Annotated in this window: 55 protein-coding genes, 3 pseudogenes and 1 other annotated feature (2 of these 59 only partly in view); of the genes and pseudogenes, 44 read left to right on the forward strand and 14 right to left on the reverse strand. The window is 42.7% G+C overall.

Features of this window, described 5'->3' with window-relative positions; all coding sequences use genetic code 11:
* The 3 genes from recN to spo0A all read left to right on the forward strand — a co-directional run.
* Positions 1-703: the final stretch of a DNA repair protein RecN gene (gene recN / locus AC3ZVC_RS11390; RefSeq protein ID WP_490068524.1), read on the forward strand. The gene continues 980 nt to the left of window position 1, outside the view; only the last 703 of its 1,683 coding nucleotides appear in the window; the start codon falls outside the window, past its left edge; its stop codon occupies positions 701-703.
* 196 nt (positions 704-899) lie between these two features.
* Complete coding sequence (gene spoIVB / locus AC3ZVC_RS11395; RefSeq protein ID WP_490068525.1) at positions 900-2,189, forward strand: SpoIVB peptidase; 1,290 nt, start codon at positions 900-902, stop codon at positions 2,187-2,189.
* Positions 2,190-2,509: 320 nt separating this feature from the next.
* Entirely contained in the window at positions 2,510-3,298 is a 789-nt protein-coding gene (gene spo0A, locus AC3ZVC_RS11400; protein ID WP_490068526.1) for a sporulation transcription factor Spo0A, read from the forward strand.
* Between the two features lie 133 nt (positions 3,299-3,431).
* Here the strand turns inward: spo0A and AC3ZVC_RS11405 are convergent, their stop codons facing one another.
* Together AC3ZVC_RS11405 and AC3ZVC_RS11410 are read right to left on the reverse strand one after the other, a co-directional pair.
* Entirely contained in the window at positions 3,432-3,569 is a 138-nt protein-coding gene (locus tag AC3ZVC_RS11405) for a YycC family protein (RefSeq protein WP_490068527.1), read from the reverse strand.
* A gap of 25 nt (positions 3,570-3,594) precedes the next feature.
* Positions 3,595-3,831 (reverse strand): DUF2627 domain-containing protein, encoded by a 237-nt coding sequence (locus tag AC3ZVC_RS11410; RefSeq protein ID WP_490068528.1) that lies wholly within the window; start codon positions 3,829-3,831, stop codon positions 3,595-3,597.
* Between the two features lie 156 nt (positions 3,832-3,987).
* On the opposite strand from AC3ZVC_RS11410, the gene AC3ZVC_RS11415 reads away from it, so the two are divergent.
* From AC3ZVC_RS11415 to AC3ZVC_RS11495, 17 genes and pseudogenes are all read left to right on the forward strand, one after another.
* Entirely contained in the window at positions 3,988-6,054 is a 2,067-nt protein-coding gene (locus AC3ZVC_RS11415; protein ID WP_490068909.1) for a sigma-54 interaction domain-containing protein, read from the forward strand.
* 179 nt (positions 6,055-6,233) lie between these two features.
* On the forward strand, positions 6,234-7,136 hold the full coding sequence (gene yqiS, locus AC3ZVC_RS11420; RefSeq protein WP_490068910.1) for a phosphate butyryltransferase: 903 nt from the start codon (positions 6,234-6,236) through the stop codon (positions 7,134-7,136).
* A gap of 93 nt (positions 7,137-7,229) precedes the next feature.
* Positions 7,230-8,324: a branched-chain amino acid dehydrogenase gene (bcd, locus tag AC3ZVC_RS11425; RefSeq protein WP_490068529.1), complete on the forward strand. Its 1,095-nt coding sequence runs from the start codon at positions 7,230-7,232 to the stop codon at positions 8,322-8,324.
* 197 nt (positions 8,325-8,521) lie between these two features.
* Complete coding sequence (buk, locus tag AC3ZVC_RS11430) at positions 8,522-9,631, forward strand: butyrate kinase (protein ID WP_490068530.1); 1,110 nt, start codon at positions 8,522-8,524, stop codon at positions 9,629-9,631.
* Between the two features lie 15 nt (positions 9,632-9,646).
* On the forward strand, positions 9,647-11,068 hold the full coding sequence (gene lpdA, locus AC3ZVC_RS11435; protein WP_490068532.1) for a dihydrolipoyl dehydrogenase: 1,422 nt from the start codon (positions 9,647-9,649) through the stop codon (positions 11,066-11,068).
* An 81-nt stretch (positions 11,069-11,149) separates the two neighbouring features.
* A complete protein-coding gene (locus AC3ZVC_RS11440; protein WP_490068533.1) occupies positions 11,150-12,145 on the forward strand; it encodes a thiamine pyrophosphate-dependent dehydrogenase E1 component subunit alpha in 996 nt (331 codons plus the stop codon).
* A gap of 12 nt (positions 12,146-12,157) precedes the next feature.
* Positions 12,158-13,141: an alpha-ketoacid dehydrogenase subunit beta gene (locus AC3ZVC_RS11445; RefSeq protein WP_490068534.1), complete on the forward strand. Its 984-nt coding sequence runs from the start codon at positions 12,158-12,160 to the stop codon at positions 13,139-13,141.
* Positions 13,142-13,260: 119 nt separating this feature from the next.
* Positions 13,261-14,586 (forward strand): dihydrolipoamide acetyltransferase family protein, encoded by a 1,326-nt coding sequence (locus AC3ZVC_RS11450; RefSeq protein WP_490068535.1) that lies wholly within the window; start codon positions 13,261-13,263, stop codon positions 14,584-14,586.
* Positions 14,587-14,802: 216 nt separating this feature from the next.
* Positions 14,803-16,689, forward strand: a complete 1,887-nt coding sequence (locus AC3ZVC_RS11455) for a methylmalonyl-CoA mutase family protein (RefSeq protein WP_490068536.1) — start codon at positions 14,803-14,805, stop codon at positions 16,687-16,689.
* Positions 16,679-18,870: pseudogene (gene scpA, locus AC3ZVC_RS11460) on the forward strand (methylmalonyl-CoA mutase). The gene AC3ZVC_RS11455 and the pseudogene scpA overlap by 11 nt, the downstream one beginning before the upstream one ends.
* Entirely contained in the window at positions 18,871-19,989 is a 1,119-nt protein-coding gene (meaB, locus tag AC3ZVC_RS11465) for a methylmalonyl Co-A mutase-associated GTPase MeaB (protein ID WP_490068537.1), read from the forward strand.
* 253 nt (positions 19,990-20,242) lie between these two features.
* Entirely contained in the window at positions 20,243-20,680 is a 438-nt protein-coding gene (locus tag AC3ZVC_RS11470) for a BrxA/BrxB family bacilliredoxin (protein WP_490068540.1), read from the forward strand.
* Positions 20,681-20,859: 179 nt separating this feature from the next.
* A complete protein-coding gene (locus AC3ZVC_RS11475; RefSeq protein WP_490068541.1) occupies positions 20,860-21,651 on the forward strand; it encodes a transporter substrate-binding domain-containing protein in 792 nt (263 codons plus the stop codon).
* A gap of 98 nt (positions 21,652-21,749) precedes the next feature.
* Positions 21,750-22,409 carry an amino acid ABC transporter permease gene (locus tag AC3ZVC_RS11480; protein WP_490068542.1) on the forward strand — a complete coding sequence of 220 codons (660 nt, stop codon included), beginning with the start codon at positions 21,750-21,752 and terminating at the stop codon, positions 22,407-22,409.
* Positions 22,402-23,124, forward strand: coding sequence for an amino acid ABC transporter ATP-binding protein (locus AC3ZVC_RS11485; RefSeq protein ID WP_490068543.1), 723 nt, complete (start codon positions 22,402-22,404; stop codon positions 23,122-23,124). Before AC3ZVC_RS11480 ends, AC3ZVC_RS11485 begins: the two co-directional genes overlap by 8 nt.
* A 135-nt stretch (positions 23,125-23,259) precedes the next feature.
* Positions 23,260-24,252 carry an aromatic acid exporter family protein gene (locus AC3ZVC_RS11490; RefSeq protein WP_490068544.1) on the forward strand — a complete coding sequence of 331 codons (993 nt, stop codon included), beginning with the start codon at positions 23,260-23,262 and terminating at the stop codon, positions 24,250-24,252.
* A 27-nt stretch (positions 24,253-24,279) separates the two neighbouring features.
* Positions 24,280-24,807 (forward strand): L,D-transpeptidase, encoded by a 528-nt coding sequence (locus AC3ZVC_RS11495; protein WP_490068546.1) that lies wholly within the window; start codon positions 24,280-24,282, stop codon positions 24,805-24,807.
* A 311-nt stretch (positions 24,808-25,118) separates the two neighbouring features.
* Here the strand turns inward: AC3ZVC_RS11495 and prli42 are convergent, their stop codons facing one another.
* The gene (gene prli42 / locus AC3ZVC_RS11500; protein ID WP_157452401.1) at positions 25,119-25,214 is read right to left on the reverse strand and encodes a stressosome-associated protein Prli42; all 96 of its coding nucleotides are present in this window, start codon (positions 25,212-25,214) and stop codon (positions 25,119-25,121) included.
* A 184-nt stretch (positions 25,215-25,398) separates the two neighbouring features.
* Here prli42 and mce point away from each other — a divergent pair, with 184 nt between their 5' ends.
* The 6 genes and pseudogenes from mce to gndA all read left to right on the forward strand — a co-directional run bounded on the left by mce (position 25,399) and on the right by gndA (position 32,564).
* Positions 25,399-25,809 (forward strand): methylmalonyl-CoA epimerase, encoded by a 411-nt coding sequence (gene mce / locus AC3ZVC_RS11505; protein WP_490068548.1) that lies wholly within the window; start codon positions 25,399-25,401, stop codon positions 25,807-25,809.
* 3 nt (positions 25,810-25,812) lie between these two features.
* A pseudogene (locus AC3ZVC_RS11510) lies at positions 25,813-27,362 on the forward strand (acyl-CoA carboxylase subunit beta).
* Between the two features lie 78 nt (positions 27,363-27,440).
* Positions 27,441-28,559: a tripeptidase T gene (locus AC3ZVC_RS11515; RefSeq protein WP_490068549.1), complete on the forward strand. Its 1,119-nt coding sequence runs from the start codon at positions 27,441-27,443 to the stop codon at positions 28,557-28,559.
* 506 nt (positions 28,560-29,065) lie between these two features.
* Positions 29,066-29,542: a chemotaxis protein CheW gene (locus AC3ZVC_RS11520; protein WP_490068550.1), complete on the forward strand. Its 477-nt coding sequence runs from the start codon at positions 29,066-29,068 to the stop codon at positions 29,540-29,542.
* Between the two features lie 126 nt (positions 29,543-29,668).
* Positions 29,669-30,970 (forward strand): DNA polymerase IV, encoded by a 1,302-nt coding sequence (locus AC3ZVC_RS11525; RefSeq protein ID WP_490068551.1) that lies wholly within the window; start codon positions 29,669-29,671, stop codon positions 30,968-30,970.
* A gap of 184 nt (positions 30,971-31,154) precedes the next feature.
* On the forward strand, positions 31,155-32,564 hold the full coding sequence (gene gndA, locus AC3ZVC_RS11530) for an NADP-dependent phosphogluconate dehydrogenase (RefSeq protein WP_490068552.1): 1,410 nt from the start codon (positions 31,155-31,157) through the stop codon (positions 32,562-32,564).
* Between the two features lie 537 nt (positions 32,565-33,101).
* On the opposite strand, the gene zwf is transcribed toward gndA, so the two are convergent.
* Positions 33,102-34,571, reverse strand: coding sequence for a glucose-6-phosphate dehydrogenase (gene zwf, locus AC3ZVC_RS11535; RefSeq protein WP_490068911.1), 1,470 nt, complete (start codon positions 34,569-34,571; stop codon positions 33,102-33,104).
* 443 nt (positions 34,572-35,014) lie between these two features.
* Here zwf and rnz point away from each other — a divergent pair, with 443 nt between their 5' ends.
* From rnz to AC3ZVC_RS11550, 3 genes are all read left to right on the forward strand, one after another.
* A complete protein-coding gene (rnz, locus tag AC3ZVC_RS11540; RefSeq protein ID WP_490068555.1) occupies positions 35,015-35,953 on the forward strand; it encodes a ribonuclease Z in 939 nt (312 codons plus the stop codon).
* A complete protein-coding gene (locus AC3ZVC_RS11545) occupies positions 35,954-36,418 on the forward strand; it encodes a histidine phosphatase family protein (protein ID WP_490068558.1) in 465 nt (154 codons plus the stop codon).
* A gap of 168 nt (positions 36,419-36,586) precedes the next feature.
* Positions 36,587-36,802: a binding site (T-box leader), on the forward strand.
* 104 nt (positions 36,803-36,906) lie between these two features.
* The gene (locus AC3ZVC_RS11550) at positions 36,907-38,244 is read left to right on the forward strand and encodes a sodium-dependent transporter (protein WP_490068559.1); all 1,338 of its coding nucleotides are present in this window, start codon (positions 36,907-36,909) and stop codon (positions 38,242-38,244) included.
* Positions 38,245-38,438: 194 nt separating this feature from the next.
* Here AC3ZVC_RS11550 and namA read toward each other — a convergent pair whose 3' ends face one another.
* From namA to proC, 3 genes are all read right to left on the reverse strand, one after another.
* The gene (gene namA, locus AC3ZVC_RS11555; protein WP_490068560.1) at positions 38,439-39,458 is read right to left on the reverse strand and encodes an NADPH dehydrogenase NamA; all 1,020 of its coding nucleotides are present in this window, start codon (positions 39,456-39,458) and stop codon (positions 38,439-38,441) included.
* 106 nt (positions 39,459-39,564) lie between these two features.
* A complete protein-coding gene (locus AC3ZVC_RS11560; protein WP_490068563.1) occupies positions 39,565-40,704 on the reverse strand; it encodes a glycosyltransferase family 2 protein in 1,140 nt (379 codons plus the stop codon).
* 83 nt (positions 40,705-40,787) lie between these two features.
* The gene (gene proC / locus AC3ZVC_RS11565; RefSeq protein WP_490068564.1) at positions 40,788-41,618 is read right to left on the reverse strand and encodes a pyrroline-5-carboxylate reductase; all 831 of its coding nucleotides are present in this window, start codon (positions 41,616-41,618) and stop codon (positions 40,788-40,790) included.
* 876 nt (positions 41,619-42,494) lie between these two features.
* Here proC and AC3ZVC_RS11570 point away from each other — a divergent pair.
* A complete protein-coding gene (locus AC3ZVC_RS11570; RefSeq protein ID WP_490068566.1) occupies positions 42,495-43,469 on the forward strand; it encodes an MBL fold metallo-hydrolase in 975 nt (324 codons plus the stop codon).
* Position 43,470: 1 nt separating this feature from the next.
* On the forward strand, positions 43,471-44,265 hold the full coding sequence (locus AC3ZVC_RS11575) for an SDR family NAD(P)-dependent oxidoreductase (RefSeq protein WP_490068567.1): 795 nt from the start codon (positions 43,471-43,473) through the stop codon (positions 44,263-44,265).
* Between the two features lie 63 nt (positions 44,266-44,328).
* Here AC3ZVC_RS11575 and AC3ZVC_RS11580 read toward each other — a convergent pair whose 3' ends face one another.
* Positions 44,329-44,535, reverse strand: a complete 207-nt coding sequence (locus AC3ZVC_RS11580) for a YqzH family protein (RefSeq protein ID WP_490068568.1) — start codon at positions 44,533-44,535, stop codon at positions 44,329-44,331.
* 281 nt (positions 44,536-44,816) lie between these two features.
* Between AC3ZVC_RS11580 and AC3ZVC_RS11585 the strand changes: the two genes are divergently transcribed.
* From AC3ZVC_RS11585 to AC3ZVC_RS11595, 3 genes are all read left to right on the forward strand, one after another.
* Positions 44,817-46,076, forward strand: coding sequence for a Y-family DNA polymerase (locus AC3ZVC_RS11585; protein WP_490068912.1), 1,260 nt, complete (start codon positions 44,817-44,819; stop codon positions 46,074-46,076).
* Positions 46,077-46,093: 17 nt separating this feature from the next.
* Complete coding sequence (locus AC3ZVC_RS11590) at positions 46,094-46,429, forward strand: YolD-like family protein (RefSeq protein WP_490068569.1); 336 nt, start codon at positions 46,094-46,096, stop codon at positions 46,427-46,429.
* A gap of 104 nt (positions 46,430-46,533) precedes the next feature.
* Complete coding sequence (locus AC3ZVC_RS11595) at positions 46,534-46,692, forward strand: hypothetical protein (protein ID WP_214722830.1); 159 nt, start codon at positions 46,534-46,536, stop codon at positions 46,690-46,692.
* Between the two features lie 20 nt (positions 46,693-46,712).
* Here the strand turns inward: AC3ZVC_RS11595 and AC3ZVC_RS11600 are convergent, their stop codons facing one another.
* Positions 46,713-46,931 (reverse strand): CDGSH iron-sulfur domain-containing protein, encoded by a 219-nt coding sequence (locus tag AC3ZVC_RS11600; protein WP_110064322.1) that lies wholly within the window; start codon positions 46,929-46,931, stop codon positions 46,713-46,715.
* Between the two features lie 145 nt (positions 46,932-47,076).
* On the opposite strand from AC3ZVC_RS11600, the gene AC3ZVC_RS11605 reads away from it, so the two are divergent.
* Positions 47,077-47,403, forward strand: a complete 327-nt coding sequence (locus AC3ZVC_RS11605; protein ID WP_490068572.1) for an iron-sulfur cluster biosynthesis family protein — start codon at positions 47,077-47,079, stop codon at positions 47,401-47,403.
* Positions 47,404-47,640: 237 nt separating this feature from the next.
* Entirely contained in the window at positions 47,641-48,183 is a 543-nt protein-coding gene (locus AC3ZVC_RS11610; RefSeq protein ID WP_490068574.1) for a hypothetical protein, read from the forward strand.
* Positions 48,184-48,321: 138 nt separating this feature from the next.
* Here the strand turns inward: AC3ZVC_RS11610 and AC3ZVC_RS11615 are convergent, their stop codons facing one another.
* From AC3ZVC_RS11615 to AC3ZVC_RS11625, 3 genes are all read right to left on the reverse strand, one after another.
* Positions 48,322-49,251 carry an alpha/beta hydrolase gene (locus tag AC3ZVC_RS11615; RefSeq protein ID WP_490068575.1) on the reverse strand — a complete coding sequence of 310 codons (930 nt, stop codon included), beginning with the start codon at positions 49,249-49,251 and terminating at the stop codon, positions 48,322-48,324.
* A gap of 158 nt (positions 49,252-49,409) precedes the next feature.
* On the reverse strand, positions 49,410-49,541 hold the full coding sequence (locus tag AC3ZVC_RS11620; RefSeq protein WP_258309328.1) for a hypothetical protein: 132 nt from the start codon (positions 49,539-49,541) through the stop codon (positions 49,410-49,412).
* Positions 49,542-49,716: 175 nt separating this feature from the next.
* On the reverse strand, positions 49,717-50,625 hold the full coding sequence (locus AC3ZVC_RS11625; protein WP_490068576.1) for a hydroxymethylglutaryl-CoA lyase: 909 nt from the start codon (positions 50,623-50,625) through the stop codon (positions 49,717-49,719).
* 203 nt (positions 50,626-50,828) lie between these two features.
* Between AC3ZVC_RS11625 and AC3ZVC_RS11630 the strand changes: the two genes are divergently transcribed.
* From AC3ZVC_RS11630 to AC3ZVC_RS11655, 6 genes are all read left to right on the forward strand, one after another.
* A complete protein-coding gene (locus AC3ZVC_RS11630; protein ID WP_490068577.1) occupies positions 50,829-52,016 on the forward strand; it encodes an acetyl-CoA C-acetyltransferase in 1,188 nt (395 codons plus the stop codon).
* 268 nt (positions 52,017-52,284) lie between these two features.
* Positions 52,285-52,974: a CoA transferase subunit A gene (locus AC3ZVC_RS11635; RefSeq protein ID WP_490068578.1), complete on the forward strand. Its 690-nt coding sequence runs from the start codon at positions 52,285-52,287 to the stop codon at positions 52,972-52,974.
* Positions 52,975-53,002: 28 nt separating this feature from the next.
* Complete coding sequence (locus AC3ZVC_RS11640) at positions 53,003-53,671, forward strand: 3-oxoacid CoA-transferase subunit B (protein ID WP_490068579.1); 669 nt, start codon at positions 53,003-53,005, stop codon at positions 53,669-53,671.
* A gap of 159 nt (positions 53,672-53,830) precedes the next feature.
* Positions 53,831-54,202, forward strand: coding sequence for a VOC family protein (locus AC3ZVC_RS11645; RefSeq protein WP_490068580.1), 372 nt, complete (start codon positions 53,831-53,833; stop codon positions 54,200-54,202).
* An 82-nt stretch (positions 54,203-54,284) separates the two neighbouring features.
* Complete coding sequence (locus AC3ZVC_RS11650) at positions 54,285-54,530, forward strand: YqkE family protein (protein WP_490068582.1); 246 nt, start codon at positions 54,285-54,287, stop codon at positions 54,528-54,530.
* Positions 54,531-54,598: 68 nt separating this feature from the next.
* Positions 54,599-55,333: a hypothetical protein gene (locus tag AC3ZVC_RS11655; protein ID WP_490068583.1), complete on the forward strand. Its 735-nt coding sequence runs from the start codon at positions 54,599-54,601 to the stop codon at positions 55,331-55,333.
* Between the two features lie 262 nt (positions 55,334-55,595).
* Here the strand turns inward: AC3ZVC_RS11655 and AC3ZVC_RS11660 are convergent, their stop codons facing one another.
* The gene (locus AC3ZVC_RS11660) at positions 55,596-56,528 is read right to left on the reverse strand and encodes an aldo/keto reductase (RefSeq protein WP_490068585.1); all 933 of its coding nucleotides are present in this window, start codon (positions 56,526-56,528) and stop codon (positions 55,596-55,598) included.
* 99 nt (positions 56,529-56,627) lie between these two features.
* Positions 56,628-56,762, reverse strand: a complete 135-nt coding sequence (gene mciZ, locus AC3ZVC_RS11665) for a Z-ring formation inhibitor MciZ (RefSeq protein ID WP_490068586.1) — start codon at positions 56,760-56,762, stop codon at positions 56,628-56,630.
* Between the two features lie 78 nt (positions 56,763-56,840).
* Here mciZ and AC3ZVC_RS11670 point away from each other — a divergent pair.
* Together AC3ZVC_RS11670 and AC3ZVC_RS11675 are read left to right on the forward strand one after the other, a co-directional pair.
* A pseudogene (locus tag AC3ZVC_RS11670) lies at positions 56,841-57,391 on the forward strand (NUDIX hydrolase).
* On the forward strand, positions 57,391-57,671 hold the 5' end (the start) of the coding sequence (locus tag AC3ZVC_RS11675) for an endonuclease Q family protein (RefSeq protein ID WP_490068588.1). 886 nt of this gene lie beyond the right edge of the window; 281 of the gene's 1,167 nt are visible here — the first part of the coding sequence; it begins with the start codon at positions 57,391-57,393; the stop codon falls past the right edge of the window. Before AC3ZVC_RS11670 ends, AC3ZVC_RS11675 begins: the two are co-directional and overlap by 1 nt.

Below are 57,671 nucleotides of genomic sequence, written 5' to 3' on the forward strand. Positions count from 1 at the left end.
TGCAGCAAAGATTGAAGAGGAAATCGAGACTCTGCAAAATAAAGAGACGCACATAGATAAACTCGAAAAGGAAGTTTCAGCGCTGAAAAAAGATCTTCTGGTCGAAGCGGAAGAACTGAGCCAGCTTAGGAAAAAGGCGGCACGTCAATTAACAAAGTTAATCCATAAAGAACTTAAGGAATTATACATGGAAAAGACCGTTTTTGAAGTCAGATTCTCATCTGAACATGACAGCTTTTTAAAGAATGGGATTGACAGGGCAGAATTTTATATTTCCACCAACCCTGGGGAGCCCGTCAAACCATTGTCGAAGATTGCATCTGGTGGGGAGCTGTCCAGAATTATGCTGGCTTTAAAAAGCATTTTTTCAAAGCATCAGGGTGTTACCAGTATCATTTTCGATGAGGTAGACACAGGGGTCAGCGGTCGGGTCGCACAGGCAATTGCTGAAAAAATTCATCATGTTTCCGTAAATTCGCAAGTCTTATGCATTTCTCACCTGCCGCAGGTTGCTGCAATGGCAGATACACATTTATTTATTGCCAAAAACACAAAAGACGGGCGAACAAAAACAACTGTCAAACCATTAACGGATGATGAAAAAATTAAAGAAATCGGTCGAATGATTTCCGGGGTAGAGATCACTGATTTGACGAAAGAGCATGCCAAAGAGTTACTCCAGCTGGCGAATCAGTTAAAATAATTACCAGATGTCCAAAGCCTATGCTTTTCTTTTACAAAAAGCAGCATGGGCAGGCAGGGCGCTGATACCTTGAAAAGCTATCCAAAGAAGGATAGCTTTTTTTATATCAATGGCTGTTATAAATGCCTTCAATGCAGGCAAAATTAAAGATGTAGCCATTTAACGTGGGGGACTAGAAGCGAGGAGAGTGAAAAATTTGACATATGAAGTACTGCGTAAAATAATTGGTGGAATTCTCCTTGTTTCATTAATTGCATTAGGTTTTTCTAAGCCTGTTCAAGATTATTTGCAAATACCTGCAAATATAACTCTTTTTGAAGGACAACAGCTTGATTTTGTAAAAGCAGAAGCCGTATCAGCTGGCTTGTCCATAGATAATTCAAGTATATCACTGAAAGAAGATAACAATTCAGTTTCTCTTCAAGCACGAGAGAACGGAAAAAATGAAATGTTTTTAGAATTGGCTGGTTTTCCGATAAAGAAGGTTGATGTTAACGTTTTAAAGGATTTCAAAGTTATCCCTGGCGGTCAAAGTATTGGGGTAAAGCTTAATACTGTAGGCGTGTTGGTTGTAGGCCATCACCAGGTAAATACTCTTGAAGGAAAAGCTTCACCGGGTGAAACTGCGGGCATAAAAATAGGAGATATCATTACAGAAATTAATGGCAAGAAAATCGAGAAGATGTCAGATGTAGCTCCATTTGTTCAGGAAGCAGGAAAGTCGGGTAATCCGCTCCAGATTGTTGTCAGCCGTGAAAGCGGCAAAGTAAAGACCGAGCTTACACCTTTGAAAGAAAAAGGCGAGGAAACCTATAAGCTTGGACTTTATATTCGGGATTCCGCAGCCGGTATCGGCACAATGACTTTTTATCACCCTGAATCAAAGAAATATGGGGCCTTGGGCCATGTTATTTCTGATATGGATACCAAGAAACCGATTGTGGTGGAGGACGGTCAAATTGTCAGATCCACTGTTACTTCGATAGAAAAAGGCAGCAACGGAAATCCGGGTGAAAAACTGGCTCGATTCTCTTCGGATAAAGAAATCATCGGGAATATTGTCAGAAACAGCCCTTTCGGAATATTTGGCGAATTAAACCGTGATATGAAGAATGGAATTTTTGACAAACCTATGCCTATTGCACTATCGCATCAAGTAAAAGAAGGTCCGGCACAAATCTTGACTGTGGTCGATAATGATGAAGTTTCGCTCTTTGATATTGAAATAGTAAGCACCATTCCGCAAAAATTCCCTGCAACCAAAGGTATGGTTATAAAAGTTACAGACCAAAAGCTATTGGATAAAACAGGCGGTATTGTTCAGGGGATGAGTGGAAGCCCGATTATACAGAATGGCAAAATTATTGGAGCAGTAACCCATGTTTTTGTAAATGACCCGACTTCCGGATATGGTGTCCATATAGAATGGATGTTAAATGAAGCCGGTATTAATATATATGAAAAGACAGAGGAAAAAGCATCGTAAAAAAATAAAAATGGATAAATGAAAAAAGGCGGGATAATCCCGTCTTTTTTTATTTTTATGTTAAAATAGATTCCATAAAGATTTTTCGACAAAACCATTTGAAAGTTAAAGTAAATGACGAAAGTAGTCGAAAAGAGAAGAAAACAAAAGAAAAATTAAGATTTCGCCGGTTTTTTAAGAAATTTTCAAAAAACTAAAGGATTTTTTGTTGCATTGTCGAATTTGTCATTTAGAATAGAAAATAGATACCGAAAAGAGCGTGTTCAATTTTTTTGAACATATTTCAAAAGAGACCATAATTGGACCGAGGAGGAAAGTAAGTGAAGAAAATAAAAGTTTGTGTTGTGGATGACAACAGGGAGCTAGTCGGCCTTTTAGAAGAATATATATCTTCTCAGGAAGATATGGAAGTTGCAGGGGTAGCCCATAATGGACAGGAATGTTTGGATGTTTTGGAGCATACTCACCCAGACGTTCTTGTATTAGATATAATCATGCCTCATTTAGATGGACTTGCAGTCCTTGAAAAGATGAGAGACTTAAATTTGAATACTCTCCCTAACGTCATTATGCTGACTGCTTTTGGCCAGGAAGATGTTACTAAGAAGGCAGTTGACTTGGGAGCATCCTACTTTATCCTGAAACCATTTGATATGGACAATTTGGCAAGCCATATTCGCCAGGTCAGCGGAAAGTCCAGTGCTGTACTTCGGAAGCCATCTCCTGCATATCGCCAACAGGCAGAGGCAAAGCCAAAGAACCTGGATGCAAGCATCACAAGCATCATCCATGAAATTGGTGTTCCTGCCCATATTAAGGGCTATTTATATCTTCGTGAAGCCATCTCTATGGTATACAATGATATTGAACTTCTCGGTTCCATTACAAAAGTGCTGTATCCTGATATTGCAAAGAAGTTTAACACTACTGCGAGCCGTGTGGAACGTGCGATCCGACATGCAATTGAAGTTGCCTGGAGCCGCGGGAATATTGATTCCATTTCATCTCTGTTTGGATACACAGTCAGCATGACAAAAGCAAAGCCAACAAACTCCGAATTCATCGCGATGGTTGCTGACAAGCTCCGTTTGGAGCATAAGGCTTCTTGAAAGGGTAAGGATTAAAATAACGTACTTATAAATTTCATCAAGTTCTTTCAACGCTCCTTTAAAGGGGCGTTTTTAAGTGCAATAAAAAAGGTTCAGCGTGAAATTTTAATTCATGCTGAACCTTTTTTGTATTTTACTTTTCTTCCTTTTCAAGCTCGATCATTTTCTGAATCAATATATGCTGCGGCATATGCATAATTTGCTCCAAAGGAAGATTAAGTTTCTCTGACAGTTTAATAGCTGTTTCCGGCGAGATTTGCAATGGTCTCACGGATGTTCCCCTCACTTCATTAAATTTATTTAATCTTAAACCGTGCTTGCACCTTGTTTCTTTTCCGATCGCGGTAAAGGATAAAGCCTGCGATAAAGCCAAGCCCGATTATTAAAAACAGCAATCCTGCAGTAAATTGCAGCCATAAATATGGAAATGGGCTCTGCAGGTTGCCAAAGACCATATCTCTCATTAATTTTATTCCATAAACAGCTAATACCCCTGGAAGCAAAAGAATCAATAATGCAATTAGTCTGATCATATAACAGTTCCCTTCATATCGAAGTCATCTATCGAAATAATAAATCATTAAAGAAATTTGTCAAGTCCAGCAACTATGCTAAAATATAACCGTGAAGAATATTGCATGATCATATGAATGAGTATGCAAAGATTTTCAGTGAAAGCGGGTTAAATGATGCAAACAGTAATGATAGTAGGAGCAGGAAAAGGCGGAACGGCCATATTAAAAATTATAAAAGAAACAGCTGTTTTGGATGTTAAAGCTATGGTAGATATTAATACCGATGCTCCTGGACTGAAGCTTGCGAAAGAAAGTGGGATTCCGTTTGGCGCCAATTGGCGTGAATTCATGAATCAAAATATAGATATTATTGTTGAAGTTACAGGAAATGATCAGGTCTTTGTAGATATTAGAGAAGCAAGAAGCAAGGACACCGTTCTAATACCGGGAAGTGTTGCTTATTTAATCGCAAAGCTGCTTGAGGAAAAGGAAGAGCTGATTACTAAATTTAGAAATGAAGCATATAAACATGATCTGATTTTTAATTCTACTGATGATGGCATGATAGTCATTAATAATAATGCCGAGATTACTGTTTTTAATCGAAGTGCAGAGAGAATGACGGAAATAAAAAGAAAAGATGCCATTGGCCAAAAGGTAAATGATGTTATAACGGATAGCCTGCTGCCCAGAGTATTGGAAACAAGAAGGTTAGAGGCCAACCAGGAAATGATCTTAGGCAATGGCCTTAAAATCATTACGACGAGAATACCGATGCTTGGAGAAAATAATGAGCTGATGGGTGCCTTTGCGGTCTTTAAAGATATTACTGAGGTAGTTTCGCTTGCAGAGGAAATAACAGATCTCAAGGAAATACAGACAATGCTTCAGGCGATTATCCAGTCCAGTGAAGAAGCTATTTCAGTTGTAGACGAAAATGGAAAAGGGATATTGATAAATCCGGCTTATTCACGTCTGACAGGGCTTAAAGAGGAAGAAGTGATCGGTCAGCCTGCGACCACAGACATCTCTGAAGGGGAAAGTGTACATATGAAGGTGCTCCAAACAAGAAGAGCGATGAGGGGAGTGGCCATGAGGGTCGGACCCAAAAGGAAGGATGTTGTGGTTAATGTCGCTCCTGTTATCGTCAATGGAAAATTAAAAGGAAGTGTAGGCGTCATTCATGATGTCTCGGAAATTCAAAGTCTCAATCAGGAATTGAATCGGGCCAGGCAGATTATCCGAACCTTAGAGGCAAAATATTCATTTGAGGATATCATTGGAACATCAGAAGAAATGACCATTGCCATTGAGCAGGCAAAGCTCGGCGCAAAAACACCAGCAACGGTTTTGCTCCGGGGCGAATCCGGTACAGGCAAAGAACTATTTGCTCATGCAATCCATAATGCCAGTGACAGAAAATATAACAAGTTTATAAGGGTAAACTGTGCTGCTTTATCTGAATCCCTATTGGAAAGCGAGCTGTTCGGTTATGAGGAGGGTGCGTTTTCCGGAGCGAAAAGAGGCGGAAAACGAGGACTTTTTGAAGAAGCCAATAAAGGGAGCATCTTTCTGGATGAAATTGGTGAGTTGACGGCCAATACTCAAGCCAAGCTACTCAGGGTTCTGCAGGAGCATGAAATAACCCGGGTTGGCGGTACAAAGCCAATTCATATTGATGTTAGGGTAATTGCTGCAACAAATGTCAATTTAGAAAAAGGAATTGCAAGTGGCACTTTCAGGGAAGACTTATACTATAGGCTTAATAGGATGCCGATACATATTCCTCCTTTAAGAAGAAGGAAGGAGGATATCACGCTGCTTAGCAGCAGGCTGATTCAAAAAATTAATCAGGAATATGGGCGAAATGTCGAGGGAGTAACGGAAAAAGCGATTAGAAAGCTGATGGCCTATGATTGGCCAGGGAACGTAAGGGAACTGGATAATATTCTCGGGAGAGCAATCATCTTTATGAGCTACAACGAAACGGAAATAGAGGAAAGGCATATCCCGGAACTCCTCAGCTCGAATAGCCCAGCTGCCAGTCAGGAAATTAGCGAGGCAACGAAGGATAAAACTTTGTCCCAATTAGTTGAGCAATATGAGGAAAAAATGATCAGGCAGACCCTTCAGAAGCTGGAGGGGAATAAAACGCTGACAGCAAAAACGCTTGGTTTGTCTGTAAGAAATCTTTACTATAAGCTGGAGAAATATAATATTGCAAATAATAGCATGCAATAATTTTCATAGTGTGCAATTTTTTTCATGTTTTAGTGGAGTGAGTAAAGCGCTTTCATGGGGTTTGTAAGTTGGCACACTTCTTGCAAGTATTAAAATCGGATGCAGCATCAAGATTTGAAAGTAAAGTGAAGAAGCTTGGCTTAGTGCCTTGCGCTTTTTCTGGTAAGGGGGTTGAACAGATGGAATTGGATTCGCTTATAGCAAGAGCAACCCAATATGATGAAAAAACGGTAGCCGTAGCTGCAGCAGAGGACGAAGAAGTGCTGGAAGCTGTCGCAGAAGCGATTAAGCTTAACTTAGCAAGCTTTTTATTATTCGGAAATGAAGAAAAGATTCACGAGTTAATAAATCAGAAGTATAGTGAAATATTTGAAAGCCCTAAGCTGAAAATCATTCATGCAGATACTGCAGCTTCGGCGGCAGAACAGGCTGTGAGGGCTGTACAGGAACTTAAAGCTAACGTTTTGATGAAAGGGAATATTCCTACTGCAGGAATCTTAAAAGCTGTTTTGAATAAAGATTTCGGTTTAAGAACAGGAAATGCTTTATCGCATGTTGCGGTGTTTGAGGTTCCAGGCTTTGACCGATTTACAATTATAACAGATGCAGCTATGAATATTGCACCTGATCTTAATCAGAAAGCCCAAATAGTGAAAAACGCAGTTAATATAGCAAGAAGCATCGGGATTGAGAAGCCGCTGGTTGCACCGATTGCTGCTGTGGAGGTTGTTAATCCGGCTATGCAGGCCACGCTGGATGCGGCTGCTTTAACTCTTATGAACAAGCGGGGACAAATTAAAGATTGTGTTGTGGATGGCCCTTTGGCTTTAGATAATGCAATTTCTTTTGAGGCTGCCGAACATAAGGGGATAAAGAGTGAGGTTGCCGGACAGGCAGACATATTATTAGTGCCCACAATAGAAGTGGGGAATGCTTTATATAAATCTCTCGTCTACTTTGCTAAAGCAAAGGTAGGCGCGGTTATTGCCGGCGCTAAGGCGCCTATCGTTCTAACATCCAGGTCTGATTCTGCTGAAAGCAAAGTGTATTCTTTAGCGTTAGCTATCTGCTCTGCAAAATAGAATATTATGCGGCTTGATTGCCTGCTGTAAAAACACGATATACCAGATGAAAATAACATACTTCTTTAAAAGAATCCGGGGAGGAATTTTAAGATGGAAATCTTCAAATACTTAGAAACTTATGATTATGAGCAAGTTGTTTTTTGCCAGGATAAGCAATCAGGATTAAAGGCTATTATTGCCATTCACGACACCACTTTGGGACCTGCCCTTGGGGGAACGCGCATGTGGACTTATGAATCCGAAGGAGCGGCTATCGAAGATGCGCTTCGCCTTGCCCGCGGCATGACTTATAAAAACGCGGCTGCCGGCTTAAATCTTGGGGGCGGAAAAACAGTTATTATCGGCGATCCGCGCAAAGACAAAAATGAAGAAATGTTCCGTGCCTTCGGACGCTATATTCAAGGCTTAAACGGCCGTTACATCACTGCAGAGGATGTAGGGACTACTGTAGCTGATATGGACCTGATCCACGAGGAGACTGATTATGTAACGGGAATATCACCAGCTTTCGGCTCTTCAGGAAATCCTTCACCTGTAACTGCCTATGGCGTATACAGAGGAATGAAAGCCGCAGCAAAAGCAGCCTTTGGAACAGACTCTTTGGAAGGCAAAACAATTGCTGTTCAGGGTGTTGGAAATGTTGCGTACAATCTTTGCCGCCACCTGCATGAAGAAGGAGCTCAGCTGATTGTAACGGATATTAATAAAGAAGCAGTTCAGCGTGCAGTTGAAGAATTTGGCGCAAAAGCTGTTGAGCCAAATGAAATTTATGGAGTTGATTGTGATATTTACGCTCCATGTGCATTAGGTGCAACCATTAATGATGATACAATTCCTCAGCTAAAAGCAAAAGTTATCGCAGGAGCTGCCAACAATCAGCTTAAGGAAACACGCCATGGCGATCAAATACATGAAATGGGCATCGTCTACGCCCCTGACTATGTCATAAATGCTGGCGGGGTTATTAACGTTGCAGATGAGTTATACGGCTACAACCGTGAACGCGCCATGAAAAAAGTTGAAACTGTTTACAATAATATTGAAAAAGTTATTGAAATTGCTAAAAGAGATGGCATACCAACATACAAGGCGGCTGACCGTATGGCTGAGGAAAGAATTGAAAGAATGCGCAATTCCCGAGGCCAATTTTTGCAAAACGGCCACCATATCCTAAGCCGCAGATAAAACAGGCAATGGCCGAATTGAATAGGAGTCATTGAATCCATGGCCATTTATGCCCGGAAAGCAAAAACGCTGAATGAAAATTCAGCGTCTTTGCCTTTAAATATAGAACTGAAAAAATACGCAGCGGCAGCTTGAGTTCCTTTGTAAAAGGTTTCTCATTACAAGGGAGTTTTCCGCTTTCTAATGGAGGTTTAAACGTGCTAGAACAAGAACATCGAATTCTCGTCATCAATCCGGGATCCACTTCAACAAAGATTGGAGTTTTCGATAATGAGATTTCTGTCCTGGAAAAAACATTGCGCCATGATACAGATGTCATTAACTCATTTGAAAATATTATCGACCAATATGAATTCCGTAAAAACACTATTCTTGAAACATTGGATCATGAAGGGATCAATATTTCAAAGCTAAGTGCTGTATGTGGCCGCGGCGGGCTGCTCCGTCCCATAGAGGGGGGCACTTATACTGTAAATGAGGCAATGCTTAAGGATTTGCGCGCTGGTTTTTCAGGTCAGCATGCTTCAAACCTGGGCGGAATCCTTGCATATGAAATTGCTTCTGGGCTGAATATCCCATCTTATATTGTTGACCCGGTTGTGGTTGATGAGCTTGATCCAATTGCCCGAATTTCCGGCTTTTCAATGATTGAAAGAAAAAGCATATTTCACGCTCTGAACCAAAAAGCTGTTGCTAGAAGAGTTGCAAAAGATCTTGGAAAGAGATATGAGGAGCTGAACTTGATTGTCACTCATATGGGCGGCGGCATTACGGTTGGTGCCCATAAGCAGGGCAGAGTGGTTGATGTCAATAACGGCTTGCACGGCGACGGACCATTCAGTCCTGAACGGGCAGGAACAGTCCCTGCTGGCGATTTAGTTGCACTTTGTTACTCTGGAAGCTTTTATCGTGAAGAAGTTATGAAAAAGCTTGTTGGACAAGGCGGACTTGTCGGTTATCTAGGAACAAATGATGCTGTAAAGGTTGAAAAGATGATCGAAAATGGAGATGAAAAAGCTAAGCTGGTTTATTCTGCAATGGCTTATCAAGTTGCAAAAGAAATTGGCTCCGCCAGTGCTATACTGGGCGGCAAGGTAGATGCCATCATTCTTACAGGAGGCCTGGCTTATGGAAAAGGTTTCGTAAAAGAAATCAGTGAGCGCATCAACTGGATCGCTGATGTAATTATCCAGCCAGGCGAAAATGAGCTTCAGGCACTCGCAGAAGGGGCTTTGCGTGTCCTGCGCGGTGAAGAAAAAGAAAAAGAATATCCAGGAAAAACAGCAAACAAAGCAGCAATCAAATAAAAAGGGGGAAGCAACTTGGCACAGGAGTATGATTTAGTCATCTTAGGCGGAGGCACAGGCGGTTATGTAGCCGCCATCCGTGCATCCCAGCTGGGATTAAAAACGGCAATAGTTGAAAAAGGCAAGCTGGGAGGAACCTGCCTACACAAAGGGTGTATTCCAAGTAAGGCATTATTGAGAAGTGCTGAAGTTTTTGCAACAGCAAAACATAGTGAAGATTTTGGTGTTGTTATAAGCGATGTATCCATCAATTTTGGAAAAGTTCAGGAAAGAAAGAACAAAATCGTTGACCAGCTGCATAAGGGAGTACAGCACCTAATGAAGCAGGGGAAGATTGATGTTTTTGAAGGAATAGGACGCATTTTGGGACCTTCCATTTTTTCTCCAATGCCTGGCACAATTTCTGTTGAAATGAACAATGGCGACGAGAACGAAATGCTGATCCCTAAGAACGTCATTGTTGCTACAGGTTCGCGTCCGCGCAGTCTTCCAGGATTGGATATTGATGGCCAATTGGTAATGACTTCAGATGAGGCGCTGGCTTTGGAAGAAATTCCAAGTTCCATCATTATTGTCGGCGGCGGTGTAATCGGGATTGAATGGGCTTCAATGCTATCTGATTTCGGTGCTGATGTGACAGTTCTTGAATATGCAGATCGCATTATTCCTACAGAAGATAAAGAAATATCAAAAGAAATGCAGCGCCTCATGAAAAAGAAAGGCGTAAAAATAGTTACAGGTGCCAAGGTTCTTCCTGAAACATTGCAAAAAGGAGAAGGCGTAACGATTTCTGCAGAAGTGAAGGGGTCACAAAAGGAATTCTCTGCTGAAAAATTGCTTGTTTCAGTCGGCCGCCAGGCAAATGTAGAGGGGATTGGCATAGAAAATACAGAGATCCAAATTGAAAAAGGCTTCATTACAACGAATGAATACTTCCAGACAAAGGAATCCCATATCTATGCGATTGGTGATGTTATAGGCGGCCTTCAGCTTGCCCATGTTGCATCCCATGAAGGGATTGTTGCTGTAGAGCACATTGCTGGGCATAATCCTTCTCCAATTGATTACAGCCTGGTTTCCAAATGTATTTACAGTGCACCAGAGGCAGCAAGTGTAGGATTAACAGAGGATGAAGCAAAAGAAAAAGGCTTTAATGTAAAGACTGGCAAGTTCTCATTCCGCGCAATCGGCAAGGCACTTGTATTTGGAGAGTCAGATGGCTTCGTCAAAATAGTTGCTGATAAAGATACCGACGATATCCTTGGTGTACATATGATTGGCCCGCATGTGACAGATATGATTTCAGAAGCTGGCCTTGCGCGTGTCCTTGATGCTACACCATGGGAAGTGGCTCATACCATTCACCCTCACCCAACTTTATCAGAAGCAATCGGTGAAGCTGCTCTGGCAGTTGATGGGAAAGCGATTCATGGTTAAAAGATATTTGAAGCAACTGAATATGCCGGCCTCCTGAACAGGATACCGGCAAGTACATATAAGTTTAGGAGGTTATATAAAATGGCTGAAAACCGTCATAAAGAATTAGGTTTAAGTGATGAAAAGGTTCTTGAAATGTATGAGACGATGCTATTGGCTCGCCGCATTGATGAGCGTATGTGGCTTTTAAACCGTGCTGGAAAAATCCCGTTTGTTATCTCATGCCAGGGACAGGAAGCTGCACAAGTAGGTGCTGCATTTGCTCTTGATAAGGAAAAAGATTATGTACTTCCGTATTATCGTGATATGGGTGTAGTTCTGACATTCGGCATGACTGCTCAAGAATTAATGCTTTCAGGCTTTGCAAAAGCGGAAGATCCAAACTCCGGCGGACGCCAGATGCCAGGACACTTTGGCCAAAAGAAAAACAACATCGTAACAGGGTCTTCACCGGTTACAACTCAAGTACCGCATGCTGTTGGTGTTGCACTTGGCGGAAAGCTGGAAGGCAAAGACCTTGTAACGTTTGTCACTTTCGGCGAAGGTTCTTCAAATCAGGGAGATTTCCATGAAGGAGCCAATTTTGCTGGTGTCCATAAACTTCCTGTAATCTTTATGTGTGAAAATAATAAGTATGCAATCTCGGTTCCAATTGAGAAACAGCTTGCCTGCGAAAATGTTTCAGATAGAGCTATTGGCTATGGGATGCCTGGGTTTACGGTAGATGGAAATAATCCGCTTGAAGTATATAAAGCAGTTAAAGAAGCAGCAAATAGAGGCCGGCGCGGCGAAGGTCCTACTTTAATTGAAACAATTTCATACCGTCTGACTCCGCATTCTTCTGATGATGATGACCGCAGCTACCGTGCTCCCGATGAAGTCGCAGAAGCGAAAACCAAAGATCCTATCATTACTTTTGGCGCTTATTTGAAAGAAGCTGGAGTAATGGATGATGCGTTGGAAAAAGAAATTAATGACCGTGTAATGAAACAGGTGAACGAAGCAACTGATTATGCCGAAAATGCTCCATATGCAGAGCCGGAATATGCATTGAAACATGTCTATGCTGAACAGTAAGGGGGAGAGAATATGGCAGTAATTTCTTATATCGATGCGGTAACAATGGCAATCCGCGAGGAAATGGAAAGAGATCCAAAGGTTTTTGTATTAGGTGAAGACGTAGGTAAAAAGGGCGGAGTATTTAAAGCCACCCAAGGCTTATATGACAAGTTCGGTGAAGACCGTGTAATAGATACACCGCTTGCTGAATCTGCCATTGCCGGGGTAGGAATCGGTGCTGCAATGTATGGAATGCGCCCGATTGCAGAAATGCAGTTTGCCGACTTTATCATGCCGGCTGTGAACCAAATTATTTCGGAAGCAGCAAGAATTCGATACCGTTCAAATAATGACTGGAACTGTCCAATGGTTATTCGTGCACCATATGGCGGAGGTGTTCATGGGGCTCTTTATCACTCCCAGTCTGTAGAGGCAGTATTTGCGAATCAGCCTGGATTGAAAATTGTCATGCCATCTACTCCGTATGATGTTAAAGGGCTTTTAAAAGCTGCTATCCGCGATGAAGACCCTGTTTTGTTCTTTGAACATAAACGAGCATACCGTCTTATTAAAGGGGAAGTTCCTGAAGATGATTATGTTCTTCCGATTGGTAAAGCAGATGTTAAGCGTGAAGGAGAAGATATCACGGTTATCACTTATGGCCTATGTGTCCACTTTGCCCTTCAGGCTGCTGAAAGGCTTGCCAAAGACGGCATCTCAGCACACATCCTGGACTTAAGAACAGTATATCCGCTTGATAAGGAAGCAATCATTGAAGCTGCTTCAAAAACTGGAAAAGTACTGCTTCTAACTGAGGACAACAAGGAAGGAAGCATCATGGGCGAGGTTTCTGCAACCATCGCGGAAAATTGCCTGTTTGAACTAGATGCACCAATCAAACGCCTTGCAGGCCCGGATATTCCTGCGATGCCATACGCACCGACAATGGAGAAATACTTCATGGTAAATCCGGATAAAGTAGAAAAAGCAATGCGTGAATTAGCGGAATTTTAATCGAACTGGCTGTTCAACTAATTATAAATGGAGAAAACAGAGAGGTTGAGCGTTTTACTAGAAAAGCTCAACTGTCTGATATCCCGCAATAAGCGGGGAGCTAGAAGGAGGTATACCCATTGGCTATCGAGCAAATTAAAATGCCCCAGCTAGGGGAGAGTGTAACAGAAGGTACGATCAGCAAATGGCTGGTTTCCGTTGGTGATAAAGTAAATAAATATGATCCTCTTGCAGAAGTAATGACAGATAAAGTAAATGCGGAGGTACCATCTTCTTTCACAGGTGTGATCAAAGAATTGGTTGCCGAAGAGGGTGAGACATATGAAGTTGGACAGGTGATTTTGACGATTGAAACTGAAGGCGGCGAAGGAGCGCCAGCAGCATCCGAGCCAAAAGCGGAAGAAAAGGCTGCACCTGCACAATCAGGCGGAAATGAAGCGGCTTCTGCTCCAAAGGCACCTGCCAAGGCAGAAAGTCCAAAGGGAGCTCGATATTCTCCGGCCGTATTAAAACTTTCACAAGAACATGGCATTGATTTGAATCAGGTAACAGGTACAGGCGGCGGCGGACGAATTACCCGTAAAGACCTCATGAAAATCATTGAGTCAGGCAACATCCCAACTGCCAATGCTGCAACGGCTGCACCGGAAAAGACAGAAGAGCCAGCAGCACCATCTGCACCTTCTCAACCGGCAGCATCAGCCAAACAGGCAGCACCTGCTCCTAATGTTCCTGTATTGCCTGGTGATGTTGAGATCCCTGTCACAGGAGTCCGAAAGGCTATAGCTGCAAATATGCTTCGAAGCAAGCATGAAGCGCCACATGCCTGGACAATGATGGAAGTGGACGTAACGAATCTTGTTGAGTACCGTAATAGCATTAAGGGAGAATTTAAGCAAAAAGAAGGTTTTAACCTTACATTCTTTTCTTTCTTCGTAAAAGCTGTTGCACAGGCTCTTAAGGAATTCCCGCAGATTAATTCCATGTGGGCTGGAGACAAGATTATTCAGAAGAAAGATATTAATATCTCCATTGCTGTTGCTACTGATAATGCATTATTCGTTCCTGTCATCAAAGCGGCAGATGAAAAAACAATTAAAGGCATTGCACGTGAAATTAATGATTTGGCAGTGAAGGTTAGAACTGGAAAGCTTACTTCTGCTGAAATGCAGGGCGGCACTTTCACAGTCAATAACACAGGTTCATTTGGTTCTGTCCAATCCATGGGTATTATCAACTACCCTCAAGCTGCAATTTTGCAGGTGGAATCAATTGTTAAGCGTCCTGTAGTTATGAATAACGGTATGATTGCCGTTCGTGATATGGTTAACCTTTGCATGTCGCTTGACCACCGTGTATTGGACGGCCTTGTTTGCGGCCGCTTCCTGCAGCGTGTTAAAGAAATTCTTGAGAACACGTCAAAGGAAAATACATCAGTCTATTAATGTGAAAATAAACCGCTGCCCAAACCAGGGCGGCGGTTTATTTGTTAGCGGAGACAGAAAGTCCTAAAAGGCTTGATGTTCATTGCTTGTTTCCTATATGTATACTAAAATGGTTATATAAAGAATTTTGAATTTTATTATAATTAAATAGTACGGTTCATGCACTTTAATAAGCGGCAGTTCCGTGACAGCCTTATTCATTAATGAGGGGAGGGAATGCTGTCAGTTACCTGGCAGCCTATTATGTCATTAAAAATTATGATGGAAGCAAGATTTCCGGAACAGAATATGGAAGACTGGAAACAAAATGCGGAAAAAACGCTTAAAGGAAAGTCCGTTGAATCATTGTCCAGTAATACATATGAAAACATTAAATTGAAACCGCTTTATTCAAAAGAAGATGTGGAGACATATGCTTTATCACAGTATCCAGGTCAAGCTGATTTCAGAAGGGGACCAAATACCGGAGGATACCTGTCAGAAGAATGGAAAGTCGCACAAAAAATCAGTGCCTTAACTACCGAGGAGTTATCAGAAAAGCTTCTTGAAGCCACAGAAAAAGGGCAGACTGCTCTTGCTTTCCAGCCGGATCAACTGGAAGATCTTAAGGAGATAAGAAAGGCAGTTGGAGACCTCTATAAAAAACATCCTTTCTGCGTCGAGGTTAATTATAATCAGCAGCTGATCGGGGAACTTGCGAAATTGGAAGACAGTGAAAAAATTTCAGGTTATATTGCCAGCGATCCACTGGCTGCTGCCGCTGCAGCAAAATTGAACGATCGCTCAATCGATGAAGCTTATGATCAATGGATTGATGCAATCAGCTTGGCAGCAGAAAAAATGCCAAAGCTTAAAACGATCATGGCTGATTCTGCGGTCTATCATAATGGCGGAGCGAACGCAGTCCAAGAGCTTGCTTTTGCAGTTGCTTCCGGCGTGAATCACCTGCAGTATTTTCTTGATAAAGGGCAAAACCTCGAGGACATTTTATCCAAAATGGTATTTAAATTTTCCATTGGCTCTAACTTCTTTATGGAAATAGCCAAGCTGCGCTCCGCAAGGGTTCTATGGAGTAAAGTGGCAGAAGCATATGGTGCTTCAGAGGATAGCAAGAAAATAGTGATTTCTGCTGAAACTTCAATTTTTTCAAAGTCAGCCTATGACCCTTATGTGAATATGCTCAGAGCAGGAAATGAAGCGTTTGCAGCAGTTTTAGGCGGCGTCCAATATCTTCATGTGAGTCCGTATAATGAACCGGAAACATCTGATTCTCCTCTAGGTGACCGGATTGCCCGTAATACGCAGCTGATATTAAGGGAGGAAGCCCATTTGCTTAAGGTTTCGGACCCGGCAGGGGGTTCCTGGTATGTTGAGCACCTGACAAACGAACTCACTGAAAAAGCCTGGGCTCTTTTCCTTGAGATTGAAAAGCGTAATGGTATGGCTGAAGCCTTGAAGTCAGGGTGGGTTCAGGAACAGATTAAGCAAGTCCTTGAGAAGCGGAAACAAGATATTGAAACGAGGAAACAAAGTATGATCGGTACAAATATTTATGCCAATTTGGATGACAAGCCGCTTCAGGTAAAAATTAAAACTGTCCAACATGAGAACGGCAGTATCCAGACGATTCCACAAATTCGCCTTTCCGAATCATATGAAGGCTTGCGCAGGGCTTCTGAAAATTTAAGCAGTAAAGGCATTAATCCGGAAGCAGGGCTTATATGCCTTGGAGCGCTCAAGGACCATAAAGCACGGGCCGATTTTATTGCAGGCTTTTTGGCACCGGGGGCAATAAGGGTTGTCAAAAGTAAATCAGTGGAGGATTCTGAAACAGCAGCAGCCTTTATAAGAGAATCAAACTGCAGGCACTATTTTATTTGCGGATCAAATGAGCAGTATGACAGCATAGCTTTGCCTATTATTAAACAGGTTAAAGAAGCCTTTCCGGATGCAGAGCTTTTCTTAGCAGGTCTTCCAGAAGAAAGCAAACAGCCGGAGTATACTGCAGTGGGAGTTAAAGGATTTGTCCATGTAAAAAGCAATTGCTATAAAACTCTGTTGAGTCTGCTTAACGAAATGGGGGTGGCTAGCAGTGGCCAATAAACCTGACTTTAAAAGCATAAATATTTCTGATAAGAGACAAGCAAATAAAGAGCACTGGAAAAAGAAAGCAGAGGAAGAAATCAGTCAATCTATTGATAATCTTCTTTTTGAAACAAATGAGCAAATTAAGATTAAGCCATTATATACAGAAGAAGATCTTAAAGGTTTACAGCATCTAAATGATAAGCCAGGACTGCCTCCCTATACCAGGGGACCATACTCAACTATGTATGTGAACAGGCCGTGGACAGTCCGACAGTATGCCGGATTTTCGACAGCTGAAGAAAGTAATGCTTTTTACCGCCGAAATCTTGCGATGGGGCAAAAGGGCTTATCTGTTGCTTTCGACTTAGCTACGCATAGAGGCTATGATTCTGATCATCCAAGAGTAGTAGGGGATGTTGGGAAAGCAGGAGTAGCGATTGATTCCATACTTGATATGAAAACACTTTTTGATGGAATTCCTTTGGACCAGATGTCTGTATCCATGACAATGAATGGAGCGGTGCTGCCAGTTATGGCATTCTATATTGTCACAGCGGAAGAACAGGGAGTCAGTCAGGAAAAGCTTTCAGGGACGATTCAAAATGATATTTTAAAAGAGTATATGGTGCGCAACACCTATATTTACCCGCCGGAAATGTCGATGAAAATCATTGCTGATATATTCGAATATACATCCAAATACATGCCTAAATTCAATAGCATCAGTATTTCGGGCTATCACATGCAGGAAGCGGGAGCGCCCGCTGACATCGAACTTGCCTACACCCTGGCAGATGGATTGGAATACGTAAGAACTGGACTTAAAGCCGGCATAGATATTGATTCATTCGCACCACGGCTTTCGTTCTTCTGGGCGATTGGCATGAATTACTTCATGGAAGTGGCAAAAATGAGGGCAGCCCGCTATATATGGGCAAAAATGATGAAAAACTTTGAGCCGGAAAATACAAAATCCATGGCTCTCAGGACACATTCCCAAACATCCGGCTGGAGTTTAACCGAGCAGGACCCTTTTAATAATGTAACAAGAACCCTTATTGAAGCGCATGCAGCCGCAATGGGACACACGCAATCCCTCCATACAAATGCTTTGGATGAAGCCATAGCATTGCCGACTGATTTTTCAGCACGTATTGCACGGAATACCCAGCTGTATCTTCAGGAAGAAACGGGAATAACCAATGTAATTGATCCATGGGGTGGCTCATATTATGTAGAGGCATTAACAGACCAATTAATTAAGCGTGCTTGGGAGCATATTGAGGAAATTGAAAATCTGGGCGGTATGGCTAAAGCAATCGAAACAGGCTTGCCTAAAATGAGAATAGAAGAAGCGGCAGCCAGAAGGCAGGCGCAAATAGATTCAGGCAAAGAAACCATCATTGGTGTTAACCAATACCGTTTGGAAAAAGAGATCCAATTGAAATTCTGGACATTGATAATACTGCTGTACGCTTAAAGCAAATTGAAAAGCTGACGAATCTTAAAGCTTCCCGTGACAATGGAAAAGTAACAGAAGCTTTAGACGCCATAACGAGAGCAGCAGAGACTGGTGAAGGGAACCTGCTTGAGCTGGCAGTAAAAGCAGCAAGAGTCAGGGCAACGCTTGGTGAAATCTCGGAAGCAATTGAAAAAGTGGCAAACCGCCATAAAGCAATTATTCGTTCTATTAGCGGTGTATATAGCTCTGCTTTTTCAAATGAAGAAGAAATTGCAGAAGTTAAACAAATGACCGACGATTTCCTCGAGAATGAAGGAAGAAGACCTAGAATTTTAATTGCAAAGATGGGGCAGGACGGACATGATAGAGGTGCAAAGGTTATTTCAACAGCATTTGCTGACCTGGGATTTGATGTGGATATCGGCCCACTATTCCAGACACCTGAAGAAACAGCGATGCAGGCTGTAGAAAATGATGTTCATGTCATCGGAATCAGTTCGCTGGCAGCCGGCCATAAAACTCTTCTTCCCCAGCTTATTGAGGAACTTAAAAAGCTGGGCAGGGATGATATTATGGTCGTGATTGGCGGAGTCATTCCGGCGCAGGACTACGATTACCTATATGAGCACGGGGCTTCTGCCATTTTTGGCCCAGGTACAGTAATTCCTGTTGCGGCCCAAAAAGTCATCAGAGAAATATACAGCCGCCTCGGGTATGAGGAAGTGACCCAGTAAATGCCTGAAGATAAGAAACCTGATTGGTTTGATGAAAAAAACGCAGACAATTTTACAAGTATAGTACGTAGAGGAGTGGAGAATGGAGATTCATCACAGCAATTTGTGAAGAAAGGACGTTTTCAAAAAAAGTCTCCATCTTTGCCTGATCTTAACGTTTTAGAAGAAGGCATCCTGAAGGGTGAGCGCAGCTTGCTTGCCCGTGCCATCACACTTATTGAAAGCAACGCGGAGCATCACTTTCGCCATGCCCAGGAGCTGCTTCAAAACCTTCTGCCCCATTCAGGAAACTCTTTGCGGATTGGCATTACAGGTGTGCCTGGTGCGGGGAAGAGCACGTTCATTGAGTCTTTTGGAACTTTCTTATGTAATTCAGGCTTGAAGGTTGCCGTCCTCGCTGTCGATCCAAGTTCCAGCTTGAGCGGCGGGAGCATTCTTGGCGATAAAACGAGGATGGAGCAGCTTTCAAGAAATCCGCGTGCTTTTATAAGACCTTCGCCGTCTGCTGGGAAGCTTGGCGGAGTTCATCGGAAAACAAGGGAAACCATGCTGCTATGCGAAGCAGCTGGCTTTGATGTTATCCTGGTCGAAACGGTTGGTGTCGGTCAGAGCGAAGTTATTGTGAGGGATATGGTGGACTTTTTTATGCTCTTGACCTTGACAGGGGCTGGGGATGAATTGCAGGGCATGAAAAAAGGCATAATGGAATTGGCTGATGCAGTTATTGTCAATAAAGCGGATGGCCAAAATAAGAAGTTGGCTGAAAAAACGAAAGCTGAATATGACCGAATCCTCCACTTTCTTCAGCCAGCCACCAAAGACTGGCAAACAAAAGCCTATACCTGTTCATCTACCTTAAACCAGGGAATCCGGGAGTTATGGGAAATGATCAGCAGGTTTGAAGAGAATACAAAAAAATCAGGCGTATTTGAAGAAAGAAGAAGGCTGCAGACCAAAGAATGGATTCACTCAATGATCAAGGATCAGCTTCAGTTCAGCTTTTTCTATCATCCTGATGTCAAACCTCTCCTGCCTAGAATAGAAAATGAAGTAATTGCCGGAAACCGGACCGTAACCTCGGCAGTTGAAGAATTGTTTAATGTGTATTCTAAAAAGTAAATGAAGAGAGCTGCCCTGGGATAGGGCTGCTTTTACATAAAAAAGAATGCAAAAAAATGGCCAGTGCCTTTATGGCACTGGCGAATCTAGGGAGTTTAGGGGTATGGATCTAGCTGTACTTTTATCATTCCCCTTTCTCAGGAACCTAAACTTTTTTTTTGTGAAAAATTGTCGTGATTGTAAATTTTGTTCCTGTATTGGTATTATGTATATAGTCACTAACATTACTTACTCAGCAGAGGAGAGATTAAATATGAATATGGATTTTAATTTATTTATGAATGATGTCGTTAAGCAGGCGCGCCAGGAAATCGTGCATGCGGGCTATACGGAATTAACTACACCGGAAGAAGTTGATGAGGCCCTTAACAAAAAAGGGACTACACTTGTAATGGTCAACTCTGTGTGCGGATGTGCAGGCGGAATTGCCCGTCCGGCAGCGGCCCATTCCTTGCATTATGATAAGCGCCCTGACCATCTGGTAACTGTGTTTGCCGGACAAGATAAGGATGCGACGGAAAAAGCGAGATCTTATTTTACTGGTTATCCGCCTTCATCACCTTCTTTTGCGCTGCTTAAAGATGGTGAATTATGCACTATGATTGAGCGCCATGATATTGAAGGCCATGAACCAATGGCTGTTGTTCAAAAGCTGCAGGATGCCTACGAGAAATTCTGCAAAGAGCTTTAATACTGAAAAAGCCCCGATTTGGGGCTTTTTTTTACGGTTAATTTTTCTGAATAGTTGAACTTTAATTTGATATTTAAAAATGATGTTGCATAAATATAAAAATGTGTTAAAATTCATTTTAGTGAATATTTATTAATTATTTTATAGATATTATTCAGATTATACAGGGGGAAAACAAAATGAAAAAATTCACCATGATAGCCATCAGCATGCTTTTAGTCGGTTTATTGGCAGCATGCGGTACAAGTGAAAAGGATTCAGCTAACGGATCAGGCGATAAAGGATCGGATAAAAAGGTTTTAACAATGGGTACTTCAGCAGATTATCCGCCATTTGAATACGTAGATTCTGCAAAAGGCGAAGAAATTATTGGGTTTGATGTGGACTTGGCTAAGGCTATTGCCGAAAAGCTTGGATATGAAATTCAAGTAAAGGATATGGACTTTAATGGATTGATTCCTGCATTGGAAACGAGCCAGGTAGATTTTGTGCTGGCTGGCATGACTCCAACTGATGAGCGCAAACAGAACGTTGATTTCAGTGATGTGTATTATACAGCAAGCCATATGATTGTATCTGAAAAGGGAAGCGGCATTGAGTCACTTGAAGATTTGAATGGTAAAACAGTGGGAGTTCAGCTTGCTTCCATTCAAGCTGATAAAGCAGAAGAAATTGCTGAGACAGTTGACTTGAGTGTTGAAAACCGCAATCGTATCCCAGAATTGATTCAGGAAATTCTGGCAGGACGTTTTGATGCTGCTATCATTGAAGACACAGTTGCAAAAGGATATTTTGAAAAAAATGAAGATCTTTCAGGCTTTACGATCGAAGAAGATGAGCAGGAAGCTGGCTCTGCCATTGCTTTCCCTAAAGGCAGCGACCTAACTGAGGAGTTTAATGCAGAACTTGTTAAGATGAAAGAAAATGGTGAATTGGAAGAGCTTATCGTTAAATGGTTTGATAATAAATAACTTGTGGGAATTGGCGTCCGGGGCATTCTTCCTTTGGACGCTTTATTCTTACCTGAAGCTAAAAGTATTAATTTACTAATAGAGAGGATGAAAAGAAAGTGAATCTGGATTTTCAGCAGTTCATTCCCTCCCTTCCTTATATACTTAAGGGAATTGGGGTAACACTCCAAATTGTTTCCCTTGCAGCTATATTGGGATTTGTATTGGGTATCATATTATCATTTTTTAAGATTAGCAGATTTAGATTTCTTGGATGGATTGCAGATGCATATACGTCCGTTTTCAGAGGAACACCACTTGTACTCCAGCTGATGCTGATTTACTACGGATCTCCACAGTTGATTGGCTATAAAATAGATCCTTCGACAGCGGCTGTTCTTTCTTTTGGACTAAACTCGGCTGCCTATATTTCTGAGATTATCCGTGCAGGTATCCTGGCCGTTGATAAAGGTCAAACGGAAGCGGCGATGGCTTTGGGTGTTCCATATAGGCCGGCAATGATGGATATCATCCTTCCGCAGGCGATGAAAAACATTCTGCCTGCTTTGATGAACGAGTTTATTACCCTTACAAAGGAATCGGCAATCGTTACGGTTATCGGGGTTACTGATGTCATGCGCCGTGCTTATATTGTTGGTGGAGAGAAATTTTCTTACTTTGAACCGATTCTGATTGCCGGTTTGATCTATTATATTATGGTCATGATCCTGACTCTGCTTGGCAAAGGGATTGAAAGGAGAATGAGACGCAGTGATTAAAGTGGATAATTTGCATAAGAGTTTCGGTAAACTGGAAGTGCTTAAAGGAATATCTACAAGCATTAAGGACGGTGAAGTCGTGGCCATTATCGGTCCCTCTGGATCAGGTAAGTCAACCTTTCTCCGCTGCATCAATCTGCTGGAAGCCCCAACAGATGGCCGGATCCTGATCAATGGACAGGACATTACAGATAAAAGTACAAATATTATGAAGGTACGCCAGAATGTCGGAATGGTTTTCCAGCACTTTCACCTATTTCCTCATAAAACAGTCCTGCAGAATCTTACTTATGCTCCTGTAAAAGTAAAAGGAATTTCCAAGCAGGAAGCAGAGAAAATTGGGCTTCAACTTTTGGAAAAGGTTGGTTTGTCTGCTAAAGCACATGAGTATCCCAACCGATTATCCGGCGGCCAGAAGCAAAGGGTAGCTATTGCTAGAGCTCTAGCTATGCAGCCGGATGTGATGCTTTTTGACGAACCGACATCAGCACTTGATCCTGAAATGGTGAAAGAAGTGCTGGAGGTCATGAAAGCATTAGCCCATACTGGAATGACGATGGCTATTGTTACCCATGAAATGGGCTTTGCACGCGAGGTAGCCGACCGGGTACTCTTCCTGGACGGCGGTGTCCTTGTAGAGGATTCTTCGCCAAAAGAGTTCTTTTCTAATCCTGCTAGTGACCGTGCAAGAGATTTCTTGCAAAAGATGCTATAAACGATATATGCTTATGGGAGAAGATGGTCTATAGGATCATCTTCTCTTGTTATTTAAATGGTAAAAACTTAGTTTAAAATATTCGCCTTGTATTCCCAATTTTAAATAGGCAGATTAATATAGGAGCTTGACAATATGAAGTACAAAATAGGCTATAGAACGATTAAAACTGCGTTGGGTACCTCCATAAGCATTATGATTGCACAAATGCTGCAGTTGGATAACTTCGTTTCAGCAGGCATTTTAACGATCCTTTGTATAAAAGTAACAAAGAAAAAATCACTGCGTGCTTCCTGGGATCGTTTTTTTGCCTGTTTAATGGCAATGGTGTTCTCTTCTCTGTTTTTTGAAGGAGCCGCCTATCATCCCCTGGTGATCGGACTGCTGCTTCTGTTTTTTATTCCCACTGCTGTAATGGTGAAGGTTAGTGATGGCATTGTCACAAGCTCAGTCATCATCCTCCATATTTATTCTGCAGGGGAAGTGACGAGGGAACTCCTTCTGAATGAATTGGGCATTATTATTGTCGGAATTGGTGTGGCGCTAATCGCAAACCTCTATATGCCCAGCCTTGAAACTAAATTAAAGGAATATCGTCTGCAAATAGAAGAAAATTTTAAGATCATCTTTGATGAAATTGTCATTTATTTGCGCACCAATGAAAGCGCATGGGACGGTAAAGAAATTACTGAGACCATGGAATTGATTAATGAGGCAAAAACGCTGGCTTTTAGGGATGTAGAAAACCATTTCCTAAGAAATGACGATTTATACTACAACTACTTTAAAATGCGGGAAAAACAATTTGAAATTATCGAACGGGTCCTCCCGAGTGTTACTTCCATTTCACTTACGGTAGAACAGGGGGAGATGATTGCTGACTTTATCGAAGAATTATCAGAACATATCCATCCGGGGAACACGGCCATTCAATTCCTCGAAAAGCTGTATCGAATGAGAGTTTCTTTTGAAGAAATGGAGCTGCCAAAAACGCGGGAGGAATTTGAAGCTCGTGCCGCCCTTCTTCATTTTGTAAAAGAGATGGAACAATATTTGATTATTAAGAGTTCATTTAAAGGGTTAAAAGACAGGGAGATGAATCAAAGCCAGCCTGCTGAAGCAAACTAAGGGAAATGAACGGGAGCGTGATTTTGCATGCTTAAGCTAGCTGCTGCAGCGATTATGCTTTTTTCTTTTTCCCCGATCTGGCCGCTAGGGCCAAACCCGCTGCCGGGAGATCCTTTTTTAATTGTAAATAAAAAAACGAATGAAGTAGCATTTATTCAGGACAATAAAGTTCAAACAGTTATCACAGCGGCAACTGGAAAGACGGAGGACCTCACGCCTGAAGGTTTTTTTACAGTAACAGTAAAAGCTGCCAATCCTTATTACCGGAGGATGGATATAAAAGGCGGCGACCCGAATAACCCTCTGGGAACAAGATGGATCGGTTTTGACGCAGCGGATACAGATGGAAGGATTTACGGCATTCATGGAACCAATAACCCATCCTCTATTGGGAAATACGTTTCCCAAGGATGTATCAGAATGCAGAATGAGGCAGTCGAATCGCTTTACGAATATGTGCCGATTGGAACAAAGATCTTAGTTGTTACTTCAGACAAAAGCTTCGAGGAACTTGGCAGGGATTACAGGGCAATCAATAAAGGATATTTTAAGTGACAATAAAGGGCTGCACTACATTGGTGCAGTTTTTTTGTGGTTAGGTTGGTTGATTGGAGCGTACGGTGCTAATCCCGCGAAAATAATTCGCATTTCCTTCGTGCGGTGATGATTCAGGGTGCTTATTCAAAGTCCAGCGGGATGCTCACCGTCCGCCCCGCGGTTCGCTGAGCATCCTGGAGCGGAAATCAACCTCTCCAAAATACTTGTTTAAAAAGGAACAAAGTTTGCGAAAACAGCCTGTGAAAACGGTAAAGAAGCGGAAAGCTTGCACTTCCCGCTCGAAATCATATTCCGGAAATATCCTATCTTTAAAAAAACATCGCCATGCCCATAATGAGGGTTGATGCAAGCATGGCAAATATCATTAAATATACAACGACTTTCATTAATTTCTTGTTAGACATTCTATGCCTCCTCGCCCAAATTCTTAATATTATTTTACTAAGAATCTTCAAATTGAACAACCGCTCAATTTTTAAAAGGATTTTCGACATTTTTAACGAATAATTAGATAATAGACCTTAAAAGTGCCCGTTTATTAGGGAATAAGATTATACAATCTTTCGACATTCATAGGAGGAGAAGTAAGTGATCAAAAAGGTGGACCATATAGGGATAGCTGTTAGATCTTTAGATGAAGCGCTTCCATTTTATACGGAGACTCTTCAGCTGCCATTCCTTGGGCTTGAGGAAGTTGAAAGCCAGGGAGTAAAGGTTGCTTTCATAAAAGCAGGTGAAACCAAATTGGAATTATTGGAGCCAACCAGCCCAGAAAGTCCAATCGCCAAATTTATTGAAAAGCGAGGGGAAGGCCTGCATCATGTGGCATTAGGAGTCGACAGCATCCAGGAGCGCATCAATGAAATGAAGGAGAAGGGGATCCGAATGCTGCAGGATGCCCCGAAGCCTGGAGCGGGAGGTGCACAAGTAGCCTTTATGCATCCGAAGTCAACGGGTGGCATACTATATGAATTTTGTGAAAAGAAAGGAATGGAATAAAGCATGGCAGACATCTATGAAAAAATTAATGAATTATACGATCGCCGCAGGGAAGTTGAATTGGGCGGAGGAGATGAACGTATACAAAAGCAGCATGAAAAAGGGAAGCTTACTGCCCGTGAACGGATTGACCTATTAGTAGATCCGGGATCTTTTGTTGAGCTGAATCCATTTATTGAACACCGCAGCACCGATTTTGGACTGGAGAATCAGAAAGGTCCCGGGGATGGTGTTGTAACTGGCTATGGAAAAGTAAACGGAAGGCCAATCTTCTTATTCTCTCAGGATTTTACTGTTTTCGGAGGGGCACTGGGAGAAATGCACGCAAAGAAAATTGCGAATGTTATGGATTTAGCAGCGGAGAATGGTGCTCCATTTGTTGGATTGAATGATTCCGGAGGAGCGAGAATCCAGGAGGGCGTTGTTTCACTTGATGGGTACGGCCATATCTTTTATCGGAATTCTATTTATTCAGGGGTTATACCCCAGATTTCTGTAATCATGGGGCCTTGTGCAGGGGGGGCTGTCTACTCACCGGCTATCACTGATTTCGTGTTCATGGTCGAAAAAACAAGCCAAATGTTTATCACTGGCCCAAAGGTTATTGAAACGGTTACCGGGGAGAAAATTTCACCGGAAGACCTCGGCGGTGCCAAGGTGCATAACTCGATCAGCGGAAACGCACACTTTAGAGGGGAGTCCGAAGAAGAAGTTATTGAGCAGGTACGCAGGCTTTTAAGCTACTTGCCGCAAAACAATGAGGAAAAGCCGCCAATTGCAGAAAGAGACGAGGATGAAGATTATCGTCCGGATTTGACGGATGTTATCCCTTTTGACGCCTTGCGTCCTTATGATGTCAGAAAGGTTATTGAACAGGTTGTCGATGCAAATACGTTTATGGAGGTTCAGAAGGATTTTGCTAAAAATATTGTAGTAGGTTTAGCCAGAATCAAAGGGGAAACGGTTGGGCTTGTCTGCAATCAGCCAAAGGTCATGGCAGGGGGACTTGATATTGATTCTTCTGATAAGGCATCACGCTTTATCAGGTTCTGTGATTCCTTTAATATTCCACTAATAACCTTCGAAGACGTTACAGGCTTTTTCCCAGGCGTTAAGCAAGAGCATGGCGGTATTATCCGCCACGGGGCAAAGATTCTATATGCCTATTCTGAAGCAACTGTACCTAAGCTAACTGTCATTTTAAGAAAGGCCTTTGGAGGGGCATATGTTGCATTGAACAGTAAATCCATTGGTGCAGATCTTGTGTATGCGTGGCCGAACGCTGAAGTTGCTGTAATGGGTCCTCAGGGTGCAGCCAATATCATTTTTGCAAGGGAAATTCAAAACAGTGAAATCCGGAAGCAACTAGGGAGCAAAAAATTGAGGAGTATAGGGAAAAGTTTGCCAACCCGTATGTTGCTGCAAGCAGAGGCATGGTTGATGATGTCATAGACCCGCGTGAAACTAGAATAAAGCTCATTCAGGCACTTGAAATGCTCCGCAATAAAAAAGAAACCAGACCGCATAAAAAGCATGGAAATATTCCGTTGTAAGGAAATTCGGATTTGCTGTGCTTAAATATTGGAGTTATACTTGCCTAGTAAGCATTTAATTTGGAGGTTTGTACATAAATGATTAATGAGGAACGTTTGTTGAACGAATTTCTGGAACTCGTGCAAATTGACTCGGAAACAAAGCATGAAGCTCAAATTGCGAAAGTTCTTAAGAAAAAATTCAGGGATATTGGTGTTGAGGTTTACGAAGATGATACAACTGCCCAAACTGGCCATGGAGCAGGCAACTTAATTTGTACCCTTCAGGGAACGAAAGAAGGCGTGGATACCATTTATTTTACGTCTCACATGGATACGGTAGTTCCCGGAAAGGGCATAAAGCCTTCCATTAAGGATGGCTATGTCGTAACAGACGGAACAACGATTTTGGGAGCAGACGACAAGGCAGGCCTTGCTGTTATGCTTGAAATTGTTAAAGTTTTAAAAGAGCAGAACATCACTCATGGTACGATTCAATTCATTATCACTGTTGGTGAAGAATCCGGTTTGGTCGGTGCCAAGGCCCTTGATCCATCCCTTGTAAAGGCTAAATACGGCTATGCGCTAGACAGTGACGGAAAAGTCGGAAACATCATTGTTGCAGCTCCAACCCAGGCAAAAGTGAAGGCTGCTATCCTAGGGAAAACTGCACATGCTGGCGTTGCTCCTGAAAAAGGCATTTCTGCTATTACAATGGCGGCCAAGGCCATTTCCAGAATGCCATTAGGACGCATTGATGAAGAAACAACCGCTAATATCGGGCGCTTTGAAGGCGGACAGCAGACAAATATCGTGTGCGACCACGTTGATATTCTTGCTGAAGCCCGTTCTTTAATCCCCGAAAAAATGGAACAGCAAGTAGCCAAGATGAAAGAAGCTTTCGAAAGCGCTGCCCAAGAAATGGGCGGCAGGGCAGAAGTGGATGTACAGGTTATGTACCCGGGCTTTAAATTTGGCGAAGGCGATCATGTAGTAGAATTAGCACGTAGAGCAGCTGCCAAAATTGGCCGCAGTTCAGAGCTTCTTCATAGCGGGGGCGGAAGTGATGCCAACGTTATTGCAGGCTTTGGCATTCCGACAGTCAACCTTGCTGTTGGGTACGAAGAAATTCATACAACAAATGAGCGCATGCCAATTGAAGAACTGAATAAACTGGCAGAAATGGTAATTGCTATTATCGAAGAAGCATCAGCCTAATTTATAGGAATGGCGGTTTTCGCAAAATTTGTTGCTTACAAACTATTTTAATTTTACTGAGTTGATTGGAGTGGAAGGCACTTCATCCTCGAAAATGCATTCGCATTTTCTTACGACGAGGTGCTTATTCGAGGAAGCTTATTCAATGTCCTGCGGGAAGAGAGGGAGCGGGAGACCCCGCAGGCGTGAAACGCCGAGGAGCTCTGTTCCTCCCCGCGTTCGCTGCGTGACTGGAGCGGAAATCAACGGGCTAGCTTTATAGTCCAAAAACAACAATCTATAAGAAAAGAACCTTAGGAATAGAGAACCCATTGTGCGGTTCTCTTTTTTGTTTTTATAATCCCGGCTTTGTTTAAAGTATTATATTGACTTTAGTACCCTTAAGTAGAGCGGAAATCAGCAGGCGAGTTTGTATATAATCTCAGTTATGGTTCATCTGGACTAGTTAGAAAATTATGGCTATGGTATATTAGTTATATACATAAGTGTTGCTAGGAGGCTATGGAATGACTGCTATTAATAAAGTTGCCGTGTTCCGGGTAGGGAAAGAGGAATATGCCATTCCAATTCCTTTTGTTATATCAATTGAAAAAATGGAAGGAATCACACCGATTCCGCATTTGCCGCATTATGTGAATGGAATTGCTGAAGTAAGAGGAGAGCTTATTCCTGTTGTTGATTATGAAAGCATTCTTTATAGCCGAGCACTTCAGGAAACCGAGACGTCCAGAATGATTGTGCTGCAAACTGAAGAGCTTTCATTCGCTGTCCTTGTTAATGAAGCGAAGGAGATTCTTGATATACCTGCAGATAACCTGAAACAGCCAGGCTTGATCGCCTATCAGAAAACCAATTATTTTACTGGTGTGGCCAATCTGGACTCCCGGCTAATTACGTTGATTGACCCGCTCAAACTGGTTGAATCCCTTGAAGGAATACGGGAGATCAAGGATTATATGAAAACACAGCAAACAACAGCATAATACTGAGATGGAAACAGGGAATCACAGGTTCTCTGTTTTTTACTTTTTCTGAAGAAGCCGGTACGTGATCGGAACACTGTTATTCTGTTAAAATAGAATAAGAATAAGGGACAGGGAAGTGCCGGCATGAAACATATGTATCCAAAAAACGGGAGAGTTATCCTCCATGTTGATATGAATAGTTTTTATGCCTCGGTTGAAATGGCTTATGATCCATCGTTAAAGGGCAAGCCTTTGGCGATCGCGGGCAATCCGGAGGAGCGGCGGGGGATTATTGTCACATGCAGCTATGAGGCAAGGAGCCTTGGCATTAAAACAACGATGCCGTTGTGGGAAGCCAAAAAGCTCTGCCCGGAGCTAATTATAAAAAAGCCGAACTTTGACAGATATCGTGCCGCTTCTATGGGGATGTTTGATATTTTGCGTGAGTATACCTCCCTTGTAGAGCCGGTATCCATTGATGAAGGCTATGTGGACATTACAGACAGCTATGAATTCGGAAGCCCTTTGGAAATCGCCGAAACCATTCAAAAACAAATTTTTCAGCAGCTTGATTTGCCCTGCAGCATTGGCGTTGCACCTAATAAATTTTTAGCCAAAATGGCCTCCGATATGAAAAAGCCTATGGGGATTACGGTTCTCCGCAAAAGAGATGTCCCCCATATTCTTTGGCCGATGGAAGTGGAAGAGATGCACGGGGTTGGCAAGAAAACCGGTGAAAAGCTCCGCAATCTAAAAATTACCACAATCGGTGAATTAGCAAAAGCGGATGAAGTGCAATTAAAAGCGGCTCTGGGAATCAATGGGCCTCGCTTAAAGCAAAAAGCGAATGGCAGCGATAGCAGGAAAGTCGATCCGGAGTCGGCTGCCGAATTTAAAAGTGTAGGAAATTCGACCACTTTGCCAAGGGACGTTTCAAATCAGAGGGAGCTTCTCCAGGTTTTTGAAAAATTGGCCGGACAGGTTTCTTCCAGATTGAAGAGGAAGAAGGTTTTGGCGACATCGCTTGGCATTACAATCAGATACAAGGACCGAAAAACCATTACCAGAAGCCGGAAGCTTAAAAATCCCATACAGCAGGATGATGAGATTTTTAAAATGGCAAAAGAACTATTCATCAAACATTGGAACGGAAATGCAGTCAGACTGCTCGGCATAACAGGGACAGACCTTGTCGAGCCCCAGCAGGCTGTCAAACAGCTGGATTTATTCAGCTACGAAAAAGACGCCAAAAAGGAACCGCTTTTTCAAACAATGGACCTTTTACGAAAAAAATACGGTTCCAAGATTATCGACCATGCAGGCACTCTATCAGGAATGCACGTTCAGGGGCCGAAAATTGGCACGGACACAAGCTTTAATAAAGACTTTTTGCAAAATAGTCATCGAGTAAAGAAAACAGAAGAAGAAAAAGATGATAAATCATGATTTATTCAGGCGATAATATGCAAAACTAAGACAGGAAAGTTGAATAAGGGCAGGAATCTTGCTAAAGTATAGTGGATTCTTTTTTGGGGATATTCTAAAGGATCGTGAAAATAGCGGTCTCTTTGTTTTCCTTTTTGGACAAACACATTACGCAGTATAAAGGTTAGAAGGGAAGTAATCGAATATGACGAAATCGCAGTTTGGTGTTATCGGTTTAGCAGTCATGGGCAAAAACCTTGCCATGAATATTGAAAGCAGAGGATACACTGTATCTGTATATAACCGTTCACGAGAAAAAACGGATGAAATGCTTAAAGAAGTAGAAGGCAGAAATTTTAAAGGTACATATACAATTGAGGAGTTTGTTGACTCCCTTGAAAAGCCTCGCAAAATCATGCTTATGGTCAAAGCAGGAGGTCCAACAGATGCAACCATTGAGCAGTTGAAACCGCTTTTGGATAAAGGTGATATCCTTATCGATGGAGGAAATACATTCTTTGTGGATACACAGCGCCGCAATAAGGAGTTAAGCGAGCTTGGCATCCATTTTATCGGAACTGGTGTATCCGGTGGAGAAGAGGGTGCCTTAAAGGGCCCTTCTATCATGCCCGGCGGACAAAAAGAAGCGTATGAGCTAGTTGCCCCAATTTTTAAAGACATTGCAGCAAAAGTGGATGGCGAAGCATGTACAACTTACATTGGTCCTGATGGTGCCGGACACTATGTGAAAATGGTCCATAACGGTATTGAATACGGCGATATGCAGCTTATTTCTGAATCCTATTTCCTATTAAAGCATGTGCTTGGATTGAGTGCAGATGAGCTTCATGAAGTATTTGCCGATTGGAATAAAGGAGAGCTCGACAGCTACCTAATCGAAATCACAGCTGATATTTTTACGAAAAAAGATGATGAAACAGGCAAGCCGCTTGTGGATGTCATCCTTGATACAGCAGGCCAAAAAGGCACTGGAAAGTGGACGAGCCAAAGCGCTCTCGATCTTGGCGTTCCGCTTCCAATCATTACAGAATCTGTTTTTGCACGCTTTATTTCTGCTATGAAGGAGGAGCGCGTCAATGCAAGCAAGGTTCTTCGCGGCCCTGCTTCAGCTGATTTCACAGGCGATAAAAAATCCTTTATTGAAAGCGTACGTAAAGCCCTTTACATGAGTAAAATCTGCTCATATGCACAAGGATTCGCACAAATGAGAGCGGCATCCGAAGAATACAGCTGGGACTTAAAATACGGCGATATCGCAATGATTTTCCGCGGCGGCTGCATTATCCGGGCACAATTCCTTCAAAAAATCAAGGAAGCATATGACCGCGAACCTGGTCTTAAGAATTTGCTTCTTGATCCTTATTTCAAGGAAATTGTTGAGAGCTACCAGGATGCAACCCGCGAAATCATCAGTGTTGCTGTACAGAACGGCATCCCTGTTCCGTGCTTCTCTGCGGCGCTGTCCTACTATGACAGCTACCGCACAGAAACATTGCCTGCCAACCTTCTTCAGGCTCAGCGTGACTACTTCGGTGCACACACCTATCGGCGTGTAGACAAAGAAGGAGTCTTCCATACAAATTGGATGGAATAATTAGAGATTAAAGTAGAGCAGCGTCCCCAGGACGCTGTTTTTCTTTTCGCATGAGAAGCCCCCGGTGTGAGAGGAAATCAGAGACGGAGCATGGGAGATAGCCGCCGTAAGGGGTTCACGACGCCCCTAATAGATGAAAATCAGGAGAAATGGTTTCCGAAAATGGTTTATGACGCCCATTTTAGATGAAAAGCCGGGAAGATGGTCGCTATAAAGGGTTCATGACGCCCATATCGGAGGAAAATGCGTGAAGCTGGTCGCTATAAAGGATTCATGACGCCCATATCAGAGGAAAAGGCAGGAAGATGGTCGCTATAAAGGGTTCATGACACCGATATCAGATGAAAAGCCGGAGGAGTGGAACAGGTGAGACCCCACAGGCGCTGCTCGCTGAAGATGCTCACCGCCTGCCCCGTGGTTTGCTGAGCATCCTAGGCGGAAATTAACCTCTGCTCACTTTTTGTTAAAAAGGCAACAAAGTTTGCGTAAACAGCCAAAAATAAAAACCCCTGCAGTTAACACAGGGGTTTCATTCATTTAACACTCTTCCACATCAAGGTCGGTAACAGGCCACCAGAAGAAACCATCCTTTTCAAGCAGCTGGTCTGCTTCTTTTGGTCCCATTGTGCCGGATTCATAGTTCGGGAAACCTTCTTCTTTGGTGTTTTCCCAAACGTCCGAAATTTTGTCAACGAAGCTCCAGGAAAGGGCGACTTCATCCCAATGCGTAAAGTTTGTGGCATCGCCGCGCATGCAGTCATATAAAAGACGTTCGTAGGCTTCCGGCGTGTTCATTCCATCGATGCCCTTGTTGGCAAAGTTTAATTTAACCGGTGTAGCTTCCATGTTTTGGCCGGATTTTTGGGCATTTAAATAGAGAGTAATCCCTTCCTCAGGCTGAATATGGATGACAAGCAGATTCGGATTCAGCGTTTGCTCAGTCTGATAGTATAAGTTCATTGGAATGTCTTTAAACTGGATGACGATTTTCGTTGATTTAGCGGCCATTCTTTTTCCTGTTCGGATGTAAATTGGTACACCTGCCCAGCGGAAATTATCAATCATCAACTTGCCCGCCACATAGGTCTCGGTATTGGATTGCTCATCCACCATCTGCTCTTCGCGATAAGCTGGGACTTGTTTCCCGCTCATTGATCCTTTCCCGTATTGTCCGCGAACAAAATATTCCTTTACCCGTTCGCCTTTCAATGGGCGCATCGCTCTTAAAACTTTAACTTTTTCAGATCTAATTTCATCGGTAGTGAGGCGGATTGGCGGTTCCATTGCAAGCAGTGCGACCATTTGAAGCATATGGTTTTGGACCATATCGCGAAGGGCGCCGCTTTTTTCATAATATCGTCCGCGTTCTTCTACACCGAGCACCTCGCTGGAAGTGACCTGTATATTTGAAATATAGCGGTTATTCCACAGAGGTTCAAAAATGGCATTGGCAAAACGGATGACTTCAATGTTCTGCACCATTTCTTTTCCTAAATAATGGTCAATCCGGTAGATTTCATTTTCAGAGAAGGCTTTTCTGATTTGTTTGTTAAGCTGTTTCGCTGATTCCAAATCATGGCCAAATGGTTTTTCGATTACAAGGCGTTTAAAGCCGTCAACGTCTGTCAGACCGTCAGCTTTTAAGTGTTCTGCGATGGTCCCGAAGAATTCAGGTGCCATTGCCAGGTAAAAAATTCGATTTCCTTCAAGAGAATAGTGTGTATCCAGTTCTTCGGCCATACTCTTTAAAGCCAAGTATGAGCTTGCATCTGTCACATCATGTGAATGGTAGTAAAAATGGGAAACAAAATCTTCAAGCTCTCCGCTGTCTTTTATAGCTGATTCGACAGAGGTTTTTACACTCGCCTGAAATTCATCATTTGAAAGCGGCCTTCTGGCAATCCCAATTACCGCAAAGCGTTCAGATAGTTTGCCTTTCTTGTACAAACGGTAAAGTGACGGAAATAATTTTCTTTTCGCCAAATCTCCGGTTGCTCCAAATATCATAATTAATGCGGTCGGTTTTTCGTTTAATTTCACGATTCTAGAACCTCTCTTCGACAAAAAATTCTGTATGTAAGGCTGGACTTCCAAGTGTCCACCCGCAGTTTTAGATATGCTAGTATGTTGCACTGCTAAAAAACGCCTGTACAAATATTAAATTTTATCTGTTTCAGACTGTTTTCGCAAACATTATGTATGCACTCTACAGATAGTTTCCGTCTAAAAGAGTGTAACTATCCAATGAAATACTACAAAAACGAATTGATTTGAAAGAGAATTGCCTTGCCTCTATGGTATAGTGTTAGTATTCAGACTGAACCAGTGTACGATATAAGTTTTTAATAATTTTTTCGATTTGGCAGCTGTCTAGTTCTGAGTGCCGCCTGCTTAATCCTTTCCTGATAGGTGGGACTCTTTGCTATTCTGCTGGAAAGGGGCTTTTTATAATGGATGTGTTTTTCTTGGGGACCGGAGCTGGAATTCCTGCTAAGCTCCGCAACGTCTCTTCCATGGCTTTAAAACTTCTTGAAGAAAGAGGCAGCATCTGGCTGTTTGACTGCGGGGAAGCCACCCAGCATCAAATTTTACATACAAGCATCAAACCGCGAAGAATAGAAAAGATTTTTATTACCCACCTTCACGGAGACCACATATACGGTTTACCCGGTTTATTATCCAGCCGTTCTTTTCAGGGTGGGGATACAGAGGTAACCCTATACGGACCAAAAGGGCTTAAGGAGTATGTGGAAGTCTCGCTCTCTGTCAGCGGTACATACCTTAAATATCCATTGAAAGTTGTAGAAATTGCAGATGGGGTAATATTTGAAGACCCTAATTTCAAAGTCGAGGCACGCTTGCTGCAGCACGGGATCCCTTCATTTGGATACCGTATTACTGAAAAGGACCGGCCAGGTACTTTGCTGGCAGATAAGCTTACTGAGGCAGGTGTAAAACCAGGCCCGCTTTATAAAAGGATTAAAAATGGCGAAAAAATTGAGCTTGAGGATGGGCGAATCTTATATGCCCGGGATTTTCTTGGACCTGCCCAAAAAGGGAGGATTATCACGGTTCTTGGCGATACAAGAATTTGTGATGCGGCAGTTGAATTGGCTGCGGACGCTGACTTGCTTATACATGAAGCCACTTTTTCACAAGGGGAAGAAAAGCTTGCTTATGATTATTTCCACTCGACAACCATTCAGGCGGCCCAGGTTGCTCAAAAAGCGAATGCCCAAAGGCTTTGCCTGAATCATATTAGTTCTAGATATGAACGCTCAGACTGGGAAATGCTCGTTAAGGAATCACAAATCATTTTTCCCAACACTGACATAGCTGAGGACTTTAAAGAGATCCATATACCGCTGGTTAGGGGAGATGATGATTAAATGAAAACCATCTATATCGTCCGCCATGCAAAGGCTGAAGGGCAGCCTTTTTCCGCTAAACTGACAGACAGAGGCAGGGAGCAGGCACAGATGCTTATTGCCTTTTTTAAAGATAAAGAAATGAACCGAATTTATTCGAGTCCTTTTGTGCGTGCGCTTGAAACAATTAAGCCGTTGGCGGAATCAAGAAATTTGGACATTATTGAGGATAAGCGTTTGGGGGAAAGAGTCCTTAGTTATGTTAATTATGAGGATTGGCAGGATAAGCTAAAGGAAAGCTTTTCAGACTTTGAGCTTGTTTTTGAAGGGGGAGAATCCCAGACATCCGGTATGGAGCGGGCTGCTTCCATTCTGAAAGATCTGATTGCTTCTGAAGAGACCATATATTGCTGGTCACCCATGGAAATTTATCAACTCTTTTGCTGCGCTATTTCGATGAAAAAGTGGGTTTTGACCATCTTATGAAAATGAGCAATCCGGATGTTTTTGAGATCAAAGGAACCCATGAAGGCGCTGTTTGGAAAAGGATTTGGAGCGGGGAGTAATGACCGGAAAAATTGAATTTTTCAAACTTGGCATTGACGGTTCGATGTGAGCGTACTATAATCACACTTATACTTAAAACATTATATTTAAAAAGCTATGAAAAGAACCTATTAAGTCTTATCTCCCTGTATATAGAGAGCCGGTGTATGGTGAAAACTGGCACAAAGATAAGATGAATTTCACCTTGGAGCTTTTCTTTTCTGCACTTCAGTGGAAAAGACGGTTAATCCGTTATATTTCGAGAGGAAAGTCACATGCTTTCAAAAAGGGTGGTACCGCGTGAATAAGATTCGCGTCCCTTTTGAAGAATGTGGCTTTTTTGTTTTTTTCGGAAAAATAACTTTTATTAACATTGGAAATCCGGCCGGTTTCCATTTGATTTTAGTAAAAATATTGGAGGTACAAGCATGCAGCAAAATGAACAATGGTCATCGAAAATTGGGTTTATTTTAGCATCAGCTGGTTCGGCTATCGGGCTTGGAGCAATCTGGAAGCTTCCGTATGTGGCAGGAACAAGCGGTGGCGGGGCATTTATGTTATTATTTCTTTTATTTTCACTGTTAATTGGTTTCCCTCTTTTACTTGGTGAGTTTGTCATTGGGCGAAGTACAGGGAAAGAAGCGATTTCCGCATACAGGGACATTGCCCCAGGATCGAAATGGCACTGGATCGGTTATCTTGGTGTATTCACATGTTTTCTACTATTATCTTTTTATAGTGTAATTGGCGGATGGATCCTTAAGTACCTTGCGTACGGCGTTACAGGTTCTATGGATGCGGCAGGGGACTACGAAGCACTGTTTGGCAATTCAGTATCAGACTCTGCATCGGTGGTAGCTGCACAAGGAATCTTTTTATTAATTACTATTTTAGTTGTCGCTAAAGGGGTTCAAAAAGGAATTGAGCAGGTTAGTAAAATTCTCATGCCGGCTTTATTTATTCTGTTTATTATTTTGATTGCCCGTTCATTAACACTTGAAAATGCAATGGATGGCGTATCGTTCTTTTTGAAACCCGATTTTTCAAATTTAAATTCCGAAACCGTTCTATATGCAATGGGACAATCCTTTTTCTCCCTAAGTGTCGGGGTTTCAGTTATGGTGACGTACAGCTCTTACTTGTCCAAAAAGGAAAGCCTGCTGCAGCCTGCATTTTCCGTTGTCGGCATGAACCTGTTCATTTCCATTCTTGCTGGACTCGCAATTTTCCCGGCTGTCTTCTCACTAGGGTTTGAACCTGCTGCAGGGCCTGGTTTGCTGTTTATTGTCCTGCCATCTGTTTTTGATCAGATTCTTTTTGGAAAGGTTTTTTTGCTATTATTCCTGGCATTATTTTTATTTGCAACCCTGACTTCCGCTTTTTCCATGCTGGAAATTGTTGTAGCAGCCTTAACGAATAAGAAGGGGAGAGGCAGAACTCGAGCAGCTTGGCTGACTGGATTGGCTATCTTTATTGTTGGAATCCCATCAGCGCTATCCTTCAGTACGCTGTCAGATATATTGATCTTCGGAAAAAACATTTTCGACAGTGCGGATTTTCTCGTAAGCAACATCCTTATGCCGGTCGGAGCTTTGCTCATTTCCATTTTCGTCTCATACAAAATGAAAAAAGATCTGCTGAGAAATGAATTGATCCAAGGGTCTAAATCGCTGAACGGCATTTTTTCCGTATGGCACTTCCTTCTTCGCTATGTGGTGCCTTTGGTCATTATCATTGTTTTTCTTGATTCATTGCAGTTATTTTAATAGAAAGGCGCTGTTAAACTTTCCTTGTGATTTTCATTTCAGGCACTCAGCGAACCGCGGGCGGGGCCGACGCTCTTCGGCTACTTGCGCCTTCCGCTCCAAGCAGGGTGTCAATATCAACAATAAGCTTTAACTGAGCCAATAGAAAAAAGGGATGGTACCATACCATCCCTTTTTCTATCTTTCAGGAGCTTTTATAGCCATCCGCGTTCGTACTGCTTGGGCGGCTCAATAGAAACGCCCAGTTCTTTGGCAGCAGTTCGTGGCCAGTAAGGATCGCGCAGCAATTCGCGGGCGATGAAAATTAGGTCAGCTCGAGCATTTTGAAGTATTTCTTCTGCCTGCAAGCCGGATGTAATTAAGCCGACAGCGCCAGTCTCGATATTGGCGCCTTCTTTAATTGTTTCAGAATACTTAACCTGGTAGCCGGGATAGGTGTGTATTCTTGCCGGGACAACGGCACCAGAGCTAACATCTATAAGGTCTACACCCTGTTCTTTCATCCATTTGCCCATTTCAGCATAATCTTTTGCTGTTAAGCCTTCTTCGTGATAATCATTGGCTGAAACCCTTACAAATAGCGGGCCATCCCATACGGTTTTAACCGCTTCAAGGACCTCACGCAGAATTTGGTAGCGGTTCTCGGCTGACCCGCCATATTCATCAGTACGTTTATTGCTGAGCGGTGATAAAAACTCGTTGATTAAATAGCCATGTGCTGCATGGATCTCAATGACTTCAAAGCCTGCTTTTTTTGCTCGTTCAGCACCTTGCCTGAATGCATCGATAGTTTCAGAGATTTCTTCTTTTGTCATTTCTTTTGGTTTTTTCATTTTTTCATTAAATGCGATGGCAGAAGGGGCGAGAATTTCACCTTCAACTGTAGCTTTCCTGCCGGCATGTGCAAGCTGGATTCCTGCAGCTGCACCATGTTCTTTTATTAAATCAGTCAATTCTTTTAATCCGGCGATATGGTCATCGCTCCATATTCCTAAATCCTGCGGAGAAATCCGGCCCTGTGGAGTAACAGCCGTAGCTTCAAGAATAATCAAGCCCACCTGGCCGACAGCCCGGCTCGTGTAGTGTGTACGGTGCCAGTTTTGGACCATTCCGTCTTCGTTATGACTCGAGTACATGCACATCGGCGCCATAACGATTCTGTTTTTAAAGGTTACGTCTTTAATTGTAAAAGGGGAAAAAAGCTTTGTTTCCATATAAGAGCCTCCTTGTTTCGTTATCCTAAATATTAAGTATAGCAGGCGTGCTATCAAATGAAAAAGAACAAGCACTTTTGAATGCGTTTTGCTTTGCATCCGCCATTTAGTGCTTGCCCCGGAGTTCACTTAACTTGTATAAAGTGCCTCTCCAAACAATTCCGCCCCGCACAAGTGTTAGAATGCTGGCTCGTATAATGGAGTAAATAAAAAGGAGCGCTGTAATTGGGAATACAAGAAACAGAAGAGGAGAGAAAGCGGACATCCTTTTTGTAATGAGCGTGTAAACGATAGCCAGCAGAAGGATATTGGCCAGGCTTAAGCCTGAAATAATCTTATCCGGTGAGAAAATGGTGGTGAAGGGCAGTACCTGTGAAATAAACGTACCTGCAATGGCAAACAGAACCATGCTGATTCGGTAATGGAGCCCAGCGAAAGTGTTCTTTTCCAGCCCCTTAAAGGCTTCTTTTAAGCTTCCATACCATTCAACCTCGATCAGATTCATCGCTGTTACAATTCTTTGCCTAAAGCCTTTTTGCTTCATCTTCATGCCCAGCATTAAATCATCATCCGGGCGCATTTTTATCACTTCATGCGTACCCAGCACTTCATATGCCTGTTTAGAGATCAGGTTGAACGCACCGATTCCAATGCCTGTTTTAGAACTGGGGTTATTCGCCAGCCATGGGCGTTTATAATAGGAAAAACCAAAAAGAAAAAAGGCGATGAACGCTTTTAGCCAGAAGCTTTTTCCGTTTAAATTGGGAGCTGCTGTCAAATGGTCAAGTTTGTGATGATTAAAATAATGTATGGCCTTGCCGATGGCTTCTTTTTTAAATAAAACATCTGCGTCAGTGAACAGAATCAATTCTCCCGTTGATTCACAGTACCCTTTATAAAGGGCGTGATTTTTCCCAAGCCACCCATCCGGGAGAGAGTCAATATGAATGGTTCTAACTCTTGAATCAGACTCCTGCATACAATCCATGATCTTTCCGGTTTTGTCTGCTGATCGGTCATTGACCAATATCCATTCGATCCTTTTGTAGCTTTGTTCCAGCTGGCTTTTTAAGCTTTGTTCCAGCCGTGCTTCTTCGTTCCGGGCAGCTACAATAATAGATAAGCGGGGCCCAACACTTGTGCTTTCGGAATCCTCAAGACGATCGAGCCGCTTAAACCCAAAAGAGGCATCAATGAAAACAGCCAGCCAGACAAGCAGGCTAAGGCTTAATAATAATGCGAACATCGCAGGCACTCCCTCATGCTTTTCTCTTAGTTTGTTCCAAGGCAAAGGGGAGCTTTGCCGTAAATTTTAGGAAGTGCTGTCAGTTAAATTTTCACAGTGCTGCTGAAGCTGTGGCCAAGCCGTTTGGATTGGGCTGTCGCTTGCTTGATGCATTCTATAAAGGCTTTCTGGACACCATTCTCTTCAAGTACTCTTACACCGGCTTCTGTTGTGCCGCCAGGGCTTGTTACTTCTTTTCTGAGCTGCTGAGGCTCTTTAGCCGATTTTGCCAGCATCTCGGCTGCCCCAATCAGCGTTTGAATGATGAATTCTTTGGCCATCTCCTTTTCGAGCCCAATTTCTTCTGCGCTTTTTTCCATTGCTTCTGCAAGATAGTAAATATACGCTGGGCCGCTTCCTGACAAGCCTGTTACCGCATCCAGCTGTTTTTCCTCAACAAATGCAGCCATTCCGACCGTTTCAAACATTTCCTTCACAAGCTCCATTTGTTCTGTTGTTACTTTTTCATTGACTGATAAAGCACTGGCCGATTTGCCGACTGCCGCAGATGTGTTTGGCATGGCTCTGACCACTGGAAGCTTTTTTTTCGCCAAAAGCTCAATGCTTTCAATAGATACGCCTGCCAGCACGGAAATGATCAGCATATCTGTTTTTAAATAAGGCTTAATGAGGGTGATAGCATCAGCCGCATCCTTAGGCTTCATCGCCAAAATAACCGCCTCAGCCTCTTTGAAAATCTCTTCCAGATTGTAAGTTGCCTGAACGCCATAGGTTTTCTGCATGAATTGCAGTTTTTCCTCATTGCCTTTATTAGTTACCCATATGTTGTCTCCCGTGATTAGCCGGCTTTCTACGATTCCGGATATTAAAGCTTCAGCCATGGATCCTGCGCCAACAACAGCTAACTTTTTCATTGATATTCCTCCTTCTAAAATAAATATTCCGCAAGCCAGCTGACCAAACTGAATATAACGCTGCAAGGGTGCTCCTAACTCTCGTAAAACTATGCTATGTTAAAGCTTATTGTTGATATTTGCACCCTGTTGAATGGAGCGGAAGGCACGAGATCCTCGAAATTGCATCGTGCGGTGTTTGCTCGATGAGTGACTGAGCGGAAATCAAAAAGCAAGTTTAACAGAGCCAAAAATAAAAAAAGTCTTTTCATCCAGTAAAGGACGAAAAGACTTTGCTTCCGTGGTACCACCTTCATTGCCTTTCCTGCAGAAGCATTTAACTGCTTTTATACACAGCCATTTGCACTTTTTGAAAAAGGCATCTCGATCCCAATAACGCCGGGAATGCGTTTAGGTTTTTCCTAACAGCTCATAAGGCAGGTTCAATAGTCAATTGGACGGTGAAGCCTTTCAGCCGCTGAGCTTCACTCTCTTTCGCCGTTTCCTATTTACTAATCTTAATCATAGCTATTTTTTCTGCTGCAGTTGAGTGCAGCTTTGATCTGTAAAATCAAATTTTAATTGTGATTATGCAAGAAGATACCCCTGTTTGTCAAGCTGTATTTTTTTAATTTTTATTAAAGTTCGGGAAAAGTTATGTGAAAATAATGACAATTATTAAAAAGAGCGGTACACTTATTTCTATATATGAAAATTTTCTAAATTATGCTATAGAGTTTCGGGAATTTGTGCTGTAGTCAACCGCCTTATTTTAAAAGACTTGGGTAATATGATTTATATTCTAAGCACTTCTTATGTATCACTAGAATTGCCTGCGGAAATATATGAAAAAGAAATGTATCTTATTTAAATATAGCGTTTTAGGGGGATGGAAAAATGCCGGAATGGAAAGATGGAATTGCAAAACTCGTTATCCCGACACCTTTTGCTGTCGGAGATGTCAATGTATATGCTGTGAAGGGAGAAAAGCTGACTCTCGTGGATGCAGGTCCAAAAACGGAAGAAGCATGGGAAGCGTTAAAAGAGCAATTAAAAGAACTCCGTTTAACTCCCGGCGATTTCGACCAGGTTGTCCTTACTCATCATCACCCTGATCATGCAGGATTACTGGACTTTTTTTCTCAGAATATGGAGATATATGGGCATTCAGTAAATCAAAGGTGGCTGTCCCGGACGGAAGCCTTTTTAAAAGCCCATGATGAATTTTATTATAAACTTTTTACTGAATTCGGGGTTCCGGAAAAGTATTTATCCTTTATTGGTTTGATGAGAAAGACACTTCGCTTTTCCTGTAATCGCTCATTAACAGGGGAGCTTAAAGAAGGTGATAATCCTGCCGGGCTGGATGATTGGACAGTTATTGAGACACCAGGCCATGCCCAGAGCCATATCGGCTTACTTAGGGAAAGGGACGGTGTATTTATCGGCGGGGACCATCTGCTCGCCCATATCTCTCCAAACCCTATACTGGAGCCTCCTTTGCCCGGAAGCAAAGAGCGGCCGAAACCTCAGCTGCAATATAACGCTTCCCTTAAAAAAGTACAGAATCTGCCAATCGGCCTTTTTTATTCTGGTCATGGGGAAGATATCATAAATGTAAATGAATTAATCGAAGTGAGGATTGGACGCCAGCACGACCGTGCCATGAAAGTGAAAAAATGGCTCGAATCCGAATCACTCACTGTTTTTGAGGCTTGCTGCCGTCTATTTCCAAAAGTGTATGAAAAAGAGCTTTCCCTGACGATATCGGAAACGGTGGCCCAGCTTGATTATTTGCATTCTATAGGGGAGATTTATATAAATAAAGAGGAGAAAGCATTCCTGTATTCCGCATCCAAAGAGGTGGTTTGATTTGTCAGATCGATTGAAAAATAAAAATGTGATTATTACGGGTGCATCGGGGGGAATTGGAGCCCAAATGGCTGCTCTTTGCGCTGAGAGAGGGGCAAACCTTGTTCTTCTTGCCCGTAATCTTGAAAAATTGAATGCGCTGAAGGCCGACCTGCGCAGCCGTTTTTCAGTAGACATTCATGTATATAAAATTGATGTCTCCAACTCTGATGAGGTCTCTGCTGTGTTTTCAGAGATTCTTGCCCAACTCGGCCGTGTGGATATTCTTGTAAATAATGCTGGATACGGAATTTTTCGGGAGGCACATGAAGCGAAAATCGAAGAAATAAAGGGCATGTTTGACGTTAACGTAGTCGGATTGATGGCTTGCACGAGCATGGTGCTGCCGGCGATGAGGCAGCAGAAGAACGGCCATATTATCAATATCGCCTCACAGGCCGGCAAGATTGCCACACCGAAATCCAGTGTTTATTCCGCAACCAAGCATGCAGTTCTTGGCTATACGAACAGCCTTCGGATGGAGCTGGCTGACAGCAATGTATTCGTAACTGCCGTAAATCCCGGCCCTATTGAAACAAACTTTTTTAATATTGCTGATGAAAAGGGCACCTATGTTAAAAATGTTCAACGGTATATGCTCAAACCGGAGTATGTGGCGCTTAAAGTGGTTGATGCCATGCTGACGCCTGCCAGGGAAATTAATCTTCCGCGGTGGATGAATGCAGGAAGCATTGTTTATACTCTGTTTCCGAGGTTGTTTGAAAAAATCGGGAAACGCGCATTTAATCAGAAGTAAAATACTGAAAGGCCGCCAGCAATTGCCTGGCGGCTTCTCTTTTGCACTTATCCCGGGGTCCCCTTAAAAATACGGCGAATCTGTGATATAGCCGTACACTGCATCATTTACGATTTCATGCAGATCGCTGTCAGCCTCTTTATTTTTTGCCTCAATGATTTTCTTGAAAATTTCATTAAACTCTCTGCTTTCGAGCGAAATGGAATGGCTGTCCTCGTTGTATTGTTTTAAACAGTTTTGCACCATTTTAAAAACTAGTTTCTTGTTCATTTATTGCACCTCATGCTGATTATACAGGTTTCTGGGGATTTCGGCACCTGGCAAAAGAACCTGATTTAAGAAAAAGTCCGTAAAATTTCCATTGAAACCGAACGCATATTCGCTTAATATAATGGGTATACATATATAGAACAAATGTTCTTTATCTGAAGCAAGATGAATTCAAGATAACTTTCTAAAGCTAGATGATGTCTAGCTTCAGGCGCCATCAGCCCTAGGCCATAGCCGACAAGCGGGCGCCTTACACTTTTCCAAGGAGGATGTCGGAAGTCATGGTTGATTACAGCGCAATGCCGGAAAATAAAATTTTGTGTGTTGATATGAAGAGCTTCTACGCGAGCTGTTCTGCTGTCATGCTTGGCCTGGACCCTCTTGATTGCTACCTTGTGATTGCCGGAAACTTGGAGCGGAAGGGCAGTGTCGTTCTGGCTGCCTCTCCGAGGATGAAAAAGGAATTTGGGATAAAGACTGGATCCCGCCTGTTTGAGGTTCCCAATGACCCCCGCATTAGGGTTGAGGAGCCGAAAATGGCCACTTATTTAAGAATTTCCACCGAAATCACCCGGGTGTTTAACCGCTATGTCCCAAAGGAAGCCATTCATACGTACAGTGTTGATGAGAGCTTTATAAAAGTAGACGGTGCACTCCATCTCTGGGGGGATGCCGAGACAATTGCCTGGAAAATAAAAGGTGATATTGAACGGGAATTTCAGCTTCCGTGTGCCATCGGGATAGGGCCGAATATGCTCATGTCCAAACTCTGCCTTGATCTTGAAGCGAAAAAGAAGGGAGTTGCTGAGTGGAAGTACGAAGATGTGAAGACGAAATTGTGGAATGTATCTCCTTTAAGGGAAATGTGGGGAATAGGGCGCCGCGTCGAAAAAACGCTGAACGGAATGGGGATCTTCACAGTGGGCCAGCTTGCCCGCTATGACCTGGAAAAGCTTGAAAAGAAGTTTGGGATTATGGGCAACCAGCTTTATCATCATGCATGGGGAATTGACCTTTCAGAAATGGGGGCGCCGATTATGGAAGGGCAGATCAGCTTTGGGAAAAGCCAGATTCTATTAAGGGATTACAAGGAGGAGGAGGAAATTAAGCAAGTTGTCCTTGAAATGTGCGAGGAAGTGGCAAGAAGAGCCCGCACTCATCGCAAAGCCGGAAGAACAATCAGCTTTGGTCTCGGATACAGCCAGGATGAATTCGGGGGAGGTTTTTACCGTTCAAGAACGATTGATCAGCCAACGAATATCACGATGGATCTTTATCGGGTCTGCCTGGAGCTCTTTCACGAGAATTATGAAGGCAAAACAGTGCGGCAAATCTCTATCTCCCTCGGAAATATTACGGATGACTGCGAAATGCAACTGAGCCTGTTTGATCTGGATGGCTGGAAAAAACGGGAGCTCGGCTACACGGTTGACCGGATTCGCTCCAAGTTTGGAGGAGGAGCTCTTTTAAGAGCCGTATCTTATACAAGTGCAGGAACCGCCAAGCACCGCGCCACACTGGTTGGCGGCCATAAAATGTAAACAAAGGGGGGCGGGTTATGATTCGCGATCGTGGCAGAATAAAATGGACTTCCATGATGCTGCCGGAACATGTAAAGCTACTAAGAGATTGGGCAAAGGAAGATACGTACGAGCAAAAACGGGAATTGGATGAGCAAAAGCTTGAATTTATGAATGAGATTCTTTCAGAAGCAATGGAGTTTCAAAAATCGGTTACAATTACTCATTACCGCGGCAGAAATTATGAGCTTGTAATCGGGAGCATTCATTACTGGGATGAACTTGACCAGAAGCTGCATATAGTGGACCGCTTTGGGGAAATTCATCGCATTCCCATCAACGCAATAGCCGATGCCCGGATTACGGATGAATAGATAAAGCGGGAGGCCAGGCCATAATAGCTGAAAAATAATGGATGCAATTAAAAGGGGTAGTTTTTAGGCGGCAGAAGCACCTTAACAGCAAGGAGGTGTTTCATATGCCAAGAGGAAAAGAACTGGAGCAGCTGCCAATGGCCAATATCGCACCGGGCGCTGGAGATGACAGCACGGGAATGGACCGGGAATTGCTGCAGGGTATTGTGCAGGAAGAGCGGGTATCGCCAGCGAAAGTTAAAAACGAAAAAAAACGGGGATAACTATCCCCGTTTTTCGGCGATTACTCCTTATCGTCCAAAACCTTCTCGGCACGGACACAGGATTCAAAACTTCCCTTATGGGTTCCGTCACAGAATGGAAGCTTTGATGATTTTCCGCATCGGCAAAGAGAGAATACCTGCTTTGTTTCAAATTTGTTGCCATCCACATCAATTAATTCCACATCGCCTGTTACGCGCAGCGGGCCATTATCCATTACTTTAATCTGAACCTTTGACATACACAACCACCCTTTCACAAAATTGACACATATTCACTTTGATGGTAAAAGGAATAAGCGAAAAAAGCAACTGTCTCTTTCAGAAGCATGTTAAATCTATCTGTGTTAAAATACAGCATATGCAAATGGGAGGTAGTTTTAAAACATGGAAATTACAGTAACTGAAACGGCGGCTGAAAAATTATCCGAACGGGTCGCCGGAAAAGGTGGCTATGTAAAGCTGAAATATGATATAGATGGCTGCGGATGTGTTGTGAGCGGCGTGACAGCTCTCTGGCTAGTGCAAGAACTGGATGATGATGACCGGGAAATCAAAACGAATGCCGGAAGCATATTTGTGGAAAAATCCAAGGAAGTATTTTTGGACGAGGATTTAAAAATAGATTTTTCAGAGAAAGCAAACTGCTTCCAGTTAAAAAGCCCGAACCAGTATTTAAATCCAAGAATGAGTTTTTTTGATAAAACAAAATAAGTTATATACAAGGCGGCCGCGGATGGCTGCCTTATTTTTTGCCGTTCTATCAGCAAAAAATCGGATGATTCACGAACTTTTTACATAGGTATAAAGACCCTTCCATATTTTTGGAAAATAAGGGTTTAATATAGTAGGAAAAGGCTACAGAATTATTAAAGGCACAAAAAAAAGCGAATGTTTTACTAGGGGTTGTCATTAAATGGTAAAGACACCGCAGAATTGGAGGAGAAATTTATGAAAAAGAAAAACATATTGCTATTGCTGGCCGCGTCCATTCTGCTATTGTCAGCGTGCAGCACACAGACAATGGGCCAGGCAATTGATGAGGATATCCCTTTTAATGTGAAAGAAATTCTACATAAAGAAAAAGTAAAAGACGGAATCATTCTTCTATATACGACACATCAGAAAAATGGGCAGGGTGAATTCGATGCTATGGCGGCTGCGTATTTGAAGGGCAGCGATAAAAACGGCTGGAAAAATGAAGGGCACAACCACTGGGAGCATTATGAAAATGAACACATGACTGTTTATACAGACGAGTTCTATGATTATGATAAAGAAGGAAAATTGGAAAACAGGATCCCGGCCATTTTTGGGAAGATTAATAATCAGGATATTAAAAAAGTAGAAGTAGCCGGCCAGGAAGAGAAATTTGAAGAAGCAGCAGTCATCGAAAAAAAGAGCGGACGCTACTATTTTAAAATAGGAAACTTTCACACAGCAAGAGGATTATCAGCAGACGGCAAGGAAATTCTGAAACAGAAGCAAAATTAGGATTGTCCAGGTTTGAAGCACCTTTCTTAAGCTATGGTGAGAGTAGTAAAGCGAGAACAAAGCCAAAAGCCTGCCCAAAAAGAAAAAGTAATCTCCAAGCAATAAAAAAGCTGGCCCAAAATGTGAGCCAGCTTTTTGCTATTGCGAAAGAATTCCTTTATTTAAATAAACGTACTCTTCCAAAAACTCATCAATTACCTTCTCATAGTCTTCTTTGTTTTCATTGAACGATTGGGCATGGATTCCGTTGACAGCAAGGTATAGCTTTTTGGGCCCTTTCTTCTTCTCGTACAATGCTGCGGACATGGTTGGCAAAATGAAATCATCCTTCTCGCTGTGAATAAACAGGATTGGTTTCTTTATGTTTTCAATCACAGAAATAGGAGAAACGTCTGCTATGGAATATTTCTCGCGCATTCGCAGGAATAAATCCGCAACAGGCAAAAAGAGCTTCGGAGGCAGTTTCATTTCCGCTTTAAGCCGATAAGCAAGCTGCTCTTTAAAGTCGGAAAACGGGCAGTCAGCAATATAAAAGTCAGCACCGTCTTCGAGCATTCCGGCATAGAGAATCATTGTGGCAGCTCCCATGCTTTCGCCGTGAATGCCAACCTGTATGCCGGGCCCTTTTTCCGCTTTGAGCCAATCAACGATTGCTTTTAAATCAAACTTTTCATAATGCCCGTAGCTTGTCGTTTTTCCGCCAGATTCTCCATGGCGCCGATGATCATAAATAACAGCGTTAAATCCCCGTTCCAGGAAGAGGTTCATATATTTAATTGAGTTCACTTTATTCTCGGTTACCCCATGGGAGATAATGATATAACGGTTATTCTCATGAGGTTCAACAGCCACAGCCTTTAATTTATATCCAAAAGGAGAGGGGACCAGCACTTCTCTTTTGGGCAGGCTTTCATACTTCATTAGATCAAGCCTGCCCGCTCCCTTCTCCCTTTCTAAAATAAACTCATCTTCCTTCTTTTTCATATACATTAGCCTATTTGTAAAATAGACGCCAAGTGATGAAAGAAAGAGAATGAATGAAAATAAATAGCGAAAAACCTTTCTCAAACCCATCCCTCCACCTGTTTTTCTTTATTTTACCATTCTGGCAAAGATTAAAACACAGAAGTGAACCGGGACAAACTATAAATTGGACGGAGGCATGCCCGATGGCTATGAAAAATTCAGTTCAGCTTGCAGCAAGAAAAAAGCCGCCTTTAGGGCGGCTATTGCTGGGAGTTCTGCCTTTTTGTAGGGTGAATTGCCTTTTCCAATTCCTCAGCAGCAATCGTCTGGCTTACTGTATCCGAATTAGGCTTCCCCTTCTGGCTATATCCTTTATCGCGTTTCTGGCTCATCTATCTTTCCCCCTTCAAAAGTAGGTTTGCTCCAGTGCCTTGTTTATGGATGAATCGGCTAGTCACAAGTACGGAGCTGTGCTCGGTGTCTTCACCTAATAAGATGCTTTAAGAAGGGGCGGCTTATACATGAATAACAGATTTGGAATTTGTACCTGGCTGCTGGTAGTGTGTTCTATTTAACAGTTTCGGTATTCAAATTGAAATAGGTGCTTTCAATTGGCCTGGAAAGATGTGGCTGAACGATCTTAACAGCCTGCACTAATTTTTCGAGATCAACGTTCGTCTCAATTCCCATCCGCTCAAGCATATAAACAACATCCTCTGTGGCAGCGTTGCCGGCAGCACCTGGAGCGAACGGGCATCCGCCAAGTCCGCCTGCTGATGTATCAAAACGGTCAACGCCGGCCTGTAAAGCAGCAAAAATATTTGTTAGCGCCATTTTTCTTGTGTCATGGAAATGTGCTGTCAAAAGTGTGTTTGGAAACTCTGTTTTTAAACGGGAAAAAAGCTCGTAAGATTCATGAGGAGCAGCCATTCCAATCGTATCTGCAACACTTAGTTCGTCGGCGCCGGCCTCTGCAAATTGACGGCACAGCTCGACTGCATCCTCAGGTTTAACTTCTCCTTCGTAAGGGCAATAAAAAGCTGTCGAGATGCACGCACGCACAAAATAGCCTCTATCTTTCAGCTCCCCGATAATGGGTTTTAGTTCTGCCATACTTTCCTGAGTGGTTTTATTGATGTTTTTCTTATTGAAGGTATTGCTCACTCCAACAAATACAGCGACTGCTTTGCAATCCGTCATATATACTCTGTCAATGCCTTTGCGGTTAGGCGCCAGCACGATGTCCCTTGTAGCCCCATCCAGGCAATCTGAAACAATTTCAGCCGCATCGCCCATTTGCGGAACCCACTTCGGAGAAACAAAGGAAGTTAGCTCCATTTCAGTTAAACCGGCATTTTTCAGGCTTTTGATGAACTCTTTCTTGACTTCTGTCGGTACAAAGGATTTTTCATTTTGCAGCCCATCGCGCGGGCCAACCTCGATTATTGTTACTTTTTCAGGCAATCCAAGCGTCATGTTTTCCTCTCCCGTCACATAGTTTAAAACGTGCATCGTAAGCGCTTTCCTGGCTGTGATGATTTATACATATTGCACTTAATATAATTGTAGTAGGAAAGCTTTTTCGAATGCAAGAATAATAGAAATTTTGACAAAATAAAAGGAATTTTGAGACTTTGATCGAATATTAGCAGAGAGATGTTTTTGAAAGGATGAGAGAGATGGCACAAACAGAAGTTGTAATAGTCAGCGCTGTCCGGACAGCAATCGGAAGCTTTAATGGAAGTCTAAAAGATGTATCGGCTCCCGAACTAGGAGCAATAGCCATTAAAGGAGCTCTGGAAAAAGCAGGTGTAAAAGCGGAGCAGATAGATGAAGTAATTCTGGGAAATGTGCTGCAGGCAGGTCTTGGCCAGAATCCTGCAAGGCAGGCTGCTCTTAAAGCGGGCCTTCCTGAAAGCGTTTCCGCAATGACAATCAATAAAGTTTGCGGTTCAGGTTTGAAAGCTGTCCATTTGGCTGCACAGGCGATTATCGCAGGAGATGCAGAAGTTGTTGTAGCTGGTGGAATGGAAAATATGAGCCAGGCTCCTTACATACTAAAAAATGCAAGAAATGGCTTTAAAATGGGGGATCAAAAATTAGTTGATTCCATGATTTCAGATGGACTTTGGTGTGCTTTTAACGATTACCATATGGGAGTAACGGCCGAAAACCTTTGCTCGAAATATGACTTAAGCCGGGAAGAACAGGACACGTTTGCCGCCGGGAGCCAGGAAAAAGCGGTAACGGCAATCGAAGCGGGCAAATTTAAAGACGAAATCATACCAGTGGAGATTCCGCAGCGAAAAGGAGATCCAATTGTGTTTGACACGGATGAGTATCCGAAAAAAGGGACGACTGCTGAAAAGCTTGGTGGCCTTCGCCCGGCATTTAAAAAAGACGGAAGCGTCACAGCCGGCAATGCATCAGGCATTAATGATGGTGCCGCTGTATTGCTTGTCATGAGCAAAAAGAAAGCAGATGAGCTAGGGCTCAAGCCTTTAGTCACAATTAAAGGAAATGCCAGTGCTGGCGTAGATCCTAGTATCATGGGCATCGGCCCTGTTGCAGCTGTGAAAAAAGCACTGGAAAAAGCGGCTGTTTCCATGGAGGAACTGGAGCTTATTGAAGCCAATGAAGCATTCGCAGCCCAATCCCTTGCTGTAGACAGGGAGCTTCGTTTTAACAAAGAAATTTTAAATGTAAATGGAGGAGCAATTGCGTTAGGCCATCCAATTGGGGCGAGTGGAGCTAGAATCCTTGTAACCCTAATACATGAAATGCAAAAAAGGCAGGCGAAGAAAGGACTTGCAACTCTTTGTATTGGCGGGGGGCAGGGTGTTGCCACAGTAGTGGAGCTTGCATAGTCGCTTTTCGCACTAGCTTTGTTAAAGATAATTGTCGATTTAGCAATGTGTTGATTGGAGCGGAAGACGCTAATCCCGCGAAAATGCATTCGCATTTCTTTCGTGCGGTGTTGATCCAAGGATACTGAATCAGCGTCCAGCGGGAGGAATGTGTCAAAGGGAGCCCCGCAGGTGCGAATGCGCCGAGGATGCTCCCGGACCACCCGCGGTTTGCTGAGCGTCTGCAGCGGAATAGAAAATACGTTATTCAATGAAAGGAGCGATTGAAATGAAGAAAATTTGTACTTCCTTTGAGGAAGCGGTTCAGGAAATTCATGATGGAGCTGTCCTTATGGTTGGCGGCTTCGGCCTATGCGGAATTCCAGAAAACCTTATTCTGGCTTTAGTAGATAAAGGGGTAAAAGACCTTACAGTCATTTCGAATAACTGTGGAGTTGACGATTGGGGACTTGGATTGCTTTTAAAAAATAAACAAATTAAGAAGATGGTCGGTTCCTATGTCGGAGAAAATAAAGAATTTGAAAGACAGGTTCTGTCAGGTGAAATCGAAGTGGAACTTCAGCCTCAGGGAACGCTTGCAGAGAAAATCCGCGCAGGCGGTGCCGGCATTCCAGCTTTCTATACGCCAGCAGGAGTGGGAACACCAATTGCGGAAGGGAAAGAAACAAAGGTATTTGACGGAAAAGAATATCTTCTGGAGGAAGCACTTAAGGCAGATTTTAGCCTGGTTAGAGCTTGGAAAGGCGATAAGATGGGAAACCTCGTCTATCACAAAACTGCCCGAAACTTTAACCCAATGATTGCAGCCGCTGGAAAAGTGACCATTGCAGAAGTGGAGACACTTTGTGAAACTGGTGACCTGGATCCTAATTACATTCATACGCCAAGCATTTACGTTCAATCACTTATAGAGGGCAAACAGGAAAAACGCATTGAGAGATTGACAGTAAAGAAATAAAAAAGCAGTGACGGAAGGAGAGGATGTCATGAGTAATGATAAAGCAGCAGTCCGTGAGAAAATTGCCAGACGGGCTGAAAAGGAGATAGAGAACGGCTTTTACGTAAATTTAGGAATTGGCATGCCAACATTGGTTGCAAACTATATTTCAGATAATAAGCAAGTGGTACTGCAATCGGAAAATGGATTGCTCGGCATCGGGCCATATCCTGCGGAAGAGGAAGTAGATCCAGACTTAATTAATGCGGGGAAGGAAACAGTTACTGCAATTCCGGGATCTGCTTATTTTGACAGTGCAGAATCGTTTGCCATGATTAGAGGAGGCCATGTGAATATTGCCATTCTAGGGGGAATGGAAGTCTCTGAGAAAGGGGATCTTGCAAACTGGATGATTCCCGGAAAGATGATCAAGGGTATGGGCGGAGCGATGGATCTTGTCCATGGAGCAAATAAAATTATCGTCATTATGGATCACACAAATAAAAATGGCGATTCGAAAATACTCAAAGAGTGCAGTCTTCCATTAACAGGAAAAGCTGTAGTTGACCGCATTATAACTGAGCGGGCAGTCATTGATGTAACCGATTCAGGTTTAAAGCTTGTTGAAGTCGCAAAAGGCTTCACTATCGAGGACATTATTAATTCAACAGAGCCTGAGTTGCAAGTTGACGGAAATGTTGTTACAGATGCCTATTAATGAGTTTAAGAAAAGTGCAGCTGCATAAGCTGTGCTTTTCCTTATTTAAAGCCTGAGTTAAAGCTCATTGTCGGACCGCCCACTGTTCGCTGAGCTTCTTGGGCGGAATTTAACAGGCAAGTTTAACAGAGCTAATTTAAAAAGAGATGAGGAGAAAATATGAGTTTCTCATTCAAAGGTATCGATCATATCCAGCTGGCAGCACCAAAGGGGTGCGAAGAAGAGGCTCGGAGATTTTATGGAGATCTGCTAGGGCTCAAGGAAATACCAAAGCCAGAAAACCTTCAAAAACGCGGAGGGTGCTGGTTTATCTGCGGAAATCAGGAAATACATATTGGTGTACAGGAAGACTTTTTGCCGGCAAAAAAGGCTCACCCCGGTTTCGTCGTTGAAAACCTTGAAGAATTAAGGGGCAGCCTTCATAAGCTTAACATCGGTATTAAGGAGGAAGCCCCGATTGAAGGAAGAAAACGCTTCTTTGCAAATGATCCATTCGGCAACAGAATTGAGTTTCTGGAATTTTTGGCATAAATCAATGGCCGGTCAGACTTCTGCAATTTGTCCAAAAAAATATGTTATAATGTATGGCAAAAATAGTTGACGAGGGGATTTTATGAAAAAGAAGAAACAGCATTCCCAGCCGAAAAAGGATGATAAACCTATTACGCTTGGAGACATGTTAAACCAGGACTTAATGCAGCAATTAAAAGGGAAAAAACAAGAATTAAAACAGGCTGAAGATAAGCAGAAGGAAGAGGAAGATCGCAGAAGGAAAGAGGAAAAAAGATTGCGTGAAAAGAATAAAAGCTTCGAGGAATTGCTAGGCGAAAGCAATCTCAATTGGAAAGAGTTCAAATGATACAAGAATAAAAGTTTCATCTATAGATACCGAGGGCAAAGATTAATAAAAAAGATGGGTGTTGTTCCATGCTTTCTTTATTAAGCTTTATATTCGCTCTCGGTTTTTCAATTGTTCATTTTTCTTCAAAATACATGAAATTTCTTACATATATCCCGCGAAGCAGGCTTTTATCAGCTGCCAGCGGAATTTCTGTAGCTTATGTATTTGTTCATGTCCTTCCTGAGTTAAAAGAGCATCAGGAAAGTATTGAGGGCACCGGCAATACGGAAATTTTCCGGTATCTTGATAGCCATGTATATATATTTGCGATGCTTGGCCTTTGCGCTTTTTATGGGATAGAAAAAGCAGTGAAACATTCTCGGAAGAATGCCCGAAAAGGCAAAGAGGAACAGCATACTGCCGGATCTTTTTGGCTGCATATGTCCACTTTCTTTATTTATAATATGCTTATTGGCTATCTGCTTGTACATGGCGAATTTGCAAACCTGAAGGAGTGGCTGATTTATTTCTTTGCACTATCCGTGCATTTTATTTCTAACGATCATGGTCTGAGGCAGTCGTATAAAAAAATATACGACCGATATGGCCGCTGGCTTCTGACTCTGTCCATTTTAATAGGATGGTCTATTGGGATTTTAACAGAAGTCAGTGAAAAGGTGATCGCCTTTTTATTTGCCACTTTGGCTGGAGGAATGATCTTAAATGTACTGAAAGAAGAGCTCCCTGAAGACAGGGAAAGCAATTATGGAGCCTTTATTTCCGGTGTGATTGGCTATACTATTATTTTAATGATGATTTAAAAAGGGCTGACTTTTCGTCAGCCCTTAAGAATGTAGACAAACTTGATCAAAATCTGGTTTGCCTATAGTTTTTTTTCCGTCAGTGAAATGGGTCTGTTGATTTCCGTTCCAGGTGCTCAGCGAACGAGGGCGGCCCGGAGAGCCTCCTCGTTACTACGCTCCTGCGGGGTCTCCCCTGACCCTTGCTCCCGCAGGAGTCTTCGCACCTTCCACTCCAATCAACGGGATTTTAAAATGAATGTGGCAGTGAATCACACCTAATTTAGAATAGATCCCTATGCTGCTCATATATGTTTTGTTTAGCGAGAGCTTTTATAACATCTAATTCCTCTTCAGTCAGCGGGTTAGCCCTGGCTGCTTTTGCATTTTCTCTTACTTGTTCAACCCTGCTTGCGCCAGCCACTACAGAAGAAACAGCCGGGTTAGCCAAGTTATACTGAAATGCTATCTCTGTCATGGATCGATCGCCGGAAATTTTTTCTCTGATACTTTGAATCGTTTCCTCCAATTCAGTATAGCTGTAATCTAAGTAGCCTTTTGCTTTGACAGACTGAGAAGCTTTGTCGAGCATTTTATTGCTGAGCAGTCCCTTTGCCAGCGGTCCTCGTGTTACAGCACTTATGCCTTTTTTTGCTAGGAGGGGAAGTGCGTCTTCTTCCGGCCTCCGGTCCAGAATACTGTATTGCATCATGACAGAAACAATGGAGGATCTTTTTGCATATTCCCGGATCACATTTGGCCGGATGGAGGAAATGCCGTAATGGCGGATTAAGCCTTCATCCTTCAGTTCCTCAAATGCTTCAATGGTTTCATCAATCGGATCGTCTATGGTGCCCCCATGGAGCTGGTATAAATCAATATAATCAGTAGCAAGCCTATTCAGGCTATCTTTCACTGCTTCTTTAATATGTTTTTTTGAAGGATCCCATCTCCAGCTGTCTTTTTGCTCGTTCCAGCGGTTTCCTGCCTTTGTCGCAATGACGACTTGTTCCCGGACATTCTTTAGAAAATGCCCGACAAGCTTTTCGTTTTCGCCAAAATCATATAAATCAGCGGTATCAAAGTAATTAATGCCTTCTTCAAGGGCAGCTTCAATAATCTCCTGCGCATTTGAAGGGTTCATTCCAATGGACATACATCCCAGCCCAAGCTCGCTGACATATAAATCAGAACTTCCTATCCGCCTCTTTTTCAAGGGCCCACCTCATTTCAATTGTTTTCTATCATTGTACAGAATGAAATGAGGCATACTCAAATTAGAGGCTTAGCCTTAGTAAGTTTTTTACTCACAACATCACTTCGTTATCTTTTGCGATTCAACCCAGTCTTTCACAAAAACATACTTTTTGCTGTATTGCTTCAGTTTTTCTCGGACTTCCCAGGCTTTTCCGGCCAATACGATTCCCTTGCTGTGGACATACACCTTCATGCCATACTCCCCCTATTAAAGTATGATAAAATGTATGAGCAAACATTATCGGAATAGAACAGGAGTGACTGTAAAACAATGAGTCGCCTAGAAGAAAAAACAATTAAAACCGAAAAAATATTCTCTGGAAAAGTGATTAGCCTGCAGGTAGAGGATGTTGAACTTCCAAACGGTAAAACTTCCAAGCGGGAAATTATCAAGCATCCTGGGGCGGTAGCCGTTTTGGCAGTAACGGATGATAATAAAATGGTTATGGTCGAACAGTATAGAAAAGCATTGGATAAAGTTATTGCGGAAATACCTGCCGGAAAGCTTGAAACAGGGGAGATCCGCAGGTTTGTGCAGAAAGAGAGCTTGAAGAAGAAACAGGTTACGGCTGCAAGGAAATGGAATGGCTGATCTCGTTTTATACTTCTCCAGGCTTTGCGGATGAACTTGTCCATTTATACATAGCAAAGGGACTGGAGAAAAAAGAAGATGCCGCATCCCCTGATGAAGATGAATTTCTGAATCTCATGGAGGTAACCCTGGATGAAGCATTGGCATTACTGGAGGGGCAGAAAATCCACGATGCAAAAACGGCTTATGCTATTCAATATTTACAGCTGCAAAAGGCGCTGAAGAAATAATGAATCAGTATTTTGCGGATCTTCATATCCACATAGGACGCACTTTTACAGGGAAGCCGGTTAAAATAACAGGTGCAAAGTCTCTTACTTTTACAAATATTATCAGGCATGCCCGAAATGAAAAAGGTCTGGATATAATTGGCATTATAGATTGCCACTCTCCTGAAGTCATTCTTGAAATGGAAGGGCTGATAGAGGAAGGATCTTTATCGGAACATAGGGATGGCGGGCTGCAATATGGGAATTTAACCATTATACCAGGGTCTGAGCTGGAGATTTA

The sequence above is a fragment of the Cytobacillus sp. C11.1 genome, from assembly GCF_058145115.1.

What these genes read in the sequence shown, in the direction of transcription:
- AC3ZVC_RS11455 (WP_490068536.1), top strand. Translation starts at nt 14,803, where the DNA reads ATGCTGTCAGTTACCTGGCAGCCTATTATGTCATTAAAAATTATGATG.
- AC3ZVC_RS11590 (WP_490068569.1), top strand. Translation starts at nt 46,094, where the DNA reads ATGATTCGCGATCGTGGCAGAATAAAATGGACTTCCATGATGCTGCCG.
- AC3ZVC_RS11440 (WP_490068533.1), top strand. Translation starts at nt 11,150, where the DNA reads ATGGCTGAAAACCGTCATAAAGAATTAGGTTTAAGTGATGAAAAGGTT.
- AC3ZVC_RS11635 (WP_490068578.1), top strand. Translation starts at nt 52,285, where the DNA reads ATGAAGAAAATTTGTACTTCCTTTGAGGAAGCGGTTCAGGAAATTCAT.
- AC3ZVC_RS11650 (WP_490068582.1), top strand. Translation starts at nt 54,285, where the DNA reads ATGAAAAAGAAGAAACAGCATTCCCAGCCGAAAAAGGATGATAAACCT.
- AC3ZVC_RS11605 (WP_490068572.1), top strand. Translation starts at nt 47,077, where the DNA reads ATGGAAATTACAGTAACTGAAACGGCGGCTGAAAAATTATCCGAACGG.
- AC3ZVC_RS11625 (WP_490068576.1), bottom strand. Translation starts at nt 50,625, where the DNA reads ATGACGCTTGGATTGCCTGAAAAAGTAACAATAATCGAGGTTGGCCCG.
- AC3ZVC_RS11515 (WP_490068549.1), top strand. Translation starts at nt 27,441, where the DNA reads ATGATTAATGAGGAACGTTTGTTGAACGAATTTCTGGAACTCGTGCAA.
- AC3ZVC_RS11550 (WP_490068559.1), top strand. Translation starts at nt 36,907, where the DNA reads ATGCAGCAAAATGAACAATGGTCATCGAAAATTGGGTTTATTTTAGCA.
- AC3ZVC_RS11645 (WP_490068580.1), top strand. Translation starts at nt 53,831, where the DNA reads ATGAGTTTCTCATTCAAAGGTATCGATCATATCCAGCTGGCAGCACCA.
- AC3ZVC_RS11560 (WP_490068563.1), bottom strand. Translation starts at nt 40,704, where the DNA reads ATGTTCGCATTATTATTAAGCCTTAGCCTGCTTGTCTGGCTGGCTGTT.
- yqiS (WP_490068910.1), top strand. Translation starts at nt 6,234, where the DNA reads ATGGAATTGGATTCGCTTATAGCAAGAGCAACCCAATATGATGAAAAA.
- AC3ZVC_RS11545 (WP_490068558.1), top strand. Translation starts at nt 35,954, where the DNA reads ATGAAAACCATCTATATCGTCCGCCATGCAAAGGCTGAAGGGCAGCCT.
- rnz (WP_490068555.1), top strand. Translation starts at nt 35,015, where the DNA reads ATGGATGTGTTTTTCTTGGGGACCGGAGCTGGAATTCCTGCTAAGCTC.
- AC3ZVC_RS11570 (WP_490068566.1), top strand. Translation starts at nt 42,495, where the DNA reads ATGCCGGAATGGAAAGATGGAATTGCAAAACTCGTTATCCCGACACCT.
- AC3ZVC_RS11410 (WP_490068528.1), bottom strand. Translation starts at nt 3,831, where the DNA reads ATGATCAGACTAATTGCATTATTGATTCTTTTGCTTCCAGGGGTATTA.
- namA (WP_490068560.1), bottom strand. Translation starts at nt 39,458, where the DNA reads ATGGAAACAAAGCTTTTTTCCCCTTTTACAATTAAAGACGTAACCTTT.
- meaB (WP_490068537.1), top strand. Translation starts at nt 18,871, where the DNA reads ATGCCTGAAGATAAGAAACCTGATTGGTTTGATGAAAAAAACGCAGAC.
- AC3ZVC_RS11525 (WP_490068551.1), top strand. Translation starts at nt 29,669, where the DNA reads ATGAAACATATGTATCCAAAAAACGGGAGAGTTATCCTCCATGTTGAT.
- AC3ZVC_RS11655 (WP_490068583.1), top strand. Translation starts at nt 54,599, where the DNA reads ATGCTTTCTTTATTAAGCTTTATATTCGCTCTCGGTTTTTCAATTGTT.
- prli42 (WP_157452401.1), bottom strand. Translation starts at nt 25,214, where the DNA reads ATGTCTAACAAGAAATTAATGAAAGTCGTTGTATATTTAATGATATTT.
- AC3ZVC_RS11600 (WP_110064322.1), bottom strand. Translation starts at nt 46,931, where the DNA reads ATGTCAAAGGTTCAGATTAAAGTAATGGATAATGGCCCGCTGCGCGTA.
- AC3ZVC_RS11475 (WP_490068541.1), top strand. Translation starts at nt 20,860, where the DNA reads ATGAAAAAATTCACCATGATAGCCATCAGCATGCTTTTAGTCGGTTTA.
- AC3ZVC_RS11495 (WP_490068546.1), top strand. Translation starts at nt 24,280, where the DNA reads ATGCTTAAGCTAGCTGCTGCAGCGATTATGCTTTTTTCTTTTTCCCCG.
- gndA (WP_490068552.1), top strand. Translation starts at nt 31,155, where the DNA reads ATGACGAAATCGCAGTTTGGTGTTATCGGTTTAGCAGTCATGGGCAAA.
- AC3ZVC_RS11490 (WP_490068544.1), top strand. Translation starts at nt 23,260, where the DNA reads ATGAAGTACAAAATAGGCTATAGAACGATTAAAACTGCGTTGGGTACC.
- zwf (WP_490068911.1), bottom strand. Translation starts at nt 34,571, where the DNA reads ATGATATTTGGAGCAACCGGAGATTTGGCGAAAAGAAAATTATTTCCG.
- AC3ZVC_RS11445 (WP_490068534.1), top strand. Translation starts at nt 12,158, where the DNA reads ATGGCAGTAATTTCTTATATCGATGCGGTAACAATGGCAATCCGCGAG.
- AC3ZVC_RS11415 (WP_490068909.1), top strand. Translation starts at nt 3,988, where the DNA reads ATGCAAACAGTAATGATAGTAGGAGCAGGAAAAGGCGGAACGGCCATA.
- AC3ZVC_RS11585 (WP_490068912.1), top strand. Translation starts at nt 44,817, where the DNA reads ATGGTTGATTACAGCGCAATGCCGGAAAATAAAATTTTGTGTGTTGAT.
- mciZ (WP_490068586.1), bottom strand. Translation starts at nt 56,762, where the DNA reads ATGAAGGTGTATGTCCACAGCAAGGGAATCGTATTGGCCGGAAAAGCC.
- bcd (WP_490068529.1), top strand. Translation starts at nt 7,230, where the DNA reads ATGGAAATCTTCAAATACTTAGAAACTTATGATTATGAGCAAGTTGTT.
- AC3ZVC_RS11520 (WP_490068550.1), top strand. Translation starts at nt 29,066, where the DNA reads ATGACTGCTATTAATAAAGTTGCCGTGTTCCGGGTAGGGAAAGAGGAA.
- AC3ZVC_RS11640 (WP_490068579.1), top strand. Translation starts at nt 53,003, where the DNA reads ATGAGTAATGATAAAGCAGCAGTCCGTGAGAAAATTGCCAGACGGGCT.
- AC3ZVC_RS11580 (WP_490068568.1), bottom strand. Translation starts at nt 44,535, where the DNA reads ATGAACAAGAAACTAGTTTTTAAAATGGTGCAAAACTGTTTAAAACAA.
- AC3ZVC_RS11620 (WP_258309328.1), bottom strand. Translation starts at nt 49,541, where the DNA reads ATGAGCCAGAAACGCGATAAAGGATATAGCCAGAAGGGGAAGCCTAAT.
- AC3ZVC_RS11595 (WP_214722830.1), top strand. Translation starts at nt 46,534, where the DNA reads ATGCCAAGAGGAAAAGAACTGGAGCAGCTGCCAATGGCCAATATCGCA.
- AC3ZVC_RS11630 (WP_490068577.1), top strand. Translation starts at nt 50,829, where the DNA reads ATGGCACAAACAGAAGTTGTAATAGTCAGCGCTGTCCGGACAGCAATC.
- AC3ZVC_RS11470 (WP_490068540.1), top strand. Translation starts at nt 20,243, where the DNA reads ATGAATATGGATTTTAATTTATTTATGAATGATGTCGTTAAGCAGGCG.
- AC3ZVC_RS11610 (WP_490068574.1), top strand. Translation starts at nt 47,641, where the DNA reads ATGAAAAAGAAAAACATATTGCTATTGCTGGCCGCGTCCATTCTGCTA.
- proC (WP_490068564.1), bottom strand. Translation starts at nt 41,618, where the DNA reads ATGAAAAAGTTAGCTGTTGTTGGCGCAGGATCCATGGCTGAAGCTTTA.